This window comes from Mesorhizobium sp. M0011 (genome assembly GCF_040324155.1).
Lineage (GTDB): Bacteria > Pseudomonadota > Alphaproteobacteria > Rhizobiales > Rhizobiaceae > Mesorhizobium.
This window is the reverse complement of record NZ_JAMYVQ010000009.1, coordinates 1-54741: the sequence shown is the minus strand read 5'-3', so window position 1 is coordinate 54741 and position 54741 is coordinate 1. Positions and strand designations below refer to the sequence as shown.

The 54741-nt window shown below is 63.7% G+C and carries 61 protein-coding genes (1 of these 61 only partly in view); 22 read left to right on the top strand and 39 right to left on the bottom strand.

Annotation, left to right across the window (positions count from 1 at the left end; all coding sequences use genetic code 11):
* Positions 1–1324, top strand: the 3' portion of a protein-coding gene (locus NKK51_RS12760; protein ID WP_128304202.1) for a sodium:proton antiporter. Its footprint begins 122 nt before the window's first position; only the last 1324 of its 1446 coding nucleotides appear in the window; its start codon lies off the left edge, out of view; the stop codon is at positions 1322–1324.
* Here the strand turns inward: NKK51_RS12760 and NKK51_RS12755 are convergent, their stop codons facing one another.
* The 8 genes from NKK51_RS12755 to gcvA (NKK51_RS12720) form a co-directional block, all read right to left on the bottom strand.
* Entirely contained in the window at positions 1325–2059 is a 735-nt protein-coding gene (locus tag NKK51_RS12755; protein WP_128304203.1) for an ABC transporter ATP-binding protein, read from the bottom strand.
* On the bottom strand, positions 2056–2781 hold the full coding sequence (locus NKK51_RS12750; protein ID WP_128304204.1) for an ABC transporter ATP-binding protein: 726 nt from the start codon (positions 2779–2781) through the stop codon (positions 2056–2058). The genes NKK51_RS12755 and NKK51_RS12750 overlap by 4 nt, the downstream gene beginning before the upstream one ends.
* Positions 2778–3740 (bottom strand): branched-chain amino acid ABC transporter permease, encoded by a 963-nt coding sequence (locus tag NKK51_RS12745; RefSeq protein WP_128304205.1) that lies wholly within the window; start codon positions 3738–3740, stop codon positions 2778–2780. Before NKK51_RS12745 ends, NKK51_RS12750 begins: the two co-directional genes overlap by 4 nt.
* Positions 3737–4618 (bottom strand): branched-chain amino acid ABC transporter permease, encoded by an 882-nt coding sequence (locus tag NKK51_RS12740; protein ID WP_128304206.1) that lies wholly within the window; start codon positions 4616–4618, stop codon positions 3737–3739. Before NKK51_RS12740 ends, NKK51_RS12745 begins: the two co-directional genes overlap by 4 nt.
* 215 nt (positions 4619–4833) lie before the next feature.
* The gene (locus NKK51_RS12735; protein WP_128304207.1) at positions 4834–6138 is read right to left on the bottom strand and encodes an ABC transporter substrate-binding protein; all 1305 of its coding nucleotides are present in this window, start codon (positions 6136–6138) and stop codon (positions 4834–4836) included.
* A 128-nt stretch (positions 6139–6266) separates the two neighbouring features.
* The gene (locus tag NKK51_RS12730) at positions 6267–7715 is read right to left on the bottom strand and encodes a hypothetical protein (protein WP_352553129.1); all 1449 of its coding nucleotides are present in this window, start codon (positions 7713–7715) and stop codon (positions 6267–6269) included.
* A gap of 195 nt (positions 7716–7910) precedes the next feature.
* Positions 7911–9215 carry a nicotinate phosphoribosyltransferase gene (gene pncB, locus NKK51_RS12725; protein ID WP_352440573.1) on the bottom strand — a complete coding sequence of 435 codons (1305 nt, stop codon included), beginning with the start codon at positions 9213–9215 and terminating at the stop codon, positions 7911–7913.
* Positions 9216–9351: 136 nt separating this feature from the next.
* Positions 9352–10326, bottom strand: coding sequence for a transcriptional regulator GcvA (gcvA, locus tag NKK51_RS12720; RefSeq protein WP_352553128.1), 975 nt, complete (start codon positions 10324–10326; stop codon positions 9352–9354).
* A 207-nt stretch (positions 10327–10533) separates the two neighbouring features.
* On the opposite strand from gcvA (NKK51_RS12720), the gene speB reads away from it, so the two are divergent.
* From speB to NKK51_RS12700, 4 genes are all read left to right on the top strand, one after another.
* A complete protein-coding gene (speB, locus tag NKK51_RS12715; RefSeq protein ID WP_352553126.1) occupies positions 10534–11595 on the top strand; it encodes an agmatinase in 1062 nt (353 codons plus the stop codon).
* Positions 11596–11673: 78 nt separating this feature from the next.
* On the top strand, positions 11674–12480 hold the full coding sequence (locus tag NKK51_RS12710; protein ID WP_023810725.1) for a transporter substrate-binding domain-containing protein: 807 nt from the start codon (positions 11674–11676) through the stop codon (positions 12478–12480).
* 6 nt (positions 12481–12486) lie between these two features.
* A complete protein-coding gene (locus tag NKK51_RS12705) occupies positions 12487–13143 on the top strand; it encodes an amino acid ABC transporter permease (RefSeq protein ID WP_352553124.1) in 657 nt (218 codons plus the stop codon).
* On the top strand, positions 13140–13787 hold the full coding sequence (locus NKK51_RS12700; protein WP_352553122.1) for an amino acid ABC transporter permease: 648 nt from the start codon (positions 13140–13142) through the stop codon (positions 13785–13787). The genes NKK51_RS12705 and NKK51_RS12700 overlap by 4 nt, the downstream gene beginning before the upstream one ends.
* A 22-nt stretch (positions 13788–13809) precedes the next feature.
* Here the strand turns inward: NKK51_RS12700 and NKK51_RS12695 are convergent, their stop codons facing one another.
* From NKK51_RS12695 to NKK51_RS12685, 3 genes are all read right to left on the bottom strand, one after another.
* Positions 13810–14625, bottom strand: coding sequence for an oxidoreductase (locus NKK51_RS12695; RefSeq protein ID WP_352553121.1), 816 nt, complete (start codon positions 14623–14625; stop codon positions 13810–13812).
* Between the two features lie 93 nt (positions 14626–14718).
* The gene (gene fabF / locus NKK51_RS12690; protein WP_352553119.1) at positions 14719–15984 is read right to left on the bottom strand and encodes a beta-ketoacyl-ACP synthase II; all 1266 of its coding nucleotides are present in this window, start codon (positions 15982–15984) and stop codon (positions 14719–14721) included.
* 44 nt (positions 15985–16028) lie between these two features.
* On the bottom strand, positions 16029–16607 hold the full coding sequence (locus tag NKK51_RS12685) for a TetR/AcrR family transcriptional regulator (RefSeq protein ID WP_352553117.1): 579 nt from the start codon (positions 16605–16607) through the stop codon (positions 16029–16031).
* Between the two features lie 81 nt (positions 16608–16688).
* On the opposite strand from NKK51_RS12685, the gene NKK51_RS12680 reads away from it, so the two are divergent.
* From NKK51_RS12680 to NKK51_RS12635, 10 genes are all read left to right on the top strand, one after another.
* Positions 16689–17048, top strand: a complete 360-nt coding sequence (locus tag NKK51_RS12680; RefSeq protein ID WP_352553115.1) for a hypothetical protein — start codon at positions 16689–16691, stop codon at positions 17046–17048.
* Positions 17049–17128: 80 nt separating this feature from the next.
* On the top strand, positions 17129–17587 hold the full coding sequence (locus NKK51_RS12675) for a nuclear transport factor 2 family protein (RefSeq protein WP_127297539.1): 459 nt from the start codon (positions 17129–17131) through the stop codon (positions 17585–17587).
* Between the two features lie 333 nt (positions 17588–17920).
* Positions 17921–18679, top strand: a complete 759-nt coding sequence (locus NKK51_RS12670) for an ABC transporter ATP-binding protein (protein ID WP_352440566.1) — start codon at positions 17921–17923, stop codon at positions 18677–18679.
* Positions 18666–19397, top strand: coding sequence for an ABC transporter ATP-binding protein (locus NKK51_RS12665; protein ID WP_128304217.1), 732 nt, complete (start codon positions 18666–18668; stop codon positions 19395–19397). Before NKK51_RS12670 ends, NKK51_RS12665 begins: the two co-directional genes overlap by 14 nt.
* Positions 19394–20296 carry a branched-chain amino acid ABC transporter permease gene (locus NKK51_RS12660; protein ID WP_128304218.1) on the top strand — a complete coding sequence of 301 codons (903 nt, stop codon included), beginning with the start codon at positions 19394–19396 and terminating at the stop codon, positions 20294–20296. The genes NKK51_RS12665 and NKK51_RS12660 overlap by 4 nt, the downstream gene beginning before the upstream one ends.
* A complete protein-coding gene (locus NKK51_RS12655) occupies positions 20293–21342 on the top strand; it encodes a branched-chain amino acid ABC transporter permease (RefSeq protein ID WP_023810716.1) in 1050 nt (349 codons plus the stop codon). The genes NKK51_RS12660 and NKK51_RS12655 overlap by 4 nt, the downstream gene beginning before the upstream one ends.
* Positions 21339–22517: an ABC transporter substrate-binding protein gene (locus tag NKK51_RS12650; RefSeq protein ID WP_023810715.1), complete on the top strand. Its 1179-nt coding sequence runs from the start codon at positions 21339–21341 to the stop codon at positions 22515–22517. The genes NKK51_RS12655 and NKK51_RS12650 overlap by 4 nt, the downstream gene beginning before the upstream one ends.
* Entirely contained in the window at positions 22514–23212 is a 699-nt protein-coding gene (locus NKK51_RS12645) for a cyclase family protein (protein ID WP_352553112.1), read from the top strand. Before NKK51_RS12650 ends, NKK51_RS12645 begins: the two co-directional genes overlap by 4 nt.
* Positions 23213–23349: 137 nt before the next feature.
* Entirely contained in the window at positions 23350–24600 is a 1251-nt protein-coding gene (locus NKK51_RS12640) for a cysteine desulfurase-like protein (protein WP_352553111.1), read from the top strand.
* Between the two features lies 1 nt (position 24601).
* Positions 24602–25183, top strand: coding sequence for a cupin domain-containing protein (locus tag NKK51_RS12635; protein WP_023810712.1), 582 nt, complete (start codon positions 24602–24604; stop codon positions 25181–25183).
* An 86-nt stretch (positions 25184–25269) separates the two neighbouring features.
* Here NKK51_RS12635 and NKK51_RS12630 read toward each other — a convergent pair whose 3' ends face one another.
* From NKK51_RS12630 to gcvA (NKK51_RS12585), 10 genes are all read right to left on the bottom strand, one after another.
* Positions 25270–26673 carry an MATE family efflux transporter gene (locus NKK51_RS12630; protein ID WP_352553109.1) on the bottom strand — a complete coding sequence of 468 codons (1404 nt, stop codon included), beginning with the start codon at positions 26671–26673 and terminating at the stop codon, positions 25270–25272.
* 167 nt (positions 26674–26840) lie between these two features.
* Positions 26841–28427, bottom strand: a complete 1587-nt coding sequence (locus NKK51_RS12625; protein ID WP_352553107.1) for an FGGY-family carbohydrate kinase — start codon at positions 28425–28427, stop codon at positions 26841–26843.
* A complete protein-coding gene (locus tag NKK51_RS12620; protein ID WP_023810708.1) occupies positions 28424–29107 on the bottom strand; it encodes an HAD family hydrolase in 684 nt (227 codons plus the stop codon). Before NKK51_RS12620 ends, NKK51_RS12625 begins: the two co-directional genes overlap by 4 nt.
* Positions 29108–29122: 15 nt before the next feature.
* On the bottom strand, positions 29123–30601 hold the full coding sequence (locus tag NKK51_RS12615; protein ID WP_352553106.1) for a mannitol dehydrogenase family protein: 1479 nt from the start codon (positions 30599–30601) through the stop codon (positions 29123–29125).
* A 146-nt stretch (positions 30602–30747) separates the two neighbouring features.
* Complete coding sequence (locus NKK51_RS12610) at positions 30748–31518, bottom strand: L-iditol 2-dehydrogenase (protein ID WP_128304237.1); 771 nt, start codon at positions 31516–31518, stop codon at positions 30748–30750.
* Between the two features lie 2 nt (positions 31519–31520).
* Entirely contained in the window at positions 31521–32519 is a 999-nt protein-coding gene (locus NKK51_RS12605; RefSeq protein WP_352553104.1) for an ABC transporter ATP-binding protein, read from the bottom strand.
* A gap of 69 nt (positions 32520–32588) precedes the next feature.
* On the bottom strand, positions 32589–33413 hold the full coding sequence (locus NKK51_RS12600; protein ID WP_352553102.1) for a carbohydrate ABC transporter permease: 825 nt from the start codon (positions 33411–33413) through the stop codon (positions 32589–32591).
* An 11-nt stretch (positions 33414–33424) separates the two neighbouring features.
* On the bottom strand, positions 33425–34297 hold the full coding sequence (locus tag NKK51_RS12595; RefSeq protein ID WP_013528414.1) for a carbohydrate ABC transporter permease: 873 nt from the start codon (positions 34295–34297) through the stop codon (positions 33425–33427).
* A 123-nt stretch (positions 34298–34420) separates the two neighbouring features.
* A complete protein-coding gene (locus tag NKK51_RS12590) occupies positions 34421–35731 on the bottom strand; it encodes an ABC transporter substrate-binding protein (protein WP_352553100.1) in 1311 nt (436 codons plus the stop codon).
* A 224-nt stretch (positions 35732–35955) separates the two neighbouring features.
* Positions 35956–36861: a transcriptional regulator GcvA gene (gcvA, locus tag NKK51_RS12585; protein ID WP_023810703.1), complete on the bottom strand. Its 906-nt coding sequence runs from the start codon at positions 36859–36861 to the stop codon at positions 35956–35958.
* 110 nt (positions 36862–36971) lie between these two features.
* Between gcvA (NKK51_RS12585) and NKK51_RS12580 the strand changes: the two genes are divergently transcribed.
* Positions 36972–37157, top strand: a complete 186-nt coding sequence (locus NKK51_RS12580) for a hypothetical protein (protein WP_023810702.1) — start codon at positions 36972–36974, stop codon at positions 37155–37157.
* A 37-nt stretch (positions 37158–37194) separates the two neighbouring features.
* Here the strand turns inward: NKK51_RS12580 and NKK51_RS12575 are convergent, their stop codons facing one another.
* Positions 37195–38154 (bottom strand): sugar-binding transcriptional regulator, encoded by a 960-nt coding sequence (locus NKK51_RS12575; protein ID WP_013528410.1) that lies wholly within the window; start codon positions 38152–38154, stop codon positions 37195–37197.
* 259 nt (positions 38155–38413) lie between these two features.
* Here NKK51_RS12575 and NKK51_RS12570 point away from each other — a divergent pair, with 259 nt between their 5' ends.
* Positions 38414–39046: an HAD family hydrolase gene (locus tag NKK51_RS12570; RefSeq protein ID WP_352553099.1), complete on the top strand. Its 633-nt coding sequence runs from the start codon at positions 38414–38416 to the stop codon at positions 39044–39046.
* 5 nt (positions 39047–39051) lie between these two features.
* Here NKK51_RS12570 and NKK51_RS12565 read toward each other — a convergent pair whose 3' ends face one another.
* From NKK51_RS12565 to ureC, 9 genes are all read right to left on the bottom strand, one after another.
* On the bottom strand, positions 39052–39819 hold the full coding sequence (locus NKK51_RS12565) for a class II aldolase and adducin N-terminal domain-containing protein (RefSeq protein ID WP_352553098.1): 768 nt from the start codon (positions 39817–39819) through the stop codon (positions 39052–39054).
* 81 nt (positions 39820–39900) lie between these two features.
* On the bottom strand, positions 39901–40545 hold the full coding sequence (ureG, locus tag NKK51_RS12560) for an urease accessory protein UreG (protein WP_136621099.1): 645 nt from the start codon (positions 40543–40545) through the stop codon (positions 39901–39903).
* Positions 40542–40982, bottom strand: a complete 441-nt coding sequence (locus NKK51_RS12555; protein ID WP_352553096.1) for a DUF3995 domain-containing protein — start codon at positions 40980–40982, stop codon at positions 40542–40544. Before NKK51_RS12555 ends, ureG begins: the two co-directional genes overlap by 4 nt.
* Positions 40979–41650, bottom strand: a complete 672-nt coding sequence (locus tag NKK51_RS12550; RefSeq protein WP_352553095.1) for an urease accessory protein UreF — start codon at positions 41648–41650, stop codon at positions 40979–40981. The genes NKK51_RS12555 and NKK51_RS12550 overlap by 4 nt, the downstream gene beginning before the upstream one ends.
* The gene (locus NKK51_RS12545; protein WP_352553093.1) at positions 41643–42242 is read right to left on the bottom strand and encodes an urease accessory protein UreE; all 600 of its coding nucleotides are present in this window, start codon (positions 42240–42242) and stop codon (positions 41643–41645) included. Before NKK51_RS12545 ends, NKK51_RS12550 begins: the two co-directional genes overlap by 8 nt.
* Entirely contained in the window at positions 42239–42844 is a 606-nt protein-coding gene (locus NKK51_RS12540) for a glutathione S-transferase family protein (RefSeq protein ID WP_352553092.1), read from the bottom strand. Before NKK51_RS12540 ends, NKK51_RS12545 begins: the two co-directional genes overlap by 4 nt.
* Before the next feature lie 44 nt (positions 42845–42888).
* Positions 42889–43482: a hypothetical protein gene (locus NKK51_RS12535; RefSeq protein WP_352553090.1), complete on the bottom strand. Its 594-nt coding sequence runs from the start codon at positions 43480–43482 to the stop codon at positions 42889–42891.
* A 63-nt stretch (positions 43483–43545) separates the two neighbouring features.
* Complete coding sequence (locus tag NKK51_RS12530; protein WP_352553088.1) at positions 43546–44034, bottom strand: DUF29 domain-containing protein; 489 nt, start codon at positions 44032–44034, stop codon at positions 43546–43548.
* 227 nt (positions 44035–44261) lie between these two features.
* Positions 44262–45974 carry an urease subunit alpha gene (gene ureC / locus NKK51_RS12525; protein ID WP_128304227.1) on the bottom strand — a complete coding sequence of 571 codons (1713 nt, stop codon included), beginning with the start codon at positions 45972–45974 and terminating at the stop codon, positions 44262–44264.
* Between the two features lie 182 nt (positions 45975–46156).
* On the opposite strand from ureC, the gene NKK51_RS12520 reads away from it, so the two are divergent.
* Both NKK51_RS12520 and NKK51_RS12515 read left to right on the top strand, forming a co-directional pair.
* Complete coding sequence (locus NKK51_RS12520) at positions 46157–46540, top strand: hypothetical protein (protein ID WP_352440556.1); 384 nt, start codon at positions 46157–46159, stop codon at positions 46538–46540.
* A 129-nt stretch (positions 46541–46669) separates the two neighbouring features.
* Positions 46670–47158, top strand: coding sequence for a hypothetical protein (locus NKK51_RS12515; RefSeq protein WP_023810691.1), 489 nt, complete (start codon positions 46670–46672; stop codon positions 47156–47158).
* Between the two features lie 20 nt (positions 47159–47178).
* Here NKK51_RS12515 and NKK51_RS12510 read toward each other — a convergent pair whose 3' ends face one another.
* From NKK51_RS12510 to NKK51_RS12490, 5 genes are read right to left on the bottom strand one after another with little or no spacing between them, the layout of a single operon-like run.
* Positions 47179–47484, bottom strand: coding sequence for an urease subunit beta (locus tag NKK51_RS12510; protein WP_352440554.1), 306 nt, complete (start codon positions 47482–47484; stop codon positions 47179–47181).
* An 8-nt stretch (positions 47485–47492) separates the two neighbouring features.
* Positions 47493–48080: a HupE/UreJ family protein gene (locus tag NKK51_RS12505; RefSeq protein ID WP_128304229.1), complete on the bottom strand. Its 588-nt coding sequence runs from the start codon at positions 48078–48080 to the stop codon at positions 47493–47495.
* 32 nt (positions 48081–48112) lie between these two features.
* Positions 48113–48367, bottom strand: coding sequence for a DUF1272 domain-containing protein (locus tag NKK51_RS12500; RefSeq protein WP_027161066.1), 255 nt, complete (start codon positions 48365–48367; stop codon positions 48113–48115).
* Positions 48368–48377: 10 nt separating this feature from the next.
* Positions 48378–48680, bottom strand: a complete 303-nt coding sequence (locus NKK51_RS12495) for an urease subunit gamma (RefSeq protein ID WP_015314510.1) — start codon at positions 48678–48680, stop codon at positions 48378–48380.
* A gap of 28 nt (positions 48681–48708) precedes the next feature.
* Entirely contained in the window at positions 48709–49542 is an 834-nt protein-coding gene (locus NKK51_RS12490; RefSeq protein WP_502897880.1) for an urease accessory protein UreD, read from the bottom strand.
* A 216-nt stretch (positions 49543–49758) separates the two neighbouring features.
* Between NKK51_RS12490 and NKK51_RS12485 the strand changes: the two genes are divergently transcribed.
* From NKK51_RS12485 to NKK51_RS12475, 3 genes are all read left to right on the top strand, one after another.
* Positions 49759–50013 carry an acyl carrier protein gene (locus NKK51_RS12485; protein ID WP_013528393.1) on the top strand — a complete coding sequence of 85 codons (255 nt, stop codon included), beginning with the start codon at positions 49759–49761 and terminating at the stop codon, positions 50011–50013.
* A 5-nt stretch (positions 50014–50018) separates the two neighbouring features.
* The gene (locus tag NKK51_RS12480) at positions 50019–51227 is read left to right on the top strand and encodes a beta-ketoacyl-[acyl-carrier-protein] synthase family protein (protein ID WP_128304230.1); all 1209 of its coding nucleotides are present in this window, start codon (positions 50019–50021) and stop codon (positions 51225–51227) included.
* Between the two features lie 165 nt (positions 51228–51392).
* The gene (locus NKK51_RS12475) at positions 51393–52097 is read left to right on the top strand and encodes a glutathione S-transferase family protein (protein WP_352553086.1); all 705 of its coding nucleotides are present in this window, start codon (positions 51393–51395) and stop codon (positions 52095–52097) included.
* A gap of 23 nt (positions 52098–52120) precedes the next feature.
* Here the strand turns inward: NKK51_RS12475 and NKK51_RS12470 are convergent, their stop codons facing one another.
* The 3 genes from NKK51_RS12470 to NKK51_RS12460 form a co-directional block, all read right to left on the bottom strand.
* The gene (locus NKK51_RS12470) at positions 52121–52468 is read right to left on the bottom strand and encodes a hypothetical protein (RefSeq protein WP_352553299.1); all 348 of its coding nucleotides are present in this window, start codon (positions 52466–52468) and stop codon (positions 52121–52123) included.
* Positions 52469–52553: 85 nt separating this feature from the next.
* Positions 52554–53174: a nucleoside triphosphate hydrolase gene (locus NKK51_RS12465; protein ID WP_352553085.1), complete on the bottom strand. Its 621-nt coding sequence runs from the start codon at positions 53172–53174 to the stop codon at positions 52554–52556.
* Between the two features lie 110 nt (positions 53175–53284).
* Positions 53285–54385: a hypothetical protein gene (locus NKK51_RS12460; RefSeq protein ID WP_352553083.1), complete on the bottom strand. Its 1101-nt coding sequence runs from the start codon at positions 54383–54385 to the stop codon at positions 53285–53287.
* Positions 54386–54741: the final 356 nt, after the last annotated feature.

Below are 54741 nucleotides of genomic sequence, written 5' to 3'. Positions count from 1 at the left end.
GTCGCTGTGGTGGACGCTGCCCTTTGCCGGGCTGCTGTTGTCGATCGCCACCGGTCCGCTGCTGTTTCCTCATGTCTGGGAGCATCACTACGGCAAGATCGCGGCCCTTTGGGGCGCTCTGGTGGTCCTGCCGCTGGCGGTTGCCTTCGGTGTCCCCACAGCGACCGAAGCGGTGCTGCATGCGTTGCTCACCGAATACATGTCGTTCATCATCCTGCTGTTTGCGCTGTTCACCATTTCGGGCGGCATTCTCATTGCCGGCAACATTCACGGCACGCCGCTGGTGAATGCCGGCCTGCTGCTGGTCGGCGCGCTGCTGGCCTCGGTGATCGGCACGACCGGTGCCTCGATGATCCTGATCCGGCCGATCATCCGCGCCAATGATAACAGGCCGTTCAACGCCCATGTTGTCATCTTCTTCATCTTCCTCGTCTCCAACATCGGCGGCTCGCTGACACCTTTGGGTGACCCGCCTTTGTTCGTCGGTTTCCTCAGAGGCGTCGATTTCTTCTGGACGACCGCCAACCTCTGGCGCGAAACGCTGTTCGTCGGCGGCGTCGTGCTGGCCGTCTTCCTGGGCATCGACATCATCCTGCACCGGCGCGAGGCTGGCGCGCCGAAGATCAAGGATCCGACACCGGATACCAAGGTGCGTCTGCGCGGCCTGGCCAACCTTCCGCTGCTGGCGGGCGTGATCGGCGCCATCCTGCTGTCGGCGGCCTGGAAGCCGGGCGTCAGCTTCTCCGTGTTCGGGGTCAGCCTGGAACTGCAGAATCTGGTGCGCGACGCTCTCATCCTGGCGCTTGCCCTCGTTTCACTTGCCATTTCGCGCAAGGAATACCGCGAAGCCAACGGCTTCAACTGGGGTCCGATATCAGAGGTGGCCAAATTGTTTGCCGGCATCTTCATCTGCATCGTGCCGGTCGTCGCTATCCTGAGGGCCGGCCATGAGGGCGCGCTGGCGCCGTTGGTCGCCCTCGTCACTTCGCCCTCGGGAGGGCCCAATGACCTCGCCTATTTCTGGCTGACAGGGGCGCTGTCATCCTTCCTCGACAATGCGCCGACCTATCTGGTGTTCTTCGAGCTTGCCGGCGGCGACCCCCGGCACCTGATGACGGAATTCGCCTCGACTTTGGCGGCGATCTCCGCAGGCGCGGTGTTCATGGGTGCCAACACCTATATCGGCAATGCGCCGAACTTCATGGTCTACGCCATCGCCAGGCATCGCGGCGTCAAGATGCCGGGCTTTTTCGGCTATATGGCATGGTCGGGCCTGGTGCTGATCCCGACATTTTTGGTAACGGGTTTTCTGTTCTTCGGCTGATCAGCCCACGCCGACATAACGGCGCACCGCCGACGGGTCGGCACGCAATTCCTCGACATCGACCGTCTCGCGATTGCGGCCGTTCTCGATGAAGGCAACGCGGTCGGCGACCGAAAGCACCGCATCGACGCGCTGTTCGACCAGGATCGTCGAGACCCCCATGTCGCGCAGCTTCGACACCGTCTCGCGGATCTTGGCGATCATCGACGGCATCAGGCCCTCCGTCGGCTCGTCGAGCAGCAGCACTTGCGGTTCGAGGCAGAGTGCGCGTGCCATCGCCAGCATCTGCTGTTCGCCGCCGGACAGTGTGCCTGAACGTTGCCGCAGCCGCTGGCGCAGCAGCGGAAAGAGGTCGAGCACATTTTCACGCGTCGCCTTGCCCTTGCCGCGCGCCATCAGGCCGATCTCGATGTTTTCCGCCACCGTCATCTCGGCGAACAGCCGCCTTCCCTGCGGCACATAGGCGACGCCGGCCTTGGGCACTTCATGTGCCGGTAGCCGAGTCAATTCCTGACCGTCGAGCCTGATCGAGCCGGCGCTCGAGGGAACCAGCCCCATGATGGCTTTGAGCGTCGTCGTCTTGCCGGCGCCGTTGCGGCCGAACAGGCACAGCACCTCGCCCTTGTTCAGCACCAGGTCGAGGCCATAGAGCACCTGGACCTCGCCATAGAAGCAGTCGAGCCCCGAGATGGTGAGTGCTTGAGACGTCGCCTCGGCCTTGTTTGTCTCGGTCATGGGGCGGTCCCTAGATAGGCTTCCTGCACCGCCACGTTCCCGCGGATTGCTTCGGGCGTGCCTTCGGCGAGGATCTTGCCGGCGTTGAAGACGGTGATGCGGTCGGCCAGTTGCATGACCACGGGCATGTTGTGCTCGATCAGAAGCACGGTGGCATTTTTGGCGATCTCGCGCACCAACGTGATGAAATTGTCGATCTCAGAGTCGGCCAGGCCTTGCGTCGGTTCGTCGAGGATCAGCAGGCGCGGCTTCAGCGCCAGGCCCATCGCCACTTCCAGCAGGCGCTGATGGCCGTAGGACAATTGGCCGGCCGGCATGTGGGCACGATCGGCCAGGCCGGTGCGTTCGAGCGCGGTCATGACAGCGGCCTGTATCGCGCTCTTGGAATGGCCATGCCGCAGCGTCAGCTGCACGGGCAACGCGACGTTGGCGTAAACGGACAGGTTGGCATAGACGCTGGTGAGCTGGAAGGTGTAGGCGATACCCCTGCGGACCCTGACATAGGCAGGCAGATTGGTGATGTCGGCGCCGTCGAAGACGATCATGCCGGCAGACGGCTGGATGCGGCCGCTGACCAGGCTGACGAAGGTGGTTTTCCCCGCCCCGTTGGGGCCGATCACGGCGCGGATTTCGCCGGGCATCAGCGCGAAATCGACATTGTCGACGGCGCGCAGGCCGCCGAAGTTGCGCGACAGGCCCTTGGTGGTCAAAAGCGGCATCATGGCAGCCACCCGAGCCAGCGCTGGCGGATGCTGCCCAGAATGCCCTTTGGGAAAAAAAGCACCAAAAGGATGAGCGCGATGCCGACTATCAGCAGATAGGCGGAGGTGTAGCCGCTGGTGATATCGATGACATAATACATGAACAGCGTGCCGATCAGCGGCCCGAGCGTTGTGGCAGCACCCCCCAGCAGCACCCACAGCAGCGGCAGGATCGAATACTGCACCGAAGCGAAACTCGATCCGACATAGCCGAACAGCAGCGCGTAGGCGGCGCCCGAGGCAGCGCAGATGGTGCCGGAGATGACGACGGCGGTGAGCTTGTTGGAGAAAGTGTCGTATCCCAGCATCTTCGTCCGCTCCTCGTTCTCGCGGATGGCGACCAGCACGCGGCCATAGCGGGAGCGGACCATGGCCAACTTGACGAGAAGCACGATCGAAAACAGCCCGAGCGCTGTCAAGTAGCGCACCGTTGGATTGGTGAGTTCGAGCGATGTCGTGCCGAAGCTAAGCACCCGCGCCGGCTGCGGGACGACCATGCCCTGGTCGCCGCCAGTCCACGTCGCGAAATAAAGAATGAGGAGATAAAAAACCTGGGCGAACATCATGGTGACGATCATGAAGGCGACGCCCGAGGCGCGGAGCGCCAGCAGGCCGATCACCAGCGCCAGCACAGCGCCGCAGGCAATTCCGCTGAGGAAAGCCGCTGGTACGCCCCAGCCAAGCTGGATGACAGCAAGGCCGGCGCCATAGAGACCGGCGGCAAAGAACATGGCGTGGCCGAGGCTGAGCAGGCCGACATAGCCGAACAGCATGTTGTAGCCCATGGCAAAGACCGCCAGCACCATGATGCGGGCAAGCAGTCCGTGATAGTACTCCGGCAGCAGGAAGCTCAGCACGAAGAGCAGCGCGATGACGCCGAGATGCAGGGCATAGGCTTTTGCCGGCGAAGCTTCGCTCATCGCGATGCCGTCCCGAACAGGCCTTGCGGGCGGAACACCAGCACCATGGCGACCAGCAGCGTTGCGATGATCTTGGCCAAAGTCGGCGAGAAGAACATCGAGATGATGCCGTCGGAGAGGCCGATCAGCACGGCGGCGACGACCGTGCCGCGCAGCGAGCCGAGGCCGCCGATGATGACGACGATAAAGGAGAGCAGCAGCGGATCCTGTCCCATCAGATAATGCGCCTGGCTGATCGGCACGATCAGCACCGCGGCAATGGCCGCCAGCATGGCCCCAAGCGCGAAGACGCCGCCATAGACACGGCCGACAGGGATGCCGAAGGCTTGCGCCGTTTCGCTGTCATACTGCGTGGCGCGCATGACGAGGCCGATCCTGGTGCGCGTCAGCACCAGCCATGTCGCGGTGAGCAGCAGCGCGGAAGCGGCGATAACAGACAGTTTGTAGCCGGAGTAACCGAACCAAGGCAAAAGGATGCGGTAGCTGAACGGCGGCTCCACCGGCCGCGCCTCCGGGCCGTAAAAAGTCAGCGCCAATTGCTGGATGATGTAGAGCATGCCGATGGTGGCGACGATGGTGGCTTCCGGATTGTAATTGAGCCGGCGCAGCACCAGCCGTTCGGCGACCAACGCAATGGCGCCGACGATCAGCGGCGCAATCACCAGCGCCGCCAGGAAGCCGAGCACAGGGTGACCGCCGATGGCCGTGGTGATCGCCCAGGCGAGCACCGCGCCCAGCATGAAGAACTCGCCATGCGCGACATTGACCACCCGCATCACGCCGAACACAAGCGACAGGCCAAGCGCGGTCAGCGCCAGCACCGCGGATGTGACGAGGCCTTCGAGGGCGGCGAGGAGAAGGTGGGGACCGAAGTGCATGGGCTATGCGCCAACGGATGCGCGAGGCACCCCCCTCTGCCCTGCCGGGCATCTCCCCCGCAAGGGGGGAGATTGGATGTCGTCGCTGGTTTCGCCAATCATCAACGCTGGCTGATGGGCGCTGCCGCACAAACCGCCGATCTCCCCCCATGCGGGGGAGATGTCCGGCAGGACAGAGGGGGGTGCCTTGGCGCTCACGCTACTGAAGCTAAGCCTCACAGCGCCTGCGTCGTATAATCCCCCTCGGCCTCGTAAAGCCCGTCCTCGATCTTGGTCTTGTGCACGACCTTGAGCTTGCCGCCCTCGACCTTGGAGATGTTCTGGATGCCAAAGCACTGGTGGATCTTGCCGTTGAAGGTTTTCGGCCCCTGCGGATGCTCGGCACCTTCGGCGAATTCGGTCAGGGCTTCGGTCGCCTCGACCAGCTTGGCGCGGTCTTCCGGTCCCTTGTAGCCGGCATCTTCCATCGCCTTCTTGACGACGTAGAGCGTCTCCCAGCAGCCGAACATGTGCGCGGCAGTGGAGACGTCCTTGGGGTCTCCGACGGCGGCGCCATTGTCGTCGATGCCGACAGCAGCGCGATAGGCCTTCTGCGCTTCGGAATCATCGGCCTGGGCATAGCGCGGCGAGCCTTCCCAGAAATGGCTGCCGTCGAGGAATTCGAGGCCGGGGCTGTTGATGTCGGTGGCCTCGAGCGAATCGATGAAGCCGAACAGTTGCGGCCGGTTGGAGCCGTAGAACTCGCCGAGCTCCTTGACGAAGGTGAGCACGGCCGGGCCGACCATGACGTGGTAGATCACCTCGGTCTCGGCCGGGATCTGCGGGAAGTATTTGGTGAAGGACGATTCCGTCGGCGGGATGGCGATCTGCGCGATGACCTCGGCGCCTTGCGCCTTCAGTGCCGGCGGCAGGTAGTCGCGATGGTCGTAGCCGAAGGCGAAATCGGGGAAGATCTGCGTCACCTTCTTGCCGGCATTGGCCGCGATCCACGGCGCCATCGACTGGATCTGGCTCTTCACGTCGGTGATGCCGGGCTGGAAGACATAGCGGTTCAGCTTTGTCGAGGCGACGTGATGGCCTTCGCTGACGACGAAATAGGGCATCTTGTTTTCGCCGGCGGCGGGCGCCGAGCCGATGACGACATGCGAGAACAGCGTGCCGAAGACGATGTCGGTCTTGTGCTGGGTGGCGAACTTGCCGACCACCTCGGCGCCACGGCCGGGATCGGTGCCGTCGTCCTCGATGATCACCTCGACCTGGCGGCCGTTGATGCCGCCGGCGGCATTGATCGCCTTGACCGCGGCAGCCGTGGTCTTCTCGTACCAGCGGCCGTAGGCAGCGCCGATGCCGGTGCGGTGCGACTGGAAGCCGATCTTGATCGGCGCCGAGCTCTGCGCCTGGGAATAGCGGACGAAGCCGGGGGCCAGGCCGAGGCCGGCGCCCGCGGCCAGACCCTTCAGCGCCGTGCGGCGGGTGAGCGTGGATCTGGAGAGATCGAAAAACCCATTCTTGTCAGTCACGGCAGTTCCCCTGTTCTTGAGTTTTGACTGGCTGTAACGAGGCAAAAAATCGCATGTATACAAACTAAATCACCAAAGCCCCGACGTGGCAAGCGGGCTTTCCCCAAAGGTATGTTGGTCGCCTTTTCTCACCCTGTGGTCGGCGTGGCAAGCAACCAGAGGCCGAAGACGGTGTAGGCGATCATCAGCAAGGTGAGCGGGAGCTGGCTGAGTGCCGCGCGGGAGGGCTGTGGGTGCAGGCGCCAGGCGAAGCCGTGAGCGACGAGGACGGCGAGCACATGGCCCAGGATGATGGCGCCGGCCTGGATATTCCACAGCCACCACGCAGAGTTCGCCCCCGCAACGATGCCGGTCTCGATCTGCATGTCGGCGGTGTCGAACAGGTTCCAGCCCATCGCGAACGGATCGGAAAGTGCCGCGAGCGCATATTGGCCGTCGACGAGCAGCGCCGTCAGATAATGCGCAACGTGATAGGCGAGCGCGATCGGCACGATCGACCACACCAGCAGGCCTGCGGCCTGGCCGAGAGTGTGATCGCTGCCGGCAAGACGCTGGCCGAGCCGGACGGCAAGCAGGAACACCGCGGCCAGCAGCGCGAATGTCAGGATCAGCCCGAAAGTGCCGCTGCCGATCAGCGCGGTGCGGCCGGGAAATTCGAGTGGGTTGATACCGAACAGGCCGAGCCAGAAGAAGGTCTTCGACAGGCCGTCGAAGGATACCGACGACAGGGCCAGCAGCAGAAAGGCGATGCCGCTGGCCGGCAAGGGCTCCGCGGCCAGCAGCTTGGCGCCGGGCCAGCAAAGTGCAAGCCGGCCGTCTTGGTTGCGTTCGACCATGGCAAAGCGCGCCACCATCGAGAAGAAGACCGTCAGGAATTCACCGCTGCGGCTCCAGCCGCGATAGCCGAACGCCAGCATGGCGAGGAAAGAGAACAGCCAATATAGGCCGGCGGCAAAAGCCAGCCGTGCCGGATCGTCGGGCGCGGGATCGATGAGTTCGAACCAGGCGAAGGCGAAGAACAGGATGGCACCCGGCCAGCAGCCGACCCAACGGGGCAGGCGCCATGCTCCGTGATCCCCGGTCCCGACCAGGCGCGAGGCGAGACGCCATGGTCCATACCAGGGGTTCAGCCATGACCAGAGGTCGCCGAAGAGGCCTTGCAACAGCGTGAGGCCGGCCCACAACAGCGTCCAGATCACCAGTGGCAGAGGATTGGAAAGTGGGTCGCGGCTGCCGAAAAGGCCGGCGGCGATGAGAATTGCAAAGCCGGCGAAGGATAGCAGGCTGATGGCGGCGCGGGTGGCGTCACCGAGGGCGAATAACGGCAGGCGCCGTCGCCAAAAGCGGTCAAGTGAATCCGCAGGCAGCAGCGCAAGGACGAGGAAGCTGACGGCCACGGCGAAGGCGCCGCCGACCAGATAGTAGCCGGTCGGCAGGAGCAGGACGTGGCCACGGTCGGAGGCGTGCGCGAAGGCGGGGGTGGGGAGGGATACGAATAAGCAGATGAAGCTTGTGATCAAGAGGCGATAACCTTCGCCGCCGCGATCCTTCACACCCCCCTCTGGCCTACCGGCCATCTCCCCCGCAAGGGGGGAGATCGGATGTCGCCCAGGCTTTCGCCAATTTTCAACTTCGGAGAAAAAGGCGGACTGGTCGAAGCGGCCAATCTCCCCCCTTGCGGGGGAGATGTCCGGCAGGACAGAGGGGGGTGTGCGGGAACTCAAGCTATCCGAGATTCCATCTTTGCAGGCGATGCCAGGAGCCCCATCCCCTCACACCTTGACCAATTGCTCCACGCGGTCCTTCTCGCCAAAGATCCTGAGATACCGCTCGATCTCTTTCACATCGCCGGTCGCCTTGGCCGGATTGTCGGAAAGCTTGACCGCTGGCCTGCCATTGGCCTCGGTGACCTTGCAAACCAGCGATATGGCGTCGAGGCTGTTGGTTTCCGTCGGCGCGCAGCCTTCGAAATCATTGGTCAGATTGGTGCCCCAGCCGAAGGACATACGCACCTTGCCCTTGAAGTGGCGATAGGTCTCCTCGATCGTCTCGACCTCGAGCCCGTCGGAGAAGATCAACAGCTTCTGCTTGGGATCCTTGCCCTTGTCGCGCCACCAGGACAGGATTTTCTCGCCGCCTTCGATCGGCGGCGCGCTGTCGGGGCGAAAGCCTGTCCAGTCGGCCACCCAGTCCGGCGCGTCGCGCAGGAAGGAGGCAGTGCCGAAGGCGTCGGGCAGCACGATCAGCAGATTGCCGCCATAGTAACGCTGCCAGTCCTGCAGCACCTTGTAGGGCGACTGCCTCAGCTCTTTTTCCGAGTCGGCAAGCGCGGCGAACACCATCGGCAGCTCATGTGCGTTGGTGCCGAGCGCTTCGAGGTCGTTGTCCATGGCCAGAAGCACGTTGGAGGTGCCGGTGAACGCTTCGCCGATGCCTTCCTTCAGCGCCTCGACGCACCAGCGCTGCCACAGGAAGGAATGGCGCCGGCGCGTGCCGAAGTCCGAGATGCGGATGCCGGGCAGCGCCTTCAGCCGCTCGGTTTTGGCCCACATCTTGGACTTGGCGCGGGCATAGAGCACGTCGAGCGCGAAAGGCCCGAACGCCCGCATCGCCGCGCGCGATCGAAGTTCATTGATGATGGCGAGCGCCGGGATTTCCCACAGCGTGGTGTACATCCACGGCCCGCTGAAGGTCAGCTCATACTGCCCGTCGCGCTTCGACAGCTCGTACTCGGGCAGCCGGAAGCCTTCCAGCCAAGCGAGGAATTCCGGCTCGAAGATCTGCTTGCGGCCGTAGAAATTGTTACCGCCGAGCCAGATCATCTCCTTCTTGGAGAAGCGCAGCGTGCGGGCATGGTCGAGCTGTTCGCGCAGTTCGCTCTCGTCGATCTCGTCGGCAAGGCGCACCGAAGTTGTGCGGTTGATCAGCGAGAAGGTGGTGTCGACCTTGGGATACATGCCCCAGATCATCTGCAGCATCAAAAGCTTGTAGAAATCCGTATCGAGCAGGCTGCGCACGATAGGATCGAGCTTCCAGGTGTGATTGTAGACGCGCCGCGCAATATCGGTCTTAGCCATGTTTCAACACCGCCTTCGCTGCCTGCCATCCACAATCGCGACAGGCCTCATAGCATCGAATCGGCCGGAACGCTGCCCGCTTTCAGGCTGGCCCGACAAAAAGAGCTGCCTGCATGCGGCGGCGCGCAGCCTGGCATCAGCCTGCGGATTTGGCGCCCATCACCCTGAGCGCCGGACGCTTGCGGCGGCTGACGATGCGGCCGGCCACCGGGGCGTCGGCGCGCCCGTCATCCCCGGCCTTCTCGGCGAACAGCCAGTCGATGAACACCTGCACGATCGGCGTCGTCCGCATCTCGTTGCGGCAGACGACATAGAAATCGTCGACCGCCGGCACCGACAGGCTGAACGGCGCGACCAGCATGCCCCTGGCCAGCAGCGCGCTTGCCGTCACCGAGTCGCCCAGCGCCACGCCATGGCCATGCACCGCCGCCTCGGTCGCCATACGCGCATCGCCGAGGTGATGGCGACGACCCCGCTCCAGGTCCAGCGCATCGGCCGCCGCCAGCCAGGTGTGCCATTCGCGGCCGTCGTCGCCATGCAGGAAGACATGGTCGGCGAGATCCCTGACGCTGCGGATCGGCCGGTTGTTGATCAGTGTCGGGCTGACCACGGGAAACAGTTCGAGGCCCGACCATTTGCGCATCCAGCAATCGGTCCAGCTGCCGTCGCCATAATGCACGCAGACATCGATGGTGGGCGCCCGCAAATCCTTGGGATCGTTGGAAGGAATAAGCGTCAGCCTTATGTCGGGATATTGCGCCATGAAACTGCCGAGCCGCGGTGTCATCCACAACAACAGAAGCGCCGGCACGCAGGAGACCGAAAGTGTGCCGCTGCTCGCCGGCCTTGTCATGCGCTGGGTGGCGGCGGCGATGCCGTCGAAGGCGGTCGACACCGCCGGCAGAAGCTCCGCGCCATGCGGTGTCAGTTTGACCCGCTGGCCGGCCCGCTCGAACAGCTTGACATTGAGCGACTGCTCGAGCGCCTTGATCTGATGGCTGACGGCGCCATGGGTGACATTCAGCTCAATGGCCGCCTTGGTCAGCGAGCCATGCCGGGCCGTTGCCTCGAAGGCGCGCAGCGGATTAAGCGGTGGCAGGCGCTTGGTCATGGGTATCAACTTTATTGTGAGATTTTCTCACAGAAAACACCCTAACAATATCAATTGATTTTTCAATGCCGCTGCCGGACACTGAACCTGGAACAGCATCAAGACGTGAAATCTGCAGGCAGCCACCGGGACAGCGGCCCGGCCGGATGACGGTCGGTTCGCAGGCGTCACCCGCGTCGGCACTGTATCAGCCCAGGAGGAGCGGACATGGGATACGATCGCGGCAAGCTCGACGCGTTGCGTCGCAAATATGGTGAAAGCCATGGCGGCGAGATGTTCGACCCGAAATTCCGCAAGGTCGCCGACAAGATCTTCTCCAAAAGCGGCACGCGGCTGGCGCCCTATTCAGGCATCCCGACCTTCCTCGCCGCGCCCTACCGGGAAATATCGGCCGACAATCCGGATTTCGGCGACCTTCAGGTAGCGATGATCGGAGTGCCGATGGATCTCGGCGTCACCAACCGGCCAGGCTCGCGCTTCGGGCCGCGAGCGCTGCGCGCCATCGAGCGCATCGGCCCCTACAATCACGTGCTGGAATGCGCGCCCACACATGAGCTCCGGGTCGCCGACATCGGCGACACGCCGTTTCGCAGCCGCTACCGGCTTGAGACCAGTCATGAGGATATCGAGCGCCGCACCAACCAGATCGTCGATGCCGGCGTCATCCCGCTTTCGATCGGCGGCGACCATTCGATCAGCCACCCGATCCTGAAGGCCGTCGGCAAGAAAGCTCCGGTCGGGTTGATCCATATCGACGCCCACTGCGACACCAGTGGCCTGTTCGACATGACCAAGTTCCACCATGGCGGCCCGTTCCGCAACGCGGTGCTTGACGGCGTGCTCGACCCGACGCGCACGATCCAGATCGGCATCCGCGGCTCGGCCGAATATCTGTGGGAATTCACCTACGAGTCCGGCATGACCGTGGTGCATGCCGAGGAGGTGACCGGTCTCGGCATTCCGGCCATCATCGAGAAGGCGCGCAGAATAGTCGGCGACGGCCCGACCTATGTCTCCTTCGACATCGACAGCGTCGATCCGGCCTTCGCGCCCGGCACCGGCACGCCGGAAGTCGGCGGGCTGACGACACGCGAGGTGCTCGAACTGCTGCGCGGCCTCAAGGGTCTCAACATCGTCGGCGGCGACGTCGTCGAGGTGGCGCCGCAATACGACTCGACCACCAACACGGCGCACGCCGCGGCACAGGTACTGTTCGAGATCCTGAGCCTGATGGTGTTCAGCCCGGCGATCACAGGCAAGGGCGCCTGACTTTCAGAAAAGCAAAGGCGGCCGCCGCGCTGGAGCCGGCGGTCGTGTCAAACAAAGCGTCCAGACAGGGGAATAACAATGACAATCCGCAAGACATTTTCAGCCATCGCCGCCGTGCTGATGCTCGGCACGGCCGGCTTCGGCCTGTCGATTCAGGCCGCCAGCGCCGATGCACTGGCGGACATCACCAAGGCCGGCACCATCAATGTCGGCGTCTTCGCCGACTTTCCGCCCTTCTCCTCGGCCAGCGCCGATATGAGCCTCAAGGGCTATGACATGGACGTCGCGCAATACATTGCCGACACGCTCAAGGTGAAGCTCAATCCCGTCGCCGTCACCGGCCAGAACCGCATCCCGTATCTGAACGACAAGCGCGTCGACATCCTGATGAGCGTCGGCTACTCGAAGGAACGCGAACAGGTCATCGACTTCGCCGCCGCCTACGCGCCCTACTACATCGCCGTGATCGGTCCGGCGGCACTGACGGTCAAGGGCAAGGAAGACCTCGCCGACAAGTCGATCGCCGTCAATCGTGGCACGCTGGAAGACACCTCGCTCACCGAGGCAGCACCGGCGTCGGCCGACATCAAGCGCTTCGACAACTACAATTCGGTGATCCAGGCCTTCATCTCCGGCCAGACGCAGCTGATGGTCGTCGGCAACGATGTCGGCGCGCAGGTGCTGGCCAAGCAGGATGCGCTGAAGCCGGAGCAGAAGTTCCAGCTTCTGACCTCGCCTTCGCATATCGGCCTCAACAAGAACGAGGACGGCCTGAAGAAGGCCGTCAACGATGCGGTCGCCAAGATGCTGGCCGACGGCAAGCTGGACGAAAGCTCGAAAGCCTGGCTGAAGACGCCGCTCAATCCCGAAAACCTCAAGGATTGAGTTTCCGTGGCCTTTGCCTGGCTCCCGGATGCTCTGGGCGACATCGCGCACGGCGCGGCCACGACGATCCTGCTGATCGCCGTGACCACGCTTGCCGGAACGCTGCTCAGCATCCTGGGTGCCGCGGGGCGACGAAACGGCCCCGTTCTGCTCAAGCGGGCAATCGCCTGTTACGTCGAGGTGATGCGCAACACGCCGTTCCTGGTGCAGCTGTTCTTCATCTTCTTCGGCCTGCCGAGCCTCGGCATCCGGCTCGACCCGATCCTGGCCGCCATGCTGGCAATGACGCTCAACATGGCGGCCTACACCATCGAGATCGTCGGCGCCGGGCTTGACGCCGTGCCTGGCGGGCAGACGGAAGCAGCGCTCGCATTGGGCTTGCGGCCACGCCAGGTCTTCATCAAGATCGTGCTGCCGCAGGCACTCAAGATCATCTATCCCGCGCTGACCAGCCAGATCGTCATCATGATGCTGGAGTCGGCCGTGGTGTCGCAGATCGCCGTGCGTGAACTGACCTACGAGGCCGATATGCTGCAGGCGCGCACCTTCCGCTCTTTCGAGACCTATTTCGTCGTGACGCTGGTCTATCTTGCTCTGTCGATGGCCTTGCGCCGGCTGCTGGTGTCAGGCGGACGCCGTGCGCTCGGAGCCGGCGTGTCATGATCGAGTTCACCTTCTGGGACATCGTACGCAACCTGCTGCTCGCCACCCGCTGGACGGTGCTGCTATCGCTGGCCGCCTTCATCGGCGGCGGCATCGTCGGCCTGGTCGTGCTGTTCTTCAGGATCGCCAAGAACAAGTGGAGCAGGCGTGTTGCTTCCGGCTACATCGCCCTGTTCCAGGGAACGCCGCTCTTGATGCAGCTGTTCCTGATGTTCTTCGGCCTGCCGATGCTCGGCCTGCGCATCGAACCGTGGACGGCGGCGGCGCTCGGCCTCACCTTCTTCGCCAGCGCCTATCTCGCCGAGATCTGGCGCTCGGGCGTCGCGGCGCTACCCCTCGGCCAATGGGACGCCGGCGCCAGCCTTGGCCTGCACTATCTGCAGGAGCTGAGGCTGATCATCCTGCCCCAAGCCTTTTCGATCACCCGCGCACCCACCGTCGGCTTCCTGGTTCAGCTGATCAAATCGACCGCGCTGACCTCGATCATCGGTTTCGAGGAACTGGTACGGACCTCCAACGCCATCAACAATGCGACCTTCGAACCGTTCAAGGTCTACGGGCTGGTGGCGCTGATCTTCTTCGTCATGTGCTTTCCGCTGACGCAATACGCCCGCAGGCTCGAGAAACAGGCGGCTGCTCGCTGACGCGCCAAGGCAGCGCTCGACTTCAGGCCGGCAGCCCAAGCTGCTTGCGCAGGCTCTTGTCGAATGCGGACGCGGGGACGAAACGGCGCAGGAAACTGACCTGGCGCGCCATTTTTCCCGCCGCATAGCGTTTCTTCGGAGCGGGATCGGTTGCAGCGGCCAAAACGGTCTTGGCGACCACTTCGGGCGCATCCCCTTTTTCCATCGCCTTCCGCACTGATGTGGTCATGCCGGCACGCGCGGAGTCATAGATCTCGAGCGACCGGTCGGGGGCGGCAAGATTGTCCTCGAATGATGTGCGGGTATAGGCGGGCTCCACCAGCGAAACGCGAATGCCGAACGGGCGCAATTCGTGATCGAGCGACTCCGAATAACCCTCGATGGCATGTTTGGTCGCTGAGTAAAGCGCGAAATAGGGAGCGGGGATGAACCCCTGCACCGAACTCAAATTCACGATTCTGCCCTTCCCTTGGCGTCGCATTGCCGGCAGCACCGCGTTGGTCACGCGCAAGACGCCGAAGACGTTCACTTCGAACAGCGCCTTGGCCTGGGCGGTCGAGGACTCCTCCGCGCCGCCAAACAGGCCCATGCCGGCATTGTTGACAAGCAGGTCTACGCGTCCGGCCTTGGCCAGAACGTCATCGACCATTGTCGCGACGGACGCGTCGTCGGTCACGTCGCAGGTCAGCATGGTCACGCCGGCGGATTGCTGGGAGGCCGCGCGACGGCTGGTTCCGAAGACGCGAAAGCCGGCGCCTAGCAATGCGTCGGCGGTAGCGCGCCCGATGCCGGAGGATGCCCCTGTCACCAGGGCGACGCCGGGATTGGTCTTGTTCATGGAAATCGTGTCCTTCTTTGCGTTGGATCGGATTGGGAAAAGCATGAGAGGCCGGGGCAAAGGGCGTTGGTCATGACTGCGTCCGGCCACCGGTTAGTTCCAGCGTCTGAACAGGGCGCTGGCATTCACGCCGCCAAAGCCGAAGCCATTGGAGATCGCGTACTCCATCTCCATGGGCCGGGGCGCGTTTGCGACGAAGTCGATGCCGTCGCCGGCCGGATCGGCCTCGCCCAGGTTGAGGGTTGGCGGAGCAATCTGATCCCTGAGCGCCAGGATTGCGAAGATCGCACCCAACCCGCCGGCCGCTCCGAGCAGGTGTCCGGTCGCCGATTTCGTCGCACTGACAGCTATCGCGAAATCGCGCCCGAACACGCTCTTGATCGCTTCGATCTCACCCAGGTCGCCGACTGACGTGGAGGTCGCATGCGCATTGAGATGACGTACCTGGCGTGGCGAAATCCCTGCCTGGGCAATCGCGATCTGCATGGCCCGGCGCGCGCCGTCGCCGTCCTCCGGGCCGGAGGTGACGTGGTGGGCATCCGCGGTCGTGCCGTAGCCGACGAGCTCAGCCAACGGCTTTGCGCCGCGCGCCAACGCGTGGCTCAACGCCTCGATGACCAGCACGCCGGCCCCTTCGCCCATGACGAAGCCGTCCCGCGATGTGTCGAAAGGGCGCGAGGCTTGAGCCGGCGCCCAATTGAAGCCGGTTGAAAGAGAGCGAGCCGCGGCGAACCCGCCGAGACTGACGGTGTTGATGCACGCTTCCGTTCCGCCGCATACGGCGATGTCGGCTTCGTTGGCGCGGATCAGGCGGGCGGCGTCGCCGATCGCCTGGATGCCCGCCGCACATGCCGTCACCGGTGCGCCGAGTGGACCTTTGAAACCATGACGGATCGAGATGTGGCCCGCCGCGAGGTTCACCAGGAAGGACGGCACCGTAAAGGGAGACAGGCGGCGGGCGCCACGCAGGTCCACCGTGCGCACCGCCTCGGTGATGCCGGGGAACCCGCCGATTCCTGAAGCGATGATCGTGGCCGTGCGCAGGCGCTCCGTTTCCAGCGCAGGCTTCCATTGCGCCTGCGCAAGCGCCTCTTCCGCCGCCGCCAACGCAAACAGAATGAACCGGTCCACCTTGCGCTGATCCTTCGCGGACAGGACGGCATCGGCATCGAAACCAGCCTCCAGATCTTCGCCCAGGGAGGGAACCACGCCGCCAATCTTAACCGGCAGCTCTCCCACCACATCGTCCGGAAGCCTGCGAACGCCGGACCGGCCGGCAAGCAGGCGTGACCAGGACGCTTCGACATTGGCGGCCAGGGGCGTGACCGCTCCCATGCCCGTGACGACAATCCGTTGCATCTGCTCTCCTGTCCTTGGTGTGCCGGCGGCGCTGCTCGCGCCGTTCAAGTGGCGACTGCTTCGCGAACCTGATCGGCCGCCGCATCCAGAAAAGCCCGCGCAAGGTCGGAATCGTTGACGACCCGCGAGAGCACGACCGCGCCGACCATCGTCGAGAGAACGGCCATTGCCTTTTTTCCGCTCTTTTCGCTGTCGCCCTCGCCAACCCAACCGCCGAGCATCTCAAGGTACGCCTTGATGCCGTCTTCGAATGACGCCTTCACCTCGGCACCCTGCCTGGCTGCATCCGAACCGAGCGCAACGACCGGGCAGCCGTCCATCTTTTCCCTGCGATGGTCCATGCTGAGGTAGAATGAGATCACCCCGTCGAGCGGGTTCCCAGGATGTGCTGCGGTCGCGGCCGACCATTTGTGGGTGGCGCTTTCCATCGCCCGCCTGGACGCCAGCGCCGCCAGATCGTCCTTCGACTCGAATTGCTTGTAAAAGGCACCCTGGGTCAGCCCGGCACCCTTCATCAGATCCTTGAGGCCGATGCCGTCAAAGCCGCGCTCCCGAAAAAGCCGGCTTGCCACATTGATCACGGTCTCGCGGTTTTCCGCGGCCTGAGTGCGACTCACACGCATCGTCATCTCCTTTTTTAGATTGCATTCGTAATCCATACCCTATATAGAGGGTGAACGCAATCTAAAAAAAGGACAAATGAGATGATCCGCAAAACGCTGAGCGCCTCGCTCCTGGCGGCGCTGTTTCTTGCAACCCCGGCTCTCGCCGAGGAAGCCACCATCGGACGCCCGATCGAAGGCGGCAGCCTGCACCAGGGACACCTGGACATGGTGGCCTACTACGTTCCGCGCGGCGACCTGCTTGAGGTCACCGCCACTTTCGCACCGAAGACCGGGGGTGATCCGCTGCGGTTCGTCATGGGCCTCGCCAACAGTGACGCCGTGGCGTTTTCCATACCGGGCCACCCGGGCTCGCTCTACGCCTTCTCAAGGTCCGGTAAGGAAGTGACGGTCTCGACCGAGACTGACACATCCCTGCGAGCCGATGCGACAATGCCCTGACCTGACGCAAGCCGCGGCCGCGATGCTGGCCGGGGCTCTCGCGTCCGGTCACGCCATCCCAATGAGCCTGGAGAGGTCACATGCTTTACAGCTATATTGTCGAGAAATCGATCCGGCAGAGCTTCGACGACGTCAACAACCATCGCTGGGACGCGGCGGTGAAGGCCATCGCGCCGCATGTCCATCACCGGGTTGGTGGCGCCCACGCGCTTGGTGGGGAGCGCCACGACAAGCAAGCCCTGCGCCGGTGGTTCGAGCGCCTCGGCCGTGTTCTGCCCACTCTCCATCTCACGGTCAACCACGTCTGGGTGAAGGGCTGGCCGTGGCATACCACCGTGTTTGCCCAGTGGGATGGCACCGCAACCCTGCTCAACGGTGATACGTCCTACATCAACCGTGGTCTTCACGTGTTCACGCTGCGGTGGGGCACGGTTCATGCGCTCGAGGAATTTTATGATTCACAGGCGGCGGCGCGCGGTCTCGCCGCCCAGGCCGCAGCCGGCCTCGAAGAAGCTGTCGCCGAGCAGATAACAAGCTAGCAGAAGCGCGGTCCGAGGACGACCAAGGTTACGGGCCGGTCGCGCTGATCTTTTTCGTCACGTGCCTTCCGCCCGCGCAGTATGCGCGGAGGCTCGAGAAGCGAGCGCCGGCGCTGGACTGCAAGCCAGGAAACCCAGTTCGGTAGCGCAGCGCTGCATCGATGCCGGTGCTGTCGCGGCAACGGTCGAGCCAAGGCAGGCATATAGCTTTCCTGCTAGGAATAGGCCTTGACATCTCGCCGTTCGAATTGTCCATTTGATGCTTGACCGGGCCGAACGGGGCGGCGAGGGCGGACAGGGGCAAACCGGCGCGTGGATAGACAGTCGAGTCGAGTGCTGTTGAAGACGGTTGGGCTGACAAAAGCCTTTCGAGGGCTGGTTGCCCTGCGGGATCATTCCATCGAGCTGCACGAAGGTGAAATCGTTGGGGTAATCGGGCCGAATGGCTCGGGCAAGAGCACGCTTTTCAACCTGATCACCGGCTTCTCCCAGCCGAATTCCGGTAGCATCGAGATGGAGGGCCGTTCGATCGTCGGCCTGCGCACATCACAGATCGTCGCGATGGGCATCGCCCGCACCTTCCAGGGTTCTCGCCTATTCGGCAGCCTCAGTGTCGCACAGAACGTGCTGACGGCGGCGCAGCTGCGCCATCCTGTCGGGCCCGCCGATACCGTGCTGCGCGGTCGGCGCTATCGCGAGCGGGTGGCCGCGACGCGGCAGCAGGCCGACGAACTCCTCGACCTCATGGGCCTGACAGATCAGGCCGGCAGGGTCGCCGCGGATCTTCCCTACGGCGATCAGCGGCGGCTGGAGATTGCGCGTGCGTTGGCGACCGGTCCGCAGCTGCTGCTGCTCGATGAGCCCGCAGCCGGGCTTGATTCCAACGAGACCAAGGTGTTGGCGGCGCTGATTCGGACGATTCGTGACCGCTACGGCGTAACGGTGGTCGTTGTCGAGCACGACATGGACCTGATCATGGCGCTGTGCGAACGCATCCAGGTGCTGGCGACCGGCGAGGTGATCTGCGTCGGAACACCGGAGCAGGTACGCGAACACCCGAAAGTGCGGGAGGCGTATCTTGGCCACGCCTAGCCCCGTTCTGCTCAGCGTCGAGAACCTCGAGGTCAATTTCGGCGCGGTGCGTGCGTTGAAGGGCATTTCGCTCGACGTCCATACCGGCGAGGTGGTGGCGTTGGTGGGGGCCAACGGCGCCGGCAAGAGCACGACCTTGCGCACCATTTCCGGCCTGTCGCGGCCGCGCGGCGGCAAGATCATCTTCGATGGCAAGCCGATCGGAGGTATCGCTCCGTCGCGTATCGTAACTCTGGGCATCGCGCAGAGCCCGGAGGGCAGGCGCCTGTTCGGCGGCCTGACGGTGGCCGACAATCTGCGGCTCGGCGCCTGCACCCGCACCGACAAGGAGGCCGTCGTCAGAGATAGCGAGCGCATGTTCATGCTGTTCCCGATTCTCAAGCAGCGGCTGAAGCAACTGGCCGGCACGCTGTCGGGCGGCGAACAGCAGCAGCTTGCTCTGGCGCGTGCGCTGATGGCGGCGCCGCGCCTGCTGCTGCTCGACGAGCCTTCGCTCGGCGTTGCGCCGCTGCTGGTGCGCCACATCTTCAGCGCGCTTGCCGAACTGAAGCGCCAGGGCATGACGATGCTGCTGGTGGAACAGAACATCACGCTCGCGCTGGACCTCGCCGACCGTGCCTATGTGCTGCGCACGGGTCAGGTGGCGCTGTCGGGCCGGTCCGCGGAACTGCGTGACAGCGAACGCGTGGCGCAGGCATATCTCGGGGCGGCAACATGACCCAGCTGGACTATATCCTGCAGCAGATCGTCAACGCGGTGAGCCTCGGCAGCCTCTACGCGCTGGTGGCGGTCGGCCTGTCGATCGTCTTCGGCGTCCTCAAGCTCACCAATTTCGCGCATGGCGACGTAATGATGGTAGGCGCATTCGGGGTAGCTCTGCTGGCAGGGATCGGCGTTCCGTTCCCTGTCGCCGTGATCTGCGGCATCGCCGCGGCGGCCGTCGCGGGCTTCCTCATCGAACGCATCGCCTATCGTCCGATCCGCGACGCGCCCGACGTCGCACGACTGCTCACCAGCCTCGCCGTCACCTACATCATCGAGAACGTCGGAATCCTGGTGTTCACCTCCTCGCCGCGCAATTTTCCACTCCCCGATATTCTCAACACCTCCTGGGAAATGTCGAACGGCGCCATCACCTTCACCAGCATCAATCTCCTGACCATCGCGCTGACCTTCGTGTCGCTGCTGCTCCTCGGCTGGTTCATCACGCGCACCACGACCGGGCTCGGCATGCGCGCCGCAGCCGAGGACATGTCGGCGGCACACCTTGTCGGACTCAACGTCAACCGGCTGATCATCGTCGCCTTCATCGTCGCATCCGCCTATGCCGGCCTTGCCGGCATTTTGTGGGCGGCACAGGCCGGCGTGGTGCAGCCGCAGATGGGCTTCACGCCGCTCCTGAAGGCTTTCGTGGCGGCGATCATCGGCGGCTTCGGGTCGATCGCGGGCGCCCTGGTGGGCGGCTACATATTGGGCGCGCTGGAGATCTTCATCGTCGCATTCCTGCCGAGCAGCGTCTCGTCCTATCGCGACGCAATCGTCTTTGCCGTGCTGATCGCCTTTCTCCTGGTGCGCCCGGGCGGGCTGCTCCAGCCAAACCGGGAGATAAAGCTGTGAGCCGGGAAGCGCGGATCACACTCCTCGTCCTCGTCGCCCTGGTGGCGGGAGCAGCTGTCGCTTTCGGTGCGCCGCACGTGCTGAGCGACTATTTCGTCCGGATTATCCTGCTGATCGCGCTGAATGCAATCCTGGTGCTGGCGCTGTCGCTGAGCAACGGTTTTACGGGCGTGTTTTCGCTCGGTCATGTCGGCTTCATCGGCGCCGGCGCGTATATATCGGGAATACTGTCGATTCCCGTACAGCAGAAGATGGCACTGCTGCCGCATCTGCCGGCGTTTCTGCATGCTTTCAGCCTCCCCTTCCTGCCGGCGACGCTGGTGGCAGGTCTTCTGACGGCGCTGCTTGCCGTGGTCGTCGGTTATCCCTTGATGCGCCTGTCGGGCTATTTCGTTTCGGTGGCGACGATGGGATTCTTGATTATCGTCAACGTGGTGCTGATCAATGCGTCGGATTTCACCCGAGGCGCCCGCACTTTCACCGGTGTGCCGCTGGAGACGACGTTGCCCTGGGTGATGGGTTGGCTCGCCATCACGGTGTTCGTTCTGGCGCGCCTGGTCTATTCGCCTTTCGGGCGCGCCATGAAGGCGGTGCGCGACGACACAATCGCGGCCAGCGCTGTCGGCATCGGCGTGTTGCGGACCAGACTGATCGCCTTCGTCATCGGCGCGTTCTTCTCAGGCGTCGGCGGGTCGCTCTACGCACATTATCTCGGCTCGTTTTCGCCGAACACCTTTTACTTCGCGCTGACCATGAGCCTGATCACAATGCTGGTGCTAGGCGGCATGGGCTCCCTGACCGGCGCGGTGGTTGGCGTCATCTGCGTTTCGCTGTTGTCGGAGGTCCTGCGCTCGGTCGAACGCGGCTTCACGATCGGCGATTTCGCGGTGCCGGCCCTGTTTGGCGCCAGCCAGATCGTGCTCGGCTTCATCTTCATTCTAGTCATGATCTTCCGGCCGAAGGGGATCATGGGGGACCGGGAACTTACGTTCGGATTAACCCAAAGATCGGCAACGGTGAACCAGACAGAGGAACGAAAACGATGATCAAACTCACTCGACGCGACACCATCGGCCTAGGACTGGGCGCATTCTTCGCGCTTGCCTCGGCCAGCACGGCACTTGCTGCCGACACGATCAAGATCGGCTATCCGGCAAACCTGACCGGCATTCAGGCCTCGCTCGACGGTCCGATGCTGAATGGCGCCAAGCTGGCGGCAAGCGAAATCAACGCCGCCGGCGGCGTGCTCGGCCAACAGATAGAACTGGTGATCTACGACTCCAAGAGCGATTCGACGACGATCTCGACCGTCGCCAGCCAGTTGATCGACAGCGACAAGGTCGTCGGCATCATCGGCTTCGCCGATTCCGATTCGGTGCTGGCCATCGGACCGCAGGTCCAGAAGGCGCAGATCCCGTTCATCACGCCCGGCGCGACCTCGCCGAAATTGCCGAGCCAGCTCGGCAACGAGATCTTCCTCGCCGCCTTCGGCGACAACGTTCAGGCTGCGGTTGGCGCGGAATTTGCGCTGAACAAGCTGAACGGCAAGACCGCCTACCTGCTGACCGACATCGGCACCGAATACACAACGCTGCTGTCGGACTACTTCGTCACCGCCTACGAGCATGGCGGGGGCAAGATCTTGGAGCGCGACACCTACAAGATCGGCGACAAGACCTTTACCGCGCAGATCGCCAAACTGAAGGCGCTGTCACCGCAGCCCGACTTCGTCTATGCCTCGTCGAATGCCGAGGAAATCGGCCTGATCTTGAAGCAGATGCGCCAGGCCGGCATCAACCTGCCGGTGGTCGGCGGCGACGGTTACGACACGCCCTTGCTGATCCAGGTCGGCGGCGACGCGGCCAAGGACACCTACTTCACCACCCATGCCTATATCGGTGAGGGCGCCACCCCGAAGGTGCAGGCCTTCATCGACGCCTACACCAAGTCGGCCGGCAATGCCCCGGAGAACGCGTTCGCTGCGCTCGGCTACGATTCGGTCAAGCTGATGACCGACGCGATCAAGCGTGCCGGTGCGCCGGATCCGGCCAAGATCCGTGACGCGCTGGCCGCTACGTCCGGGCTCGACGGCGTGACCGGAACGATCACCTACCGCCCGGGCATTTCGGTGCCGGACAAATCGGTCTCGGTCATCGGTGTCAAGGACGGCAAGCTTGTCCTTGCAAGTGAAGCGGCACCGACCTTCGTCGCGGAGCCGTGATCTTGTCCACTCCGGGTTCCCTTTGGGACATCTACAGGTCGCGGCTCTCCGCCGCGACCTTCACCGACCTGACGCATGCGTTTCATCCGGGCCAGCCGCACTTCCCGGCCTTCCCGGACGAGGAGCGCCGTGCGTTGCTCGATTTTTCGAAGGGCGACGCCTTCCAGGTCCACCACTACGCCTTCGTCGGACAGTGGGGCACCCATGTCGATCCGCCGGTGCACTTCATCGACGGCGGCCGCTCGATCGACCAACTGTCGGTGGCGGAGATGCTTCTGCCGTTGGTCATCCTCGACATCAGCGACAGGGTCGCCGCCGATCCCGACGCGACGCCGACGCTCGACGACATTTCCGCCTGGGAGACACGGAACGGCCGTATCCCGGAAAAGTGTTTTGTCGCGCTTCGCACCGGGTGGTGGCCGCGCTGGCCAGACCCCGTGGCGTTTCAGAACAAGTCGGCCGACGGTATCTCGCATGCGCCGGGCTGGTCGAAGCCGGTGCTGGAGGAACTTTTGGAACGCCGCGGTGTCGCTGCCATCGGGCACGAGGGCATGGACACCGATCCCGGCCGCGCCACTTCCGCGGGTGACGCAAGCCTGGAATACTATGTGCTGTCCCGCGACTGCTGGCAGATCGAGCTCCTGGCCAATCTCGACAAGGTGCCTGACGCCGGCGCGTTGATAATGGCAAGCTGACCAAAGCCAAAGGCCGGATCCGGCTTCCCGGCTCGCGCTGTCGCCATCCATGAAGCGGCCGGCTGAACGCGTGAAACCGCAGCTGGCGGCGTCTAGGGGCCGCCACACAACGATCACCAGACACACGGAATTCAGACATGGATATAGACACAGTCCGCGATGCTTTTCCGGCGATGGCGAGAGGTGCCGAGCCGAAGAAGCGGATTTTCTTCGACAATCCCGCGGGAACCCAGATGGCGAGCCGTTCGATCGAGCGCATGACGCGTGCCATGATCGAGACCAACGCCAATCTTGGTGGCTATTTCGAAACCTCACTCGCGGCCCAGGCGATGGTCGACGACGCGCATCAGGCGATGGCCGATTTCTTCAATGCCGCGGACCGGCGTGAGGTGGTGTTCGGCCAGAACATGACGACGCTGACTTTCGCCGTCTCGCGCGCCATCGGCCGCGATCTGAACGCCGGCGACGCCATCGTGTTGACGCGCATGGATCATGACGCCAACGTCGCACCCTGGCTGATGCTGGCGGAGGATCGCGGGCTTGAGGTACGCTGGATCGACCTCGATCCAAAAACGTTCGAACTCGACCTGTCGACGCTGGAGGCCACTATCGACGTGGAGGTCAAGCTGGTCGCCGTCGGCTATGCCAGCAACGTTACCGGCACGATCAACGACGTGAAGCGGATCGCGCAGCGCGCACGCGCGGTCGGGGCGCTGAGCTATATCGACGCGGTGCAGTTCGCGCCGCATGGAGTGATCGACGTCCAGGAGATTGGCTGTGATTTCCTGGTTTGCTCGGCCTACAAATTTTTCGGACCGCATCACGGGGTGTTGTGGGGCCGGTTCGATCTGCTGCAGGCGCTGACCGCCTACAAGGTGCGCGCGGCTTCGAACACGCCACCTGGAAAATTCGAGACGGGGACGACAAGCCGCGAGGCGCTTGCCGGGGTGCTTGGCGCCGTCGAGCACTATGCCTGGCTCGGACAGTCCTTCGGCAACGTCCACCCGCAGGCGACGCGGCGCGAGCGCATCGTCGCCGGCATTGAAGTCGCCGACCGTTATGAGCGTGTCCTGACAGCACGGCTGATTGCCGGATTGTCCAGAATTGATGGCGTCTTGGTCCAGGGTATAACCGATGTGGCGGCGCTGGCGCGCCGGGTGCCTACCGTGTCGATCACCGTTGACGGAACCGATCCCGCCGATATCGCCAAGGCGATGGCAAAGGAAGGCATCTATCTCTGGCATGGCCACAATTACGGTTTGGAGCCAATCAAGCGGCTGGGGCTTGCGGACCGCAACGGCGTCGTCCGCATCGGGCTGGCCCATTATAACACCGAGGCGGAAGTCGATTTTCTGAAGCTGGCGGACTGGATGAAGACGCGGACCTGACATGCGCGACAGAAACGGAACCCCGAGGATCGGCGTCAAGCTGCGCCATGCCAGACAGGTGCTTGGCCTCAGCCTGGAAGAGCTCGGCGCCCGCATCGGGCTGACCGAGGGTTATCTCTCGAAGATCGAGAACGACCGCGCGACGCCCTCGATGGCGGCTCTGCACCGGCTGGTGCAAGCGCTGGGCATCAACATGAACGCGATGTTCGGCACGCTGCAGCACAATGCCTCGGAAGTGTTCGTGTTGCGGCAAAACGAGCGTCCGCACATGGAGACGGGACATCGGCGCTCGGGCAACCATGTCGTGCTCGAGCAATTGGTGCCATCCGGTCCGGAGTATCTGCTGCAGATCAATGTCCACGTGATCGAGGCCGGCGGCGGCAGCCTCGAGTTGATCAGCCATAAGGGACAGGAATTCGGCTACGTGCTCGAAGGTTCCGTCGAGTTGCTGGTCGAGACGAACGTGGTGGCGCTCGAGGCAGGCGACGCGTTCTATTTCAACTCCGAACTCGGCCACGGCTACCGCAATATCGGTTCGACCACGGTCCGTATCCTCTGGGTCAACACGCCGCCGACATTCTGACCGCCTCTATCGCGGAGTTGCGAAGGCGTTGTTCAATGAGCCAACGCCCACAGGACAACAGCCGCCGGGCCATCGGCCGATCTGTTTCAATGCCCGAACGCGAGCGGCGGCGCCAACCGGTCGCGCCGCAGCCAGCGCGCCAGCAGCAGCGCGGCCACCACCGCCAGCCCCGTCGACAGGCCGATCCAGATGCCGACGCCATGCAGGCCGAAATGGAAGGCGAGCAGCACGCCGAGCGGCAGGCCGACGCCCCAATAGCCGATCGCGGCATAGATCATCGGCACCTTGGTGTCATGCAGGCCGCGCAGCATGCCGGCGGCCACCGCCTGGGCGCCGTCGAAGACCTGGAACAGCGCCGCGAAGACCAGGAACGACACGGCAAGTTCGATCACCCTGGCATTGGCCGGATTGCCCAGATCGATGAAGGCGCTGATCAGCGGATGCGGCCACAGGATCATCACCAGCCCCATCAGCGCCATGAACGAGACGCCGATGACAAAGGCGGTCCAGCCGGCGCGCGAGACGCCTTCCGGATTGCCGGCGCCGTGCGCAAGGCCGACGCGCACCGTCACCGCCTGGTTGAGGCCGAGCGGCACCATGAAGGAGATCGAGGCGATCTGGATGGCGATCGCGTGCGCGGCCAGCGAATCCGCGTCGATCAGGCCCATCAGCAGGGCCGCCGCATTGAAGATCGTCACCTCGAAGGCGAGGATGCCGGCAATCGGCAGGCCGAGCCGCAACAGGCCCTTGAAGCGCGGCCAGTCGGCGCGCCAGAAACGGCCGAACAGACGGTAGCGGCGGAACTTCTTCTCCAGCATCACCACGGCAGCCATGCCGATGAACATCAGCGCTGAGGACAGCGAGGTGGCAAGGCCCGACCCGGCAATGCCCATTGCCGGCACGCCGAGATTGCCGAACATGAACACCCAGTTGAAGAAGACGTTGCAGGCGACGGCGACGAAGACGATGACCAGCGCCCAGCCCGGCCGTTCCAGCGCCGAGATGAACGAGCGCAGCACGATATAGAAGTAGAAGGGCAGCACCGCCCATTCGAGCCAGCGCAGATAGATGCCGGCCTGATGGGCCAGAACCGGGTCCTGGCCCATGGCCAATAGAATGCCCTCGCCGTGCCAAAGCACGAGCCAGATCGGGATCGAGATCAGGATCGCCAGCCACAGGCCCTGGCGCACGGTGCGGCGCAGGTCGCGCACCGAATAGCGGCGGCGGCCAAGCTCGGTGGCGATCATCGGCGAGGTCGCCAGCATCAGGCCGAGGCCGAAGATCATCGGCATGAAATAGAGGTTGGCGCCAAGCGCGCCGCTGGCCAGCGTATCCGGCCCAAGACGACCCATCATCATGACGTCGGTGGCCGTCATCGCGGTCTGGCCGAGATTGGTCAGCACCATCGGCCAGGCGAGCGCCAGCGTCGCCCTGATTTCCTGACGCCAAAGATTTTCCGGCGCGCGAGCGCCGGCTTCTATCGCAGACATTGTTCCGCTCTTTCCAGCTACGGCACATCGGCCAGAGCCGGAAGCCGCATTTCAAACGGCAAAACCTTCGGTTTCGCGGCGTTTGCGTCAGCTTCTGGACGAAACGCGACATGAAGGCAAGAGAGGAGGGACGGGAACGGATTGAGCCAGGGACCGGCCACGATGCTCTAGCGGATCGCGTCCAGCATCCGCCGCTGGCGGTGCATTTCGAGGAAAACCTTGTAGTCGCGCTCGAAACGCCCTGATGATTTCGGGTTCGACGGGCGTGTCCGGCCGCCCTGCTGCATGGCAAGACAGGCGGCGTTGAGGTCGGGAAACAGCCCGGCAGCGGTGGCGGCGATCATGCCGGTGCCGAGCAGCACCGCCTCGTCGGCCAGCGGCTCGATCACCGTGCAGCCGGTGGCGTCGGCGTAGAGTTCCATCAGCAGCGGGTTCTTGGTGTGGCCGCCGGTGACGTGCAGCGTGTCGATCAGATAGCCGTTCTCGTTCAGTGCCTCCAGAACGTGGCGCACGCCGAGCGCGATGCCGACGGCGGTGCGCCAATAGAGCTTGCACAGGCTGTCGAAGGAGGAATCCAGCGTCAGCCCGCTGACGACGCCGACGGCATGCGGATCGGCGAGCGGTGAGCGGTTGCCATGAAAGTCGGGCAGCACATGCAGCCTTGCGGCGAGGCTGTCGCCCTCGATGGCGCGCAGCTCGGCGACACGCCTGGCGATCTTCGCATGCATGGCGGCATCCGGCTCGCCGCCGGCGCCGTGCCAGCGGATGATGTGGTCGAGCAGGGCGCCGGTCGCCGACTGGCCGCCTTCCGACAGCCACAGCCTGGGCAGCGCCGCGCCGTAATACGGCCCCCAGACGCCGGCGAAAGGCTGCGGATCCGGTGACATCGCCATGACGCAGCTCGACGTGCCGGCGATCAGCGCCAAATGCCGGCCGATGTCCTGTTCGTCGCCGGCAAAGCCGCCGAGCACGCCAAGCGCGCCGGCATAGGCATCGATGACGCCGGAGCCCACCCGGCATTTCTCGCTCAGCCCAAGCTCGGCCGCCGCTTGCGCCGTCAATCGGCCGATATCGGTGCCGACCGGGCTGGCCCTCTCCGGCAGGTTGCCGTGCTCGAAAAGATCGCCGAGGCCGACGAGTTCGAAGAAATCGCGCCGCCAGCCTGTGTCCTCATGTGCCAGATAGGTCCATTTGGCGGTCAGCGTGCATTGCGAGCGGGCCAGCGAACCCGTCGCTTGCCAGGTCAGGAAATCGGTCAGGTCGAATAAATAGCCGGCTTCATTCCACGTCTCCGGCAAATTGCGCTTCAGCCACATCAGTTTCGGCGTCGCCATTTCCGGCGACATGACGCCGCCGATGTAATTCAGCACGGCGTGGCCGCTTGCCGTGCATTCGTCGGCCTCGGCGATGGCGCGGTGGTCGAGCCAGACGACGGTGTCCCAGCGCTTGTCGCCCGTGACCGAGACACTGAGCTGGCTGCCTTGCCGGTCGCGCACCACCAGCGAACAGGTGGCATCGAAGGAGATGCCGACAATGTCCTCAGGCTCGACACCGGCTTTTTCGCGGGCAGCGCGCACGGCGGTGCAGACGGCCGACCAGATATCGCGCGAATCATGCTCGGCGTGATCGGGCTTCGGCTGGTTCATGGCGATCGGCCGCTCGGCGCGGCCGAGCAAGGTGCCACTGGTGTCGAGAATGCCCGCGCGAGCGCTCCCGGTGCCGACATCGACCGCGCAAACGAACTGTTTCGTCAAGATGCTCTGTCTCTCGCTCCCAAGCCTGCAATCAGATCGGGCAATTGCAGCATGTCAGCGAATATAAAGTCCGGTTCACTCGACGCAAGCCGCGCTTTCAAGGCGGGATTGCCGGCATGCGATCCGCCGGTGAAGGCGAGCACGCGCATCCCTGCCGCCCGCGCAGCAGCGATGCCGGCCGGGCTGTCCTCGATGACGAGGCATTTGCGCGGATGGGCCCGCATGCTGGCGGCGGCATGCAGGAACAGATCCGGCGCCGGCTTTCCCTTGGCCACCATGGTGGCACTGAACAGATGCGGCTCCATCAGCCCAAGCAATCCGGTGACGTCGAGCGCGTAGCGGATGCGGTCGAGCGTGCCTGAGGACGCGACACAGTACGGCAGCCCAAGCTTGGGCAGCATCTTCCTGACGCCGGCGATCGGCTTCAGCTCCTCGCGGAATTTGCGCATCAATTCGACGCGCATCTCGGTCAGGTGCAGGTCGGTGATATCGAGCCCGAAGTCGCGGCCGAGGATCTCGCGCACGCTTTTCATGCTCTTGCCGAGGAAATGCTCGTAGGCGGCGTCCTCACTGACGCTGCCGCCGGCAAGTTTGACCATGCCAAGCAGCGCCGAGACGGAGAGCGCCTCGCTGTCGACCAGCACGCCATCACAGTCGAAGATGACCAGCTCAGGCGTCATGATGGAGAATGGCTCTCAGAGCTTGCCGGCGAGGTAGCGAGTCAGCGTCGCGCGCGCGCCATTCGCCCACAGCACGTTGAGCGCATGGGCAAAGGCCTCGACAAACGCCGCTGCGCGGCCGACATCGCCATAGATGTCCTCCATGGCAAGCCAGGCGGCGGGAGCATCCTTTGCCGCCTTTGCCGTCGCTTGCAGCCGGTCCCAGCTCGGATCGTTGGGCTCGATGACGGCACCGCTGTCGGTCGTACCGAAGCAATAGCGGCACCAGAGCGCTGATTCCAGCGCCAGGCCGACGACGCTTTTCCCGGCCTTCAGCCGGTCGGCGATGGTCGGGATGATGAATTTCGGCTGGCGGTTGGAGCCGTCGAGGCAGAGCCGGCGCACCGTGTCGCCGATCTTGGGATTGGAGAAGCGGCTCTCGATGAGCTGGTAATAGTCTTCCAGGACCGTGTCCGGCACCGGCGGCACGGTCGGGATGATTTCGTCCCGTTCGAGCTTGGCCAGAAACCCGCTCACCAGCGGCTCCTGCATCGCCTCATGGACGAAATGGATGTCCATCAGCCCGGCCGGATAAGCGATGGTGGCGTGGCCGCCATTGAGGATGCGGATCTTCATCAATTCGTAGGGCGCAACGTCTTTGACGAACTGCACGCCGACCTTTTCCAGTGGCGGCCGGCCGCCGGTGAAATGGTCCTCCAGCACCCACTGCCGGAACGGCTCGCAGAACACCGGCCAGTTGTCCTCAAGGCCAAAATCCTTGGCGAGAATGCCGCGTTCGCGATCGGTGGTCGCCGGCGTGATGCGATCGACCATGCCGTTCGGAAAGGCGACATGCTCGCTGGCCCAGTTCGCCAGATCCTCGTCGATCAAACGGGCCAGGCCGATGACCCCGTCCGAGGTGACATGGCCGTTGTGGGGGATGTTGTCGCACGACATCACCGTGAACGGCACGGTACCCTCGTCGCGGCGGCGCACCAGCCCGGCAAGGATGATGCCGAACACCGTCTTCGGCGTCGCGCCGGGCTGCGCATCGGCGACGATGTCGGGATGGGTCGGGTTGAACACGCCGGAGGCCGGGTCGATGAAATAGCCGCCTTCGGTGATGGTCAGCGAAACGATCTTGATGGCCGGGTCGGCCAGCTGTTCGATGATGCCGGCCGCATCGCCGGGCATCAGGAAGTCGATCATGGCGCCGGTGACGCGTGCGCTCATATGGCCGCTGTCCTGCTCGACCACGGTGGTCAGCCAATCCTGCTCTTCCAGTTTGCCGCGACCGATCTTTTCACCGTCGAACACGCCGGCGCCGATCAGCGCCCAGTCATGGCCGATGCCCGCATTGAACAAATCGTCGAGATAGACGGCCTGATGCGAGCGGTGAAAATTGCCAACGCCGAAATGCACGATGCCGGCCTTCAATGTTGCGCGGTCATACTTCGGACCGGCGACCTCAGTGGGCAGCTTGGAGAGGTTTGAGGACGAGAGTTTCACGGTCATCTGTTTTACCCTTTGGCCGGATTTCGGCCTTCGTTACGCTCCTCTCCCGGTCGGGGAGAGGATAAGGGGTGGCACTTGCTACGCGCCCGCTGATGTCGGCCTCTGCTCCTCGCGGAGGTACGAGGAGCAGAGGCCGTCCCCCGCCCTCAACTCATCCACTGGCCGCCGTCGACATTGTAGGTCTGGGCGACGACGTATTCGGCGTCGGCGCTGGCGAGAAAAACCGCCATGCCGGTAAGGTCCTGCGCCGTGCCCATGCGGCCATAGGGCACCGCCTCGCCGACCAGTTTCTTCTTCTCGCCCCTCGGCCGGTTTTCATATTTGGCGAACAGCGAATCGACGTGATCCCAGTGCTCGCCGTCGACCACGCCAGGGGCAATCGCGTTGACGTTGATGCGGTGCTTGATGAGGTCGAGCCCCGCCGACTGGGTCAGCGAGATGACGGCGGCCTTGGTGGCGCAGTAGACGCCGACCAGCGCCTCGCCGCGGCGTCCGGCCTGGCTCGCCATGTTGATGATCCTGCCGCCCCGGCCAGCGGCGATCATCGAGCGGGCGGCAGCCTGCAGCATGAACAGCGTGCCGGCGACATTGACGGAAAACAATTTGTCGTAGCTTGCCTTGGTGATCTCGACGATCGGCGCCAGGTCGAACAGGGCGGCGTTGTTGATCAGGATATCCAGGCCACCGGTCTTCGTCTCGACGGCTTTCACCGCCGCTTCGATCGAGGCGAGGTCGGTGACGTCGAGCTTGACCGCATAGGCCTTGCCGCCGATCTCGGCGGCTGTCTTCTGCGCCGCCTCGAGATTGATGTCGGCGATGGCGACGGTTGCGCCTTCGCCGGCATAGGCTTCGGCGAAGGCTCTGCCGATGCCGCGGGCCGAACCCGTGATCAGCGCGGATTTGCCGGCCAGTCTCATGCTCACATCGCCTTTCCGTCGGCGCCGAAGCGGTGCAGCTTGGCCTTGTCCGCTGTCAGATAGATGGTGTCGCCGTGACGGACGGCGAGTTCGCCGTCGGCGCGCACCGTCAGCGGACCGACGCCATCGGACTGGACGTGCAGGAAGGTGTCGGAGCCGAGATGTTCGGCGACGCCGACAGTGGCTTTCCATTCGCCCGCCGTGGTCGAGATCTCCAGGTGCTCAGGACGGATGCCGATGGTCTTGGCGCCGTTTTTGGCAGCCGGCGCGCCTTCTATCAGATTCATCTTCGGCGAGCCGATGAAGCCGGCGACGAACAGGTTCTTCGGCGTCTTGTAGAGCTCCATCGGCGAGCCGACCTGCTCGATGTTGCCGGCGTTCAGCACGACGATCTTGTCGGCCATGGTCATGGCTTCGACCTGGTCATGGGTAACGTAGATCATGGTCGTCTTGAGCTGATGGTGCAGCTCGCTGATCTCCAGCCGCATCGTGCCGCGCAGTGCCGCATCGAGGTTGGACAGCGGTTCGTCGAACAGGAAGGCGGTCGGCTGACGCACGATGGCGCGGCCGATGGCGACGCGCTGGCGCTGGCCGCCGGAAAGCTGGCCGGGCCGGCGTTCGAGATAGTTGGTCAAGTTGAGCACGCGCGCCGCGTCTCCCACCTTCCTGTCGATCGTCGCCTTGTCCTCGCCGGCCATCTTCAGCGGGAAGCCGATGTTCTTGGCCACCGTCATGTGCGGATAGAGCGCATAGGACTGGAACACCATGGCCAGCTTGCGCTTGGCCGGTGCCTCGCCGGTGACGTCGCGGCCGTCGATGTTGATGGAGCCGCCGCTGGTATCCTCAAGCCCGGCGATCAGCCGCAGCAGCGTTGACTTGCCGCAACCCGACGGGCCGACGAAGACGACGAACTCGCCATTCTCGATCACCAGGTCGAGACCGGGGATGATGGACGTCGCTCCGAAGGATTTGGAGACGTTCTTGAGCGTGATGTTTCCCATGATTTCCTCCCCGAGGGGTTATTTCTGCCGATTGCTTCGGGCAATTCCGTTACTTCACCGCACCACCAATTATTTGACCGCACCAAATGTCAGGCCGCGCACCAGCTGCTTCTGGCTGAACCAGCCCATGATCAGGATCGGCGCGATGGCCAGTGTCGAGGCGGCCGAAAGCTTGGCCCAGAACAGGCCTTGCGGGCTGGAGAACGAGCTGATGAAGGCGGTCAGCGGTGCGGCTTCCGTCGTCGTCAGCCGGATTGTCCAGAACGCCTCGTTCCAGGCCAGGATGATGTTGAGCAGCATCGTCGAGGCGATGCCCGGCACCGCCATCGGCGTCAGCACATAGACGATCTCGTTCCACAGCGAGGCGCCGTCCATGCGCGCCGCTTCCAGGATCTCGCCCGGTATTTCGCGGAAGTAAGTGTAGAGCATCCACACCACGATCGGCAGGTTGATCAGCATCAGCATGATCATCAGGCCGATGCGGCTGTCGAGCAGTCCGGTATCGCGGAAGATCAAGTAGATCGGGAACAGCACCGCGACCGCGGGCATCATCTTGGTGGACAGCATCCACATCAAGATGTCCTTGGTCCGCTTGGTCGGCGAGAAGGCCATCGACCATGCCGCCGGTATGGCGACCAGCAGGGCCAGGATGGTCGAGCCGACCGAGAGCAGAACCGAGTTGAAGAAGAACTTGAAGTAGCCGCTTTGCGCCTGAACCTCGGCATAGCTCTCGAACGTTCCCGACGGGATGATGCTGAAGCCCTGGATGGCTTCCTGCTCCGACTTGAACGAGGTGATGATCGTGTAGAGGATCGGGAAGAAGATCAGCAGGGCGACGATCCAGGCGGCAATTGTCGCAATCGTCTTGTGCTGGGTGGTGACTGAGCGTGCCATCGTAGCCTCCCTTACTTGTCCAGGTTCTTGCCGACCGCGCGCATGGCGAAGAAGGCAACGATGTTAGCGAGAATGACGGCGATCACGCCGCCGGCGGATGCCTGGCCGATTTTGAACTCCAGCAACGCCTTCTGGTAGACGAGGAAGGGCAGGTTGGTGGAGGCGTATCCCGGGCCGCCATTGGTGGTGACGAGGATCTCGGCATAGACGGAGAGGAGGAAGATCGTCTGGATCAGGATGACGACCGTGATGGCGCGCGACATGTGCGGCAGCGTCAGATAGATGAAGCGGCTGATGAAGCCGGCGCCGTCCATCTCGGCGGCTTCCTTCTGCTCACCGTCGAGCGACTGCAACGCGGTCAAGAGAATGAGCGTCGCGAAAGGCAGCCATTGCCAGGCGACGATGATGATGATCGCCAGCATCGGATGCTGCCCGAACCAGTCGATCGGCTGGGCCCCGAAGAAGCGGGCTATATCGGCGAACACCCCGTATTGCGGGTGCATGATCATGTTCTTCCAGACCAGTGCGGCCACCGGCGGCATGACGAAGAACGGTGAGATGACGAGAATGCGCACGATGCCCTGGCCCCACATCGGCTGGTCGATCAGCAGCGCCAGAAGGATGCCGCCGATCACCGTGATCAGGAGCACGCTGACCACCAAGGTGAGCGTGTTGAGGATCGATTGCAGGAAGGCCGGGTTGGAATAGAACAGCGCGTAGTTCGAGAAGCCGACGAAGCCGTCGCGGATCGGATTGAGCGGGTTGTACTGCTGGAAGGAGAACCAGATGGTGATGACCAGCGGCACAATCATCCAGACGAACAGCAGCACCACGGATGGCGCCATCATGAAACGGGCAAGCGAACGGGTCTGCTGAGTAGCCATGACGGTCACCCTTCACTGGTCAGACGGAATTTTCAAAAGGCGTTAAAGGCGGCCGCCCGAACTGGGAATTCGGGCGGCCGTTGCCGGTCAGGAGGCGACCGGCATTCGGCACCGGGAGGAGCCTTACTTGATGTATCCGCCTTCGGTCATTGCCGCGGTGGCAGCGTCCTGGGCCTGCTTCAGGGCATCGTCGACACTCGACTGGCCGGCAAGAGCCGCCGAGAAGAGCTGGCCGACAGTGGTGCCAAGACCCTGGAACTCAGGGATGGCGACGAACTGCACGCCGACATAGGGCACCGGCTTGACGGTCGGATGCGTCGGATCGGCGGCGTTGATGGAGTCCAGCGTCATCTTGGCGAACGGAGCCGCCTTCTGGTATTCGGCATTGGCGTAGAGCGAGGAGCGCGTGCCCGGAGGAACGTTGGCCCAGCCTTCCTTCGAAGCGACGAGTTCCGCATAATGCTTGCTGGTCGCCCAGGTGACGAATTTCTGGGCGGCATCGGCCTTCTGCGTGCCGGCGGGGATCGCCAGCGACCATGCCCACAGCCAATTGCCGCGCTTGCCCAGGCCATTGTCGGGTGCCAGCGCATATCCAACCTTGTCAGCGACCTGCGATGCCTTGGGATCGGAGACGAAGGACGCAGCGACGGTGGCGTCGATCCACATGCCGCATTTGCCCTGCTGGAACAGCGCCAGGTTTTCGTTGAAGCCGTTGGAGGAAGCACCCTCGGGGCCGTCGGCCTTCATCAGGTCGACATAGAACTGCAGCGTGTTCTTCCATTCCGGCTGATCGAACTGCGGCTTCCAGTTCTCGTCGAACCAGCGCGCCCCGAAGGAGTTCGACATGGCGGTCAGGAAAGCCATGTTCTCGCCCCAGCCGGCCTTGCCGCGCAGGCACACGCCGTTCACGCCATTGGCGCGATCGGTCATCTTGTCGGCGGCCTGCCTGATGAAGTCCCAGGTGGGCGCGTCGGGCATCTTCAGTCCGGCCTTCTCGATCAGGTCCTTGCGGTACATGACGAAGGAGCTTTCGCCGTAGAAGGGCGCGGCATAGAGCTTGCCGTCGACCGAAAGGCCGCCGGCGATGGCCGGGATGATATCCTTGGCGTCGTAGTCGTCGCCGAGCTTGTCGAGCGGCAGCAGCCAGCTCTGCTTGGCCCAGATCGGAACCTCATAGGTGCCGATGGTCATCACGTCGTACTGGCCGCCCTTGGTGGCGATGTCGGTGGTGACGCGCTCGCGCAGCACGTTTTCTTCGAGCGTAACCCAGTTGAGCTGGATGTCGGGGTTCGCCTTGGTGAAGTCCTCGGTCAGCTTTTGCATGCGGACCATATCGCCATTGTTGACGGTGGCGATGGTGATGGATTCGGCATGTGCGGCGAACGCAAGCGTGCTGGCCGTCAACAAGCCCAGGGTGAGCGTGCGAAGTTTCATCAAATTCCTCCCTTGAACCAAGATGAGCATTTGCCTTGGCTTTGGGCAATTACTCACTTGGCGTGAATTATGTCAAGCCGGATTCGATGCTGCAGCGCAGCACTTGGGCGACACCGCAGGCCGGGACGAGCGAAATTGCCAGGGCGCGGATCGTCCCGGCCGCATACAGTGAGGCAACGGCGGATACATCTGCGAGAACCAGGTGCAGCCCGGAAGCTTGCCGGTCAGCAGGCGATCTCGGCCAGCAGCCAGTCGCGGAAGGCACGGATCTTCGGCACGTTGCGGCGCGCCTCGGGATAGACCAGCCAATAGGCATGGCCGTCGTCGCCAACCAGATCGAAAGGTTGGATCAGGCGCCCGTCCGCGAGTTCCGCCTTGAACAGCGCCCTGGTCAGGATCGCGACGCCATGACCGGCGATCGCCGCATTGGCCTCATAGGCCTGCGCGCCCATGCTGCTGCCGGGCCGCTTGGCAAGATCGTGCGAGTGCACGCCAGCAGCCGAGAACCATTCCGTCCACCAGATGTCGCCGGGATCGAGGATAGGCAGCCGCAAGAGGTCGGCCGGTTCCCTGACGCCGCCGATGGTCGCCGCGAGTTTCGGGCTCAGCATCGGCGTGAAGTCGGCATCGAGCAGCTTGTGCGCTTCCAGGCCCGGCCATTTGCCGCCGCCCGAGCGGATGGCGATATCGGTATCCTCGCGGGCAAAGTCGGTCAGGCGGCTCGACGTTTCGAGCCGCACCGCCAGCGACGGATGGGCGATCTGGAACGACCCCAGCCGGTGCGCGAGCCAGTTCGAGGCGAATGTCAGCACCGTCGTGACGCACAGCAAGCCGTCGGCCCCGCCACGCACCGCGGCATAGGCCTGGCCAAGGATGGCGAAGGCCTCGCTGACCGCAGGTGCCAGGCGCTGCCCGGCCTCGGTTAACACGATCTGCCGCGGCCGGCGCAGGAACAGCGGCGCGCCGACACGCTCCTCCAGCACCTTGATCTGATAGCTGACCGCCGCTTGCGTCATGGCGAGTTCGCCGGCGGCCTTGGTGAAGGAAAGATGCCGCGCCACCGCGTCGAACACCCGGATCGCCTGCAGCGGCGGGAGTGGCGAAACCTGTCGCGAGCCGAGGTCCGGCATAAGGCCTCCTTATGGATCATGATCGATGTTCGATTGGCAAAGACCGCCGGCAAGACCGACATTCCCAGTCAACCCGTCATTTGGGTCCAGGATAGCGAAGGTTGACGATCATGACCATGGCGCAGCAAAAATGCACTCCCGCACCGGATCACCGCTGGTTTTCGTGGCTGACGGATGGATTCGGCTGGTTCGCGACCAAAAAACGGGCACATCTCGATATCAGGGACCTGTCGCCGCATCTGCAGCGCGATCTCGGGTTTCTCGATGGCAACGACCCTTTCGGGCGGCACGGCTAGTGCGGTTGGCCTTATCGCAAACCGGTTGTGGGTCCGGTCAGATGCTGGCCAGCAGGGCGGCGGCGGTCCGTTCATCGGTGATGAGGCCGTTGATCAGCCGCCGGTTCGCGGCCGCCAGGATGCCTGGCAGCTTTCGTTCGCCCATGGCCAGTGCGATGACCAGCGATTTCTCGCGTGACGGTAGCGAAGCCGAAGACACCCGGTCGTTGGTGATGCCCTCGATCATGCGGCCCTCCCTATCGAACACCCAGCCGACGATCTCCGCGATGCCGCCGGCCTTCTGCAGCGCCTTCAATTCGCTCTCCGAAATGAAGCCGTCTTCGTAGAGCGGCGCCTTGGGCCCGAGATCGCCGATGCCGATGAAGGTGACGTCGGCTTCCGCCGCCAGCGCCAGCGTCGGCTGGATCATCGGCTGGTTGAGCAGCATCTCGCGCTCCTCCGGCGACGAGGCGATGACCGGCAGCGGCATCGGGAAGGAGCGCGCCTTGACCCTGTCGGCCATGGTGAAGATGACGTTGTAGAAGGCGGCCGAGCCGTCCGGCGAGATGTTGCCGGTCAACGACACCACCTTGTGCTGCGGGCATTCCATTGGCGGCAGCTGCTCGATCGCCGCCTTTAGCGTGCGACCGGTGCCGATCGCCATGACGATCGGGGTCGGAGACCGCAACCGCCGCTCGATCTCGGCGGCAGCCGCCTCGGCGATGCCGATCGTGGTCGAGGACGAATTGGGGTCGCTCGGCACCACCTCGACCAGATCGAGCGCAAAGCGCGATCTCAGCCGTGCCGCCAGATCGAGACAGTTGGCGATCGGATGGTCGACGCGAACCTTGATCAAGCCCTCCGACACCGCCAGCGATACCAGCCGCTGCGCCGTCTGCCGCGAAATGCCGAGCGTCGAAGCGATCTGGTCCTGTGTGTTGCCGGCAACATAATAAAGCCAGCCGGCGCGCGCCGCATCGTCCAGCCTGTTGCTGCCACCATCCTGCCGGCTATTCAAAGTCCTGCCTCCCGAGACCGCCGGTTGTGAGAGCGGCCCATGCCCCACTTTCGCAGGGAACGGCCAACTGCGCAATTGTCAATCTCGGGAGCAATTGCTTGCTGTTCATCGACGTAAGCACGGCCCAGTTTTTCTTCTCCCACGAAGTCTCTGTCGCCAAAGAGACTTGGCCGCGGTCCCGGCAGGCGGCAGGTTCTTGCGCTCCGAAGGTTTATCTCCCGGCTCAAACCCTTTAAGGGATGGCAAAAAGGAGCCTCACATGATGCCGAAAGCGGTTTTCTGGGACATGGACGGCACGCTGGTCGACAGCGAACCGCTGCATGAAGCAGCCCTGATGGCGGCGATGCGCAATGTCGGCCTTGTCCCGCCGGACGATCTGCATGAGCGCGTGCTCGGCGTTGCCGCCTGGCCGGTCTACGAGATGATGCGCGACGAGTTCGGCCTGGACCTGCCTTTCGACGACTGGATCGTGCGCAAATACGAGCATTATCTGCCGTTGGTCGAGGGGCTGAAGCCGCGCCCCGGCGCGATCGAGATCTTCAACGAGCTGCGTGCAAGAGGCATCCAGCAGGCCGTGGTCTCGAATTCGGACCGGATGATCGTCGACGCCAATCTGAGCATGGTCGGCCTGATCTACCCCGGCATGAAGACGATCAGCCGCAACGATGTGCGCGAAGGCAAGCCGCATGCCGAGCCGTTCCTGCGCGCCGCGTATCTGGCCGATGTCGACCCCGCGCACGCCGTGGCGATCGACGACAGCTGGCCGGGCGCCATGGCGGGACTGGCGGCGGGCATGAAGACTATCTTCTGGCCGGAAAAGCCGATGGAGGGCCCGCCCGGCGCCGTCGTCATCAACAGCGCCGATCAGCTCCGGGCAGAACTAGGCCTGTAAGGCAATCAATTCCGGTAGACCGGCTCCTGCTCGTCGAGGATAGCCTTCAGTTCGCTGAGATGGCGCTCGGCCTGGCCAGGGTAGTCGTCCATCTCGCTCGCGGCCTTTTCGGCGATCGCATCTGACAGCGTGCGCAGCGGGCGGCCGGTCCACAGCGCCTTGATGTAGGTCTCGGCGGCGCGTTCGAAATAGAACATGCGGTTGAAGGCATCGGCGACCGTGTCGCCGATGACCAGCACGCCGTGATTGCCCATCACCATCACCTTGACCTTGGGATCGACGAGAAGCTGCGAGCAGCGCTCGCCCTCCTCCTCGAAGGCCAGCCCGCCATAATGCGCGTCCACGACATGGCGATTGAAGAACATCGCCGAATTCTGGTCGATCGGCGGCAGTGTCGAGTCAGCGAGCGATGCCAGCACCGTGGCGTGGATCGAGTGCACATGCATGACGCAGCGCGCGTGGCGCACATTGCGATGGATGGCGCCATGCAGCCCCCACGCCGTCGGGTCGGGCGCATTGGGGCCGGAGAGCGTTTCTGGATCGTTGGCATCGATCATCAAAAGGTCGCTCGCCTTGATGCGCGAGAAATGCACCTGGTTGGGGTTCATCAGGAATTGTGTGCCGCCATCATTTACGGCCAGCGAGAAATGATTGGCCACAGCCTCGTGCATGTTGAGCCGCGCCGTCCAGCGAAAGGCGCAGGCGAGATCGACGCGCTCCTCGTAGAAGGGCAGGTTGGTCAGCGTTTCCTTTTGCAGGCGGGCGATGCTCATCGAAAATCCTCCGGTTTAGGCAAGAATGCCGTGGCCAGCCCGTGCCCGCAACCGGTTTTGGTTGGTGCAGGGAAGGCTATCTCATGCCGCCGTGCTGGCGGCAGCAGCGCCCGCCCTGAGCCCCCCGTGCTCGATGATGAAATCGATCACCTCCTGCAGCCCCTTGCCGCGCGAAAGGTCGGTGAAGCCGAACGGCCGCTTGCCGCGCATGCGGCCGGCGTCGCTCTCCATGACATCGAGGTTGACGTTCACGTAAGGAGCAAGATCACTCTTGTTGATCACCAGGAAATCGGAGCGGGTGATCGCCGGCCCGCCCTTGCGCGGAATCTCCTCGCCCTGGCAGACAGAGATGACGTAGAGCGTCAGGTCGGCGAGATCCGGCGAGAAGGTGGCGGCGAGGTTGTCGCCGCCGGATTCGATGAAGACGATGTCGAGATCCGGAAACTTTCGGTTCATCTCGGCGATCGCCTGCAGATTGATCGACGCATCCTCGCGGATGGCGGTGTGCGGGCAGCCGCCGGTCTCGACACCCATGATGCGATCCTCGGGCAGCGCCTGCAGCCGCGCCAGCATCATGGCGTCTTCCTTGGTGTAGATGTCGTTGGTGACGACGGCGATGGAAAACTCGTCGCGCAGCGCCTTGCACAGCTTTTCGGTCAGCGTCGTCTTGCCCGAACCGACCGGGCCGCCAATGCCGACGCGCAGCGGGCCATTTGTCTGTGTCATGTCGGAAACTCCGTGATGGCGAGGATGGCAAAGCCGAGCCCGATCAGCAGGCACAGCGGCGAATAATAGCGGACATCGAGCCGCGCGAAAGGCTGTTCCGGCGCCAGCCTCCGCCACCACGGGGTGAAGCCGACAATGCCGCGGCCCAGGAACACCAGACCGATGAGCAGCGAAGTGGCGGCCAGGCCTTCCCTTGGGAAGGGTGAAGCAAAGACGCCTTCGAGCGCCAGCGGCCACAGCGTTGCCAGGCAGAGGCACGCGGCAACGGCGAAACTGGCAAACGGCGTCGGCATCTCATCGACGCCGCGAAAGCCGACAACGGCGCGGGCGCAGGAGGCCGCATCCTTGCCCGGCCAGATGCCGCCAAGGCCCCAATAAGCATGCAGCGCGGTGATCAGCAGCAGCACAAGGGAGAGCGCGAAGGCGAGAAGGATCATGAGCGGAACAATCGCGAATACTGGGTTTCATGCTTCATCGCCATGACATCGGAAACGAAGGCGCAGCCGCCGAGATCGTCCAACGTCGAGCGCATGGCACGGTTTGCGGTCGCCAGCGCCAGCGGTTCGAAGCCGGCTAACAACGCGGTCGCACCGCTCTGGCCAACGACGCCAAGCCGGATCGCTGCCTGCACGAGGTTGGAGAAGAAGGTTTGCAGGAAGGCCGACAGCGCGTCCTGAAGCCCGATGCCGTTGCCGCCGGCATTGGCGCCGACGGCGACGCAATAGGCGCATTCAGCCGGCAAGCGCTCCAGCACCGGATTTGGCCAGGCCGCCGCCGCTTTGAGGAAGGCCGCACCTTGCAGCATGGTTTCGGTGTGGCGTTCGCGCGAGCCGGCCAGCGCCTCGGCGAGTGCCGCCACTTCATCGAGATCACCGGTGCCGCGTGCCCGGCGCCAGCTCTCGGCGAACAGCACGGCATCGTTCCAGCCCGAGCCCATCTCGACCAGCGTTTCCAGCCAGTCGGCGAGGTTTTCTGCATCGACAATCAGCCCGTCATGCACCGCGCGCTCGAGACCATGGCTGTAGGAAAAGCCGCCGACCGGAAAGGAAGGCGACAGCCACGCCATCAGCCGCAGCAGGGCGATGTTCGAAGGCTGGTCAGTCATGGTCGTGGTGGCGGCCGGCGTGTGAGTGGGAATGAGATTCGCTGTGCGAGTGCGAATGCGTTTCCGTATGGCTGTGCGCATGCGCCTCGGCATGTGCATGGCCGTGATCATGGTTTTGCCCACTATGGCCGGAATAAGCGCCGCGCACCGGCCTGAACGGTTCGGAAACGTCGGTCACCGTGGCGCCGAGCCCCTCCAGCATCGCCTTGATGACATGGTCGCGCAGGATGAGGATGCGACCGGCCTCGATGCTCGCCGCGAGATGGCGGTTGCCGATATGCCAGGCGAGTTCGGCCAGATGCACGCCGTCGCGGGTGCGGATGTCATAGACCTCTTCCGGCGCCGCGACGATCTCGATATGGCCGCCATCCTCCAGGACCAGCCGGTCGCCATCGTTCAAGGCGACGGGTTCGGGCAGGTCGACCAGCACCTTGCTGCCGTCGGTAAGCTCGATGGCACGGCGGCGCAGATGCCGCTCGTCATGGGCGAGAATGGCCCGGCCGGACGGTAGGGTGGTTCCGGCATGGCCGGCGGACTGCACTGAGATGGCGCGCGGGAATTTGGTGAAGTCGGTGTTGAGGTTGAGCTTCATTTCATGGATCCTCCATTTGCTTGTGCCCGCACACGCGCAGGCCGCGCCAGCACGCGGTCGAAATAGGCATTGACGCGTTCGGACTCGATCTCAAACCGGCCAGCACGCGCCCACCCACCCATGTCGCCGAGCAGCACGTCGACGGCTGAAAACCGCTCGCCGAGAGCAAACGGCCTGTTGCCCAGCCGCCGCCCTAGCGCCTGCAGTTCCGAGGCAAAATCGTAGGCCGCCGCAGGACCGACATCGACGCGTACGTCCTTCGGCAGCAGAAAGCGGTGGCGCAATTTGTTCCACAGCGGCGCCTCGAACTCGCTCTGGGCAAAATGCATCCAGGAATCCATCTCGGCACGGCCGGCGACGCCAGGATTGGCGCCCATGCCTTTGTCGGCGTGCTTGTCGGCGAGATAAACGCAGATCGCCGCCGAATCCGTCACCGTCAGCTCGCCGTCGATGAGGATCGGCACCTTGCCCGATGGGTTGAGCGCATAGGCTTCCGGTGAGCGCAGCCTGACCTCGACGAATTCATAAGGCTGCCCGAGCTCCTCGAGCATCCAGAGAACGCGGCTGACCCGGGATCCGCGCGATCCAACGGCCTTGTACATGTCGAACCCTGCCTTTCCCCAACAAGCTAGACCATCGCGTTCGTTCAGACGATGGTGTCGAAGAGCCGCAGGATGAACGATATCTGATAGATGAGCGCCGCCGTCACGAAGGCGATATGGAAGCGGCGGTCGCGCACCAGGATCGCGATGATGCAAAGCGCGACGAAGACCGGCGTGCGGAACAGGTACTCGCTGCCGAAGCGGGCGAAATGCTCCGGCCCCTTCAGCAGCGTGTCGACCACGTCGAGCATATAGGTCGCCGCCAGCAGGCCGAAGAACCACGCCCGGCGCGAATAGAAGAAATCCTCGTAGCTGGTGTAGTCCAGCATCGAATCGGGAAACAAAAGCGCGCACAGCAGGAACAGCGTGATCGCGTAGAAGATGATGAACAAATATTTGCCGAAGGTCCAGGTTTCGATCGCGTAGAGGCCGAACTCCCACCACCAGAAATGCACCAGCATCAGGAGCACCGAGACGACCCAGGCCAGATGCACGGGATAGAGCTTGTATTGGCCGGGATGCTGGACGATCCGCGCCACCCCCGACAGCAGGCGGGCGACGCCAAGCCCGATCACCATGCCCATGACGATGCGGATATGCGGGAAGATGTCGTGGGCGGAAGCGATCTGCTGTTCCATCGGCGATCAACGAGGCTCCAGACGCAACGAGGCTAAGCAACGCATCGCGCTAGAAGGGACATTTCATTCGCGAACAAGCTGGTCCGACGACCACGGAGCGCCGGGGAAAAAATCCCGATCCAGCACGTCTCCAATCGGATAAGGGCAATCGGCCGGAAAATCCTTCTCGGGTAAGCCCGTCTCGTCAGCCGCTTTCAATCTTGCAAATTCGAACTCGCTAGCGAGTTGCTTGCGTGGATAGGCCTTCAGGCTCGGGCTTTCGTTGATCAACTTCTTAATCTGGTGCCGCTGTTCGCGGATCGTCAACAGCCAGCCTGTTTTGCGCCTCTCTGCCTGAAACTGCCATTTAAGCAGGTGTAGGAGCAAAGTACCCAATCTGCTCTCTATCTCTCGTTTGTCACTCCGCCCCAAACTCTCGATCTCCTCGGCAAGGTTCTCACGGTCGAGGTCGGACAGACGACCTTCGCGCAACAGCGCGCCCTGTTCGGCGCACCATTGAGCATAATCGGCCTCATAGGACGTCAATTGCTGTTTGCGAAAAATCTTGTTCATGCAGCTTATATTGCGCCAAAGGCGCCAGATTTCCAAGTTGGAAGCAGAGAATGCAGGTCGATCAAGGCCATCCAACGACACGTTCTCGATCTCGGTGTTGACAAACCGTGTACGGTTTTGTGTGGACAGCTGACAAAGTGCGTGCGCTTTTCCGGGCGCACGGGTGAGAAGCGCGTCTCCTCAGGCACATTTGACCAAATTCACGAGTCTCGGTCGACAGATTGGCATCAAAACAGAAAATACCTCTGCGCCATCGGCAGCACCGTCGCCGGTTCGCAGGTGAGCAATTCACCGTCGGCACGCACCTCATAGGTTTCCGGGTCGACCTCGACATGCGGCGTGGCGTCGTTGAGCACCATCGAATGCTTGCCGATGCCGCCGCGGGTGTTTTCGACGGCGACGAACTGCTTGTCGACGCCGAGCCTGCCGTGCAGGCCTGATTCGAGCGCGGCTTTCGAAACGAAGGTCACCGACGAGTTGGTCCTGGCCTTGCCATAGGCGCCGAACATCGGCCGGTAGTGCATTGGCTGCGGCGTCGGGATCGAGGCGTTGGGGTCGCCCATGGGTGCTGCGGCGATCATGCCGCCGATCAGCACCATGTCCGGCTTGACGCCGAAGAAGGCCGGGTTCCACAGCACCAGGTCGGCGCGTTTGCCCACCGCGATCGAGCCGATATCCCTGGACAGCCCATGCGCGATGGCCGGGTTGATCGTGTATTTGGCGATGTAGCGGCGGACGCGGAAATTGTCGTTGTTGCCGGTCTCCTGCGGCAGCGAGCCGCGCTGGCGCTTCATCTTGTCGGCGGTCTGCCAGGTGCGGATCGCCACTTCGCCGACGCGGCCCATGGCCTGGCTGTCCGACGAGATGATCGAGAAGGCACCGATATCGTGCAAAATGTCTTCGGCCGCGATGGTTTCCTTGCGGATGCGGCTTTCGGCAAAGGCGATGTCTTCGGGGATCGACGGCGACAGATGATGGCAGACCATCAGCATGTCGAGATGCTCGGCCAGAGTGTTGACCGTGTAGGGCCGCGTCGGGTTGGTCGAGGACGGGATGACGTTGGGCAGGCCGCAGACCTTGATGATGTCGGGCGCGTGGCCGCCGCCGGCGCCTTCTGTGTGGAAGGCATGGATGGTGCGGCCTTTGATGGCAGCGACCGTGTTCTCGACAAAGCCGGACTCGTTCAGCGTGTCGGTGTGGATCATCACCTGCACGTCGTAGTCGTCGGCGACCGACAGGCAGCAGTCTATCGCCGCCGGCGTCGTGCCCCAGTCCTCGTGCAGCTTCAGCGAGCAAGCGCCGCCCAGCACCATTTCCTCGAGGGCTGCGGGCAGCGAGGCATTGCCCTTGCCCGACAGGCCGATGTTCATCGGGAAGGCATCGAAGGACTGGATCATGCGGGCCATGTGCCATGGCCCCGGCGTACAGGTGGTGGCCAGCGTGCCGTGCGCCGGACCGGTGCCGCCGCCGAGCATGGTGGTGATGCCTGACATCAGCGCCTCTTCGATCTGCTGCGGGCAGATGAAGTGGATATGCGCATCGAAGCCGCCTGCGGTCAGGATCTTGCCCTCGCCGGCGATGATCTCGGTGCCGGGACCAATGATGATGGTGACGCCATCCTGCGTGTCCGGATTGCCGGCCTTGCCGATGGCCGTGATGCGCCCGTCCCTGAGGCCGATGTCGGCCTTGAAGATGCCTGCGCTGGCATCGATCACCAGCGCGTTGGTGATCACGGTATCGACGGCGCCTTGCGCCCTGGAAACCTGGCTCTGGCCCATGCCGTCGCGGATCACCTTGCCGCCGCCGAATTTCACCTCTTCGCCATGGATGGTGAGATCCTTCTCGACCTCGATGAACAGTTCGGTGTCGGCAAGGCGCACTCTGTCGCCGACCGTCGGGCCATACATCTGCGCATAGGCGGCGCGGGTAATTCTGGCCATCAGCGATTGCTCCTGAAATGCGGTTTGCCGAAATGCGGTGGGATTGAAGCGCGGCTGCACATTGCTGCCATCCTATGGTCACGCAATGACCCGCTGGGCGACACCTTCTGATCCCATTTGGCGGTTGAGGTTAGGGGGTCACCCCAGACCGACCGTTTGCCAATCGATGGAAAGGAAAATCCATGCGCAAAACAATAATTCTTGCCGCTGCTGCCAGCCTGATGCTGGCGGGCGCCGCGGGTGCCCAGCAGCAACCCGCGCCACAGCCCGCTCCGGCGCCGGCAACGCCTGCTCCAGCCACGCCCCAGGCTCAGCCTGCGGTGCCGACGATCCAGAGCGTCAACATCGTCGACATCACCGAGCTGCCGAAGGACACCCAGACGCAGGTCAACCAGGTGATCGCCCAGCGTGGCGATGACGGCCTGAAGAAACTGCGCAGCTCGATCGACGCCACGCCCAAGGTGAAGTCGGCGCTGGAAGCCAAGGGGCTCAGTTCGGCGCAAGTCGTCGCCGCCAGCATGGAACCCAATGGCGCACTGACCCTGATCACCAAGAAGGCGAGCTGACGAGACGGCACGGCGGGCCGGCATCCGGCCTGCCGGCCGCATCGGGAAAGGAACCTTCGCCGGGCGGGATTCGTTTTGTTCTTTTCGCGCTAACCCGCGCCCCGAAACGACTTCTCTCAGGAGCGAGCGATGGCGATCACTTCTTTCTCGACCAGAATGCAGGCAGTCGCCGCCACGGCGTTCCTGGCGGCGGCAGGTTCTGTTGCCGGTTTGAAAGCGCAAGGGCTGGAAAGCACGGAGACCGTCAACCGCATCGTCGGCTCGCAGGTCAAGCAGGAAGAGGCCAAGGCCACCGCCGAAGCCCGCAGCGTCAACACGGCGATCGACCGCACGCGTGAAAACATCGGTACGGTGCGCAAGACGTCCAAGCTCGACAAGGTCGACATCGTGTTCCTCACCGACGCCGCGCGCAGCGAAGGCGGCCCGCCGCCGGAGATCGAAAGCAAGGTCAAGCAGCATCAAGACGACATCACGGAGCTGCGCAAGGAGATCGAGGCCAACGCGCTGCTGTTCAACGCCATCGAATCGCGGCGCGTGCAGGCGCAGGATGTCCTCGCCGTTGAATTCGACAATCCCGGAAAGATCGTCATCTACGCCGCGGCCAAGCCATCGAACTGAGCTGAGCGCGCCGGGAGATCTCACAGCTTGCCCATCACCTTCTGCTGAAATCCGTAGACCTCGCGCTTGCCGCCGAGCGGCACCAGCGTCACGTCGCGCTCTTGCCCTGGCTCGAAGCGCATGGCCGTGCCCGCGGCAATGTCGAGACGCATGCCCCTGGCACGCTCGCGGTCGAATTTCAGCCCCTCATTGGTCTCGAAGAAATGGTAGTGGCTGCCGACCTGGATCGGCCGGTCGCCGCTGTTGGCGACTTTCAGGGTGACGGTCGGCAGGCCCTTGTTGAGCTCGATGTCGCCGTCCACCGTGATGATCTCACCGGGGATCATGGTCACCCTCACACGATGCCGAAGGCGAGGCCGATGCCGATCGCCGCGCAGGCGGCACCGGCAGTACGGGCCAAGCCGCGGAACCGGATGCCGAGACCGAGACCGGCGGCGATGCCGGTGGCATGCAGCAACAGCGTGGCGATGGCAAAGCCGGCCATGTATTCAAGCCCGCCGGCATTCTCCGGCACCTCGGTGCCATGCGCGTGGCCGTGGAACAGCGCGAACAGGCCGATGATGGCGACGCCGGCCGAGACCGGCAGATCGACCGCCAGCGCCACCAGCAGCCCGAGCGCCACGATTGAGGCCAGTATGCCGGGTTCGACGAAGGGCAGCGGCATATGCAAAATGCCCAGCGCGCCGCCGACCAGCATGACACCGACAAAGGCCGCCGGCCAGGCAAGAACCGCCTTGCCGCCCTTGATCGCTGCCCACAGTCCGACCGCGATCATCACCGTCATGTGATCGAGCCCGGAAAGCGGGTGCATGAAGCCGGCCGTGAAGGAGGAGGCCGTGCCGATGCCGACATGGGCATAGGCCGGCATGGCAGCGGCCAGCAGCAGGATCGCCGACAGGGAGAGGCGTTTGGCAGGGATCATTCTATTGCCTTTCGTTTTGCTCGGTCTGGTGTTTACGCCGCCTTGCGGGGGCCGCAGCCTTCGGCCTTGAGAACGCGTTTACTCGACGCCGGGTATTTCTTCAGCATCGCTGCCGGGCGGATCGGCCGCGCCGAAAAACCACCACCGCAATTGGGGCAGATGCCGCCCAACACCTGTTCCACGCATCCGGCGCAAAAGGTGCACTCGAAGGTGCAGATCAGCGCATCCGTCGCCTCGGGCGGCAGGTCCTTGTCGCAGCATTCGCAGTTGGGACGCAGCTCCAGCATCCTGTCCTCCTCAACGGATCGGTTCGTGCACGGTCACCAGCTTGGTGCCGTCGGGAAAAGTCGCCTCGACCTGCACGTCATGGATCATCTCGGCGATGCCTTCCATGACTTGCGCGCGGCTGACGACATGAGCGCCGGCTTCCATCAGTTCGGCGACCGGACGGCCGTCGCGGGCGCCTTCGACGACGAAGTCGGTGATCAGCGCGATCGCTTCTGGATGGTTGAGCTTGACGCCGCGTTCGAGCCGCTTGCGCGCCACGATCGCCGCCATGGCGATCAGCAGCTTGTCCTTTTCCCTCGGCGTCAGGTTCATGCGTTTCCCTGGATTGGTAGAGACAGGCCTATAGTGACCATAATTTGGGCAACCCCGCCCTTCCGTTGAGCAATTCGACGAGTGGAACCAGCCGCTGGCGCAGCCGGTAGCCGTCCCCGGCGTAGAGCCTCGCAAGAAGCTTGCCAGATTTCTTCACGCACCAGGCGCTGGCGCTGCCTTGGTCGCCGACGATCTCCAGAACCTGGTCGAGCAGGGCCTCGGCGCGCGGCGACACCAGAAGCAGCGTCGCCACCGCGATCGCGCCGCCGGCAACGGCCGGGCGGTCGAGCCTGGCGGCGATATCGGGTCCGATGCGGAAATCCTCGGCATGAATGAGGGCGCCATCCTGGCGCACGCGCCAGCGGTCATGGAAGTTGCCCTGCGTGGCGCGCTCGCCCATAGCCAGGCGACCGAAGACGGCGGCTTCCAGCACCAGCGCCTCGGCGCCGACGGCAAGCTCGACGTCGAGCGTGCGGGCAAAGGCCGCCCGGTCGAAGACGATGGTTTCCTGCGGCAGCCAGGCGATGCGGCCGTTTTCCCCGACCGACAAATTGACCCGCACTTCGGCACGGTCGGATGCCGCCCGGTAGATCTTCTCGCAGGCCTGCGTGGTGATCGATGCCGAAGCGGCCGCGCCGACATCCACGTCCCAGGCGATACGGTCGCCGCCGGTCATCCCGCCGGCGGTGTTGATCAGCACCGCTTCGAGCGGATCGGCCGAGACGGCCGGCATTCTTATCTTGGCGGCGCCGTCCTGATAGAGGCGCCGCAGGCGCGTGCGGCCCTCACGGAGCGCGCAGGAAAGCCGCGCGACGCCCGCAACGCGCTGCGTCGAAATCCCGCCATGTTCGCCCATATCCATGCCTGCACGTTAAGCACTCCGGCGGCTTTGTCGATATGGAGTTCGATATAGCTTGTTGCTTGACAACGTTTCGGTTTCTATAGAGGGAACCACCTTGGTACGGTCATGCTGCGCTTGGCGGGGGTATTAAACGACGACGGCGGCTTGATACCAGGAGAAAAAGGGGCGCTGCTCAGTTGGCGTCGGGAAACGTCGAGATAGTGGGGAAGGAACCGAATGGCCGACCAGCTGGCAACGGATATCATCGCGAAGATCAAGGCTCATGCCGAGCCGGGCGGCGAAGAAATCACCACCACCACCGAATTGACCTCGCTTGGCATCCATTCGCTCGAGCTGACGGAGATTATCTTCGATCTTGAGGAAGAGTATGGCATCGAGATCGAGATGAACACGGTCGACGCCTGGAGCAATCTGAAGAATGTCGGCGACATGGTCGAAGCTGTGCGCGCGCTGATCGCGAAAAAAGCCTGAACTGAATGCGGCAGCGCGTTGTCATCACCGGCATGGGCGGCATTTGCGGGCTCGGCACCAGCGCGCCCGCGATCTGGAACGAGATGCGCGCCGGCCGCTCGGCCATCGGCCAGATCACAAGTCCCCAACTGCATGATTTGAAGGTCAAGGTCGGCTGCGAAATCAAGGCGCTTCCCGATCACGGCATCGACCGCAAGCAGACCGTGTCGATGGACCGCTTCAGCCTGCTGGCGACGATCGCAGCCAGGGAAGCCATGCAGCAGGCCGGCCTGACTTCGAATGAAGCCACCACCTATCGGATGGGCACCGTCGTCGGCGTCGGCGTCTGCGGCTGGGAGGCGATCGAAGAGAGCTATCGTGCCATCCTGGTCGAGGGCAAGAACCGCGCCGGTATCTTCACCGTGCCAAAGGTTATGCCAAGCGCGGCCTCCGGCCACGTCAGCATGAGTCTGGGCCTGCGCGGCCCGGTCTTCGGTGTCACCTCGGCCTGCTCCTCATCCAACCACGCCATCGCCTCGGCCGTCGACCAGATCAGGCTTGGCCGCGCCGACGTGATGGTCGCCGGCGGCACCGATGCGCCGCTGGTCTGGGGCATCCTGAAGGGCTGGGAAGCATTGCGCGTGCTGGCGCCCGACACCTGCCGGCCATTCTCGGCCGACCGCCAGGGACTGTCGCTCGGCGAGGGCGCCGGCATGGCGGTCCTGGAGACGTATGAGCATGCCATGGCGCGCGGCGCCACCATCCTTGCCGAGGTCGCCGGCGCCGGCCTCTCCGCCGACGCCTCCGACATTGTCGCTCCGACCGTCGAAGGGCCGACGGCGGCCATGCGCGCCTGCCTAGCCGATGCCGGCTTCAATCCCGAGGATGTCGACTACCTCAATGCCCATGGCACCGGCACCAAGGCCAACGACCAGATCGAGACGGCAGCGATCAAGCGCGTCTTCGGCGACCATGCCTACAAGCTTTCGGTGTCGTCGACCAAGTCGATGCACGCCCATTGCCTGGGCGCATCGGGTGCGCTGGAGATGATCGCCTGCGTGATGGCGATCCGCGAAGGCATCGTGCCGCCGACGGCCAATTTTCGTGAGGCCGATCCCGATTGCGACCTCGACGTCACGCCGAATGTGCCGCGCGAGCGCAAGGTGCGCGCCGCGATCAGCAACGGCTTCGCGTTCGGCGGCACCAATGCCGTGCTGGCCTTCAAGGCCGTCTGAACGCAAAGGCCGGGCGCGCGATCTGCCCCAAGCAGGCCGTTCCGTTGACTGTTCGCGCGCAACGAAACCCTTGCACGCCATTGATCGTGCCGTGCGCCGCGTCTAATCCTTGGCCGACCCGCCAAAACCGCGCCGCTTGGCGCGAATCCTCATTCAGGAGTTTCCATGGCCGACCTGTCCGCCTTTCCGATCGCAACGCGTTGGCCGGCCAAGCGTCCGGATCAGCTCCAGCTCTATTCGGCGACAACGCCGAACGGCGTGAAGATTTCGATCGCCCTGGAGGAACTCGGCCTGCCTTACGAGCCGCATTGGGTCAACATCGGCCAGAACGAAAGCTGGACACCGGAATTCCTGTCGCTCAACCCCAACGGCAAGATACCGGCGATCATCGATCCGAACGGTCCGGACGGCAAGCCGATCGGCCTGTTCGAATCCGGCGCCATCCTGCTCTACCTCGCTGAAAAGACCGGCCTGCTCATGCCCATCGATGCTGCGCGCCGCTACGAGACCATCCAGTGGGTGTTCTTCCAGATGGCCTCGGTCGGGCCGATGTTCGGCCAGGTCGGCTTCTTCCACAAATTCGCCGGTCGCGAGATCGCCGACAAACGCCCTCTGGAGCGCTATCGTGACGAGTCAAAGCGACTGCTCGGCGTGCTCGACGGCCGGCTGAAGGGGCGCAAGTGGATCATGGGCAATGACTACACCATCGCCGACATCTCGCTGCTCGGCTGGGTGCGCAACCTGATCGGCTTCTACGAAGCCCGCGAACTCGTCGGCTTTGACGATTTCGTCAATGTCTCGCCATGGCTGGAGCGCGGCCTGGCGCGGCCGGCGGTGCAGAAAGGCCTGACCATCCCCGCCAAGGGATAGCCGAACCAGCCTCCGAAGCGCGGCTATTTTGCCTTCGCTTTGGCTTTCGAACCGCCTTTGCCCATGACGGAAGCAGCGAGCGACGCAGCACCTCGGGCGGCGACCATGACCGCGCCGGCAGCGACGTTGGCCGTCGCCTTGGCCGTGCGCATCGCGCTGCCGCTCACGGAGTCGCTGGAGCTTGCGGGCTTCTTCGGCTTTGCGGCTTTCGGCGCGGCTTTCGCTGCGGTCGGCACCACTTTCTTCGGCGCTGCCTTGCCGAAGGCCGGCTTGGCGTCCTTCGAACGGGCTGTCATCGCCGGGCCGGCGCCGGCCTTGGATTGGGTCGCCTTGCCCTTGGCGGGCGCGGGCTTTCTTGCCTTGATTGCCAGTGGACCGAATCCCTCTTTTGGCATAATTGCCGTGTCGGGATAACGGCCTGAAAGTCTTAAGGTTCCCCTTGCGCAATCCGTCGAATCAAGCGGAAAGGCCGATCACCAGATCGGCAGCCCGGCGCCGCGCGAGCACGCGTTCGATGTTGGGCAGGTCGTTGGACGCGATCCAGGCGCGCGCATCTTCGTCGGAGCGGCCATGTCCGTGCCAGCGCTCCATCAGGCGGCGCTCGAGTTCGTTGCGCGGCACGTCGACGAAGATCGAGAAATCGAACAGCGCCGCCAGCCGCGACCACGGCTCTTCGTCGAGCAGCAGGTAATTGCCCTCGACCAGGATGAACTTGGTTTCCGTGGCGACGATCGAGGCGGCGGCGCGCGACAGCTCCATGCTGCGGTCGAAGACCGGGATGGCGATATCGGCTTCGCCGGCCCGGATACGCTTCAGCAAGGTTTCGAAACCGGCAAAGTCAAAGGTTTCCGGCGCACCCTTTCGGGTGCGCAAGCCGCGCCGCTCGAGCACGGCGTCGTCATAGTGGAAGCCATCCATCGGCACGACTTCCGAAGCACCTTCGGGCAGCAGTTCATGCAGCCGCGCCGACAGCGTCGACTTGCCGGAGCCTGGTGGCCCGGCAATGGCCACGATGAAGCGGTTTGCCTTGCCGGCACGCTTGAAGATGGTGGCGGCGAGATGGGCGATTTCGGACATGAGAGCCTCTCTGGCAGGAGCTTGAAATCCACCATGTTCCGCATGATGATTTCGGCCACATCTTGGCGGCAGTTCACGGAAATTTCAAACCCTGCGGCCGCGCAATCCCATCAAGCGGGCGCAGGCTGGCCAATGCGCAGGAAATCGCTGTCGAAGGGAACCTCCCGCGTCGCGCCACCCGTCACCAGTCGTATGCGGCCATCCGCCGTCGTGATCGCCTGTGGCGGCTCGCCGCCGGCCAGCGGAATGGCGCCGATGACATGGCGAAAGGACACGCTTTGGCCTTCGCCCAGTGCAAAGGCGGTCGCGACCCCTTCGCGCTTCAGCCAGTTGTCGCCGATCGAGGCGGCATGGCCGACGGCGGCGCGGCCATCCTCGATGCCGAGCACGCCCAGGTGGCGACCGCTCCAGGGCGCGTAGTCGCGCCCGCCATTACTGAGCCACAGCATGGTGATCGGCAGTTCGGCCGGGTTCTTCAGCACCAGCACCAGATCGTCTTCGGCCTCTCGTGCAAGCGCGGTCCAGCCCGGCCCGCCATGATCCGCCTCGACCAGCGTGAGGAAATCCTCGCGGCGGTCGTCCATGCGGTATTCCGTCAGGTCGAGCGTACCGCCGCCGGCGGCGGGGAATTGGCTGAGATCGGCGGATCGTGCCGGATAGGCCAGCAGGAAGCGGCCGCGCGCGGGATCCGGCTCCAGCGGGTCGTCCAGCGTCGCCGCAAACCGCTTCGGCGAAAAGGCCAGCCTGCCGCCGCCCGTCATCGCCGTCATCGGGTGATGCGCGACCGAGATGGCACCATGGCCGCCGGAAAACGCATGCTCCTGGTAGAGGAAGGGATGGCCGTCGCGCAGCGTCAGGATCTTGTCGACGCTGGCACCCATCACCTTGTGCCGCAGGCGGTAGACCGCGCGCCAGCCATCATCCGTCGCGGCACTTTCGGCGATGTCCCAGGCGCTGTTGGCCGGCCAGCCATGCAGCGGCGCTTCCTCGACATCGCTGCGCGAAAACGGCGCGCAGAGAAAATCGCCGGACAGCCGAACCGTACCTTCCGGCAAATTGTCCGGCAGCGTCTCATTCGCATCAACCCAGGGCGCGCGGTGCAGCGGCTTCAACTGCCGTCCGCCACCCTCGACGACCATGCCGGCGATATGGCCGACCGTGAGGTCGAGCGAAACCGAAATGCCTCGGGCCTTGATGGTCTGGATGGTCATCGCGCTCTCACCGATTCTGCAGGCGCAAACTGGCCTGTTCGGCGGCACTTGCGCAAGCACCGCGACAGGCATTTTGCATCAGTTCTCACCCTCCCACATCGCATATGGATTCTTTCGAAGAGGACCCCCACCCTAACCCTCCCCACAAGGGGGAGGGAACGCTGTCGCGTGCCTGAATTGTTCTTTCTTTGGCGCCGAAAAGACAGGCGACTAGCCTGGGTCGGCGCCAACGGAAGTCTCCCTCCCCCTTGTGGGGCCCGTTGCGTTATTAAGTTATAGGGGCAAGGAGGGAGGGTCAGGCCAATGTGGGGTGCCTTGCGGCTCGGGTTTGAGGCCGGATTGGCTGGGGTTTGACG

Excerpts from the sequence above, each read along its gene's own strand:
- NKK51_RS12755 (WP_128304203.1), bottom strand. The coding sequence starts at position 2,059 with ATGACCGAGACAAACAAGGCCGAGGCGACGTCTCAAGCACTCACCATC.
- NKK51_RS12750 (WP_128304204.1), bottom strand. The coding sequence starts at position 2,781 with ATGATGCCGCTTTTGACCACCAAGGGCCTGTCGCGCAACTTCGGCGGC.
- NKK51_RS12745 (WP_128304205.1), bottom strand. The coding sequence starts at position 3,740 with ATGAGCGAAGCTTCGCCGGCAAAAGCCTATGCCCTGCATCTCGGCGTC.
- NKK51_RS12740 (WP_128304206.1), bottom strand. The coding sequence starts at position 4,618 with ATGCACTTCGGTCCCCACCTTCTCCTCGCCGCCCTCGAAGGCCTCGTC.
- NKK51_RS12730 (WP_352553129.1), bottom strand. The coding sequence starts at position 7,715 with ATGGCCGGTAGGCCAGAGGGGGGTGTGAAGGATCGCGGCGGCGAAGGT.
- pncB (WP_352440573.1), bottom strand. The coding sequence starts at position 9,215 with ATGGCTAAGACCGATATTGCGCGGCGCGTCTACAATCACACCTGGAAG.
- gcvA (WP_352553128.1), bottom strand. The coding sequence starts at position 10,326 with ATGACCAAGCGCCTGCCACCGCTTAATCCGCTGCGCGCCTTCGAGGCA.
- speB (WP_352553126.1), top strand. The coding sequence starts at position 10,534 with ATGGGATACGATCGCGGCAAGCTCGACGCGTTGCGTCGCAAATATGGT.
- NKK51_RS12710 (WP_023810725.1), top strand. The coding sequence starts at position 11,674 with ATGACAATCCGCAAGACATTTTCAGCCATCGCCGCCGTGCTGATGCTC.
- NKK51_RS12700 (WP_352553122.1), top strand. The coding sequence starts at position 13,140 with ATGATCGAGTTCACCTTCTGGGACATCGTACGCAACCTGCTGCTCGCC.
- NKK51_RS12695 (WP_352553121.1), bottom strand. The coding sequence starts at position 14,625 with ATGAACAAGACCAATCCCGGCGTCGCCCTGGTGACAGGGGCATCCTCC.
- fabF (WP_352553119.1), bottom strand. The coding sequence starts at position 15,984 with ATGCAACGGATTGTCGTCACGGGCATGGGAGCGGTCACGCCCCTGGCC.
- NKK51_RS12685 (WP_352553117.1), bottom strand. The coding sequence starts at position 16,607 with ATGCGTGTGAGTCGCACTCAGGCCGCGGAAAACCGCGAGACCGTGATC.
- NKK51_RS12680 (WP_352553115.1), top strand. The coding sequence starts at position 16,689 with ATGATCCGCAAAACGCTGAGCGCCTCGCTCCTGGCGGCGCTGTTTCTT.
- NKK51_RS12675 (WP_127297539.1), top strand. The coding sequence starts at position 17,129 with ATGCTTTACAGCTATATTGTCGAGAAATCGATCCGGCAGAGCTTCGAC.
- NKK51_RS12660 (WP_128304218.1), top strand. The coding sequence starts at position 19,394 with ATGACCCAGCTGGACTATATCCTGCAGCAGATCGTCAACGCGGTGAGC.
- NKK51_RS12650 (WP_023810715.1), top strand. The coding sequence starts at position 21,339 with ATGATCAAACTCACTCGACGCGACACCATCGGCCTAGGACTGGGCGCA.
- NKK51_RS12640 (WP_352553111.1), top strand. The coding sequence starts at position 23,350 with ATGGATATAGACACAGTCCGCGATGCTTTTCCGGCGATGGCGAGAGGT.
- NKK51_RS12635 (WP_023810712.1), top strand. The coding sequence starts at position 24,602 with ATGCGCGACAGAAACGGAACCCCGAGGATCGGCGTCAAGCTGCGCCAT.
- NKK51_RS12630 (WP_352553109.1), bottom strand. The coding sequence starts at position 26,673 with ATGTCTGCGATAGAAGCCGGCGCTCGCGCGCCGGAAAATCTTTGGCGT.
- NKK51_RS12620 (WP_023810708.1), bottom strand. The coding sequence starts at position 29,107 with ATGACGCCTGAGCTGGTCATCTTCGACTGTGATGGCGTGCTGGTCGAC.
- NKK51_RS12615 (WP_352553106.1), bottom strand. The coding sequence starts at position 30,601 with ATGACCGTGAAACTCTCGTCCTCAAACCTCTCCAAGCTGCCCACTGAG.
- NKK51_RS12610 (WP_128304237.1), bottom strand. The coding sequence starts at position 31,518 with ATGAGACTGGCCGGCAAATCCGCGCTGATCACGGGTTCGGCCCGCGGC.
- NKK51_RS12605 (WP_352553104.1), bottom strand. The coding sequence starts at position 32,519 with ATGGGAAACATCACGCTCAAGAACGTCTCCAAATCCTTCGGAGCGACG.
- NKK51_RS12600 (WP_352553102.1), bottom strand. The coding sequence starts at position 33,413 with ATGGCACGCTCAGTCACCACCCAGCACAAGACGATTGCGACAATTGCC.
- NKK51_RS12595 (WP_013528414.1), bottom strand. The coding sequence starts at position 34,297 with ATGGCTACTCAGCAGACCCGTTCGCTTGCCCGTTTCATGATGGCGCCA.
- NKK51_RS12590 (WP_352553100.1), bottom strand. The coding sequence starts at position 35,731 with ATGAAACTTCGCACGCTCACCCTGGGCTTGTTGACGGCCAGCACGCTT.
- gcvA (WP_023810703.1), bottom strand. The coding sequence starts at position 36,861 with ATGCCGGACCTCGGCTCGCGACAGGTTTCGCCACTCCCGCCGCTGCAG.
- NKK51_RS12580 (WP_023810702.1), top strand. The coding sequence starts at position 36,972 with ATGACCATGGCGCAGCAAAAATGCACTCCCGCACCGGATCACCGCTGG.
- NKK51_RS12570 (WP_352553099.1), top strand. The coding sequence starts at position 38,414 with ATGATGCCGAAAGCGGTTTTCTGGGACATGGACGGCACGCTGGTCGAC.
- NKK51_RS12565 (WP_352553098.1), bottom strand. The coding sequence starts at position 39,819 with ATGAGCATCGCCCGCCTGCAAAAGGAAACGCTGACCAACCTGCCCTTC.
- ureG (WP_136621099.1), bottom strand. The coding sequence starts at position 40,545 with ATGACACAGACAAATGGCCCGCTGCGCGTCGGCATTGGCGGCCCGGTC.
- NKK51_RS12555 (WP_352553096.1), bottom strand. The coding sequence starts at position 40,982 with ATGATCCTTCTCGCCTTCGCGCTCTCCCTTGTGCTGCTGCTGATCACC.
- NKK51_RS12550 (WP_352553095.1), bottom strand. The coding sequence starts at position 41,650 with ATGACTGACCAGCCTTCGAACATCGCCCTGCTGCGGCTGATGGCGTGG.
- NKK51_RS12545 (WP_352553093.1), bottom strand. The coding sequence starts at position 42,242 with ATGAAGCTCAACCTCAACACCGACTTCACCAAATTCCCGCGCGCCATC.
- NKK51_RS12540 (WP_352553092.1), bottom strand. The coding sequence starts at position 42,844 with ATGTACAAGGCCGTTGGATCGCGCGGATCCCGGGTCAGCCGCGTTCTC.
- NKK51_RS12535 (WP_352553090.1), bottom strand. The coding sequence starts at position 43,482 with ATGGAACAGCAGATCGCTTCCGCCCACGACATCTTCCCGCATATCCGC.
- NKK51_RS12530 (WP_352553088.1), bottom strand. The coding sequence starts at position 44,034 with ATGAACAAGATTTTTCGCAAACAGCAATTGACGTCCTATGAGGCCGAT.
- ureC (WP_128304227.1), bottom strand. The coding sequence starts at position 45,974 with ATGGCCAGAATTACCCGCGCCGCCTATGCGCAGATGTATGGCCCGACG.
- NKK51_RS12520 (WP_352440556.1), top strand. The coding sequence starts at position 46,157 with ATGCGCAAAACAATAATTCTTGCCGCTGCTGCCAGCCTGATGCTGGCG.
- NKK51_RS12515 (WP_023810691.1), top strand. The coding sequence starts at position 46,670 with ATGGCGATCACTTCTTTCTCGACCAGAATGCAGGCAGTCGCCGCCACG.
- NKK51_RS12510 (WP_352440554.1), bottom strand. The coding sequence starts at position 47,484 with ATGATCCCCGGTGAGATCATCACGGTGGACGGCGACATCGAGCTCAAC.
- NKK51_RS12505 (WP_128304229.1), bottom strand. The coding sequence starts at position 48,080 with ATGATCCCTGCCAAACGCCTCTCCCTGTCGGCGATCCTGCTGCTGGCC.
- NKK51_RS12500 (WP_027161066.1), bottom strand. The coding sequence starts at position 48,367 with ATGCTGGAGCTGCGTCCCAACTGCGAATGCTGCGACAAGGACCTGCCG.
- NKK51_RS12495 (WP_015314510.1), bottom strand. The coding sequence starts at position 48,680 with ATGAACCTGACGCCGAGGGAAAAGGACAAGCTGCTGATCGCCATGGCG.
- NKK51_RS12490 (WP_502897880.1), bottom strand. The coding sequence starts at position 49,542 with ATGGATATGGGCGAACATGGCGGGATTTCGACGCAGCGCGTTGCGGGC.
- NKK51_RS12485 (WP_013528393.1), top strand. The coding sequence starts at position 49,759 with ATGGCCGACCAGCTGGCAACGGATATCATCGCGAAGATCAAGGCTCAT.
- NKK51_RS12480 (WP_128304230.1), top strand. The coding sequence starts at position 50,019 with ATGCGGCAGCGCGTTGTCATCACCGGCATGGGCGGCATTTGCGGGCTC.
- NKK51_RS12475 (WP_352553086.1), top strand. The coding sequence starts at position 51,393 with ATGGCCGACCTGTCCGCCTTTCCGATCGCAACGCGTTGGCCGGCCAAG.
- NKK51_RS12465 (WP_352553085.1), bottom strand. The coding sequence starts at position 53,174 with ATGTCCGAAATCGCCCATCTCGCCGCCACCATCTTCAAGCGTGCCGGC.
- NKK51_RS12460 (WP_352553083.1), bottom strand. The coding sequence starts at position 54,385 with ATGACCATCCAGACCATCAAGGCCCGAGGCATTTCGGTTTCGCTCGAC.